Below are 55,937 nucleotides of genomic sequence, written 5' to 3'. Positions count from 1 at the left end.
AGCGCACCACCACCGATCTGGGCAACATGCCGCCGGCACCGCTGAAGATCATGATGAACGTGGCCAACCCGGAACGTGCCTTCGACTTCGGCCAGCTGCCGAACGCCGGCATCGGCCTGGCGCGCCTGGAAATGATCATCGCCAGCCACATCGGCATCCACCCGAACGCGCTGCTGGAATACGACCGCCAGGATGCGGCGACGAAGAAGAAGATCGACGAGAAGATCGCCGGTTATTCCGACCCGGTCGGCTTCTACGTGGACCGCCTGGCCGAAGGCATCGCCACCCTCACCGCCTCGGTCGCGCCGAACGCCGTGATCGTGCGCCTGTCGGACTTCAAGTCCAACGAGTACGCCAACCTGATCGGCGGCAGCAACTACGAGCCGCACGAAGAAAACCCGATGATCGGCTTCCGCGGCGCCAGCCGTTACGTCGACCCGAGCTTCTCGGCCGCCTTCGCGCTGGAGTGCAAGGCCGTGCTGCGCGTGCGCAACGAAATGGGCCTGGACAACCTGTGGGTCATGATTCCGTTCGTGCGCACCCTGGAAGAAGGCCGCAAGGTCATCGAGGTGCTGGAACAGAACGGCCTGAAGCAGGGCGAGAACGGCCTGAAGATCATCATGATGTGCGAAGTGCCGTCCAACGCACTGCTCGCCGATGAGTTCCTGGAAATCTTCGACGGCTTCTCGATCGGCTCCAACGACCTGACCCAGCTCAGCCTGGGCCTGGACCGCGATTCGTCGATCGTCGCGCACCTGTTCGACGAGCGTAACCCGGCAGTGAAGAAGCTGCTGTCGATGGCCATCAAGGCCGCGCGCGCCAAGGGCAAGTACGTCGGCATCTGCGGCCAGGGCCCGTCCGATCATCCGGATCTGGCCGAATGGCTGATGCAGGAAGGCATCGAGTCGGTATCGCTGAACCCGGACACCGTGGTCGATACCTGGCTGCGCCTGGCCAAGCTGAAGGCCAACGGCTGATGCCCTGAAGGCTGCAGGCTGACGTCGTGTTCATCGGCGTCGGCCCATACTGCTGCTGCACGCAAGCCCCGCCTCTGCGGGGCTTCGTGTTTCTGGCGTCCCTGGACGCCCTGCCCTTCGCAGCAAAGGACGTCCGCATGATCGCCGCAGCAGCACCCGCAACGCCCGTCGCAACGCCCTGGTTCCATTCGCTCGACTGGGAGCGCCTGCTGGAAACCTACGGTGTGCCGTTGCTGGCCGCCATCGTCGTGCTGCTGGTCGGCATGTGGGTGGCGCGACGCCTGTCCAATGCGATGCCGCGCGCCACCGCGCGCATGGGCGTGGACCCGATGCTGGGCAGCTTCCTGCGCAACGTGGTGTACGCCGCATCGCTGGTGATCGTGGTGGTGCTGGCGATTGGCACGCTGGGCGTGCAGATCACCCCGCTGCTGGCCGTACTGGGCACCGCCGGCCTGGCCGTGGGCCTGGCGCTGAAAGACTCGCTGTCCAACATCGCATCGGGCGTGATGCTGGTGACGCTGCGCCCATTCCGGGTCGGCGATGTGGTGACCGTGGCCGGGCAGACCGGCACCGTGCGCGAAGTGCGCATCTTCCAGACCGTCATCACGGGCGCGGACAACCAGCACACCACCATTCCGAACACGCTGATTACCGCCGCACCGATCATCAACCTGACCGCCGAGCCGACGCGCCGCGTCGAGCTGGTGATCGGCATCGGCTACGAAGACAACATCCAGCTGGCGCGCGACACCGCGCTGGCACTGATGAAGGCCGACCCGCGCGTGCTGCAGACGCCGGTACCGGACGTGGTGGTGTACGAGCTGGGCGCGCACGCCATCAACCTGGGCATCCGCTGCTACGTCAAGTCGGCCGACTGGTTCGGCACCAAGGTCACGCTGCTGGAACAGCTCAAGCTGGGCTTCGACAAGGCCGGCATCAACATTCCGTACCCGCAGCAGGACATGCACCTGTACCTGCATGGCAAGGATGGCGGCGTGGTCGAGGCCGATGCGCTGGTGCGCGACAAGCCCTGACCGGGAGTGGCGCCCCAACCCCGGCACCCACCCCATCCCATCCACCGGTAGTGCCGGCCGCTGGCCGGCAGCTTCCAGGGTCAGGCGGCAACGCTTTCCTCCAGCGCCGGGTAATCGGTGAACCCGACCGCACCACCACCGAAGAACGTCGCCCGATCCGGTTGGTTCAATTCGACACCCGCGCGCAGGCGCTCGGGCAGATCCGGATTGGCGATGAACGGCCGGCCGAAGCCGATCAGGTCGGCCCAGTCCTCAGACAGCGCCTGCTCGGCACGCTCGGCAGTGTACTTGCCGGCATAGATCAGCGTGCCCGGGTAGACCATGCGCAGCGCCTGCTTGAACGCGACCGGCATCAGCGGCGCGTCGTCCCAGTCGGCCTCGGCGATGTGCAGATAACCCACACCGAGTCCGCCCAGCAGATGCGCTGCCGCCAGATAGGTGGCCTGCGGCGTATCGTCCACCGCGCCCTGCAGGGTGGTCAGCGGCGCCAGGCGCACGCCCACGCGCTCGCCACCGGCCACCGCCACCACCGCCTGCACCACCTCGCGCAAGAAACGCAGCCGGTTCTGCAACGCGCCGCCGTAGCCGTCGGTGCGCTGGTTGGCCTGCGAGTCGATGAACTGGTTGATCAGGTAGCCATTGGCCCCGTGCAGTTCAACGCCGTCGAAGCCGGCGGCCAGTGCATTGCGGGTGGCCTGCGCGTAGTCGGCGATGATGCCCGGAATCTCATCTTCGGCCAGCGCGCGCGGCATCGAATGCTGGATCATTTCGCCCACGCCGGCCTCGGGGCCTGCGCCGGTCGGGTCGACGAACACCTTCACGCCTTCGGCCAGCAACGCCGAGGACGACACCGGCGCCACACCACCGGGCTGCAAGGCCACGTGAGAAACACGACCGACGTGCCACAGCTGCGCGTAGATGCGGCCACCGGCGGCATGCACGGCGTCGGTGACCTGGCGCCAGCCCTGCACCTGCTCATCGCTGTGAATGCCGGGCGTCCAGGCATAGCCCTGGCCCTGCGGGCTGATCTGGGTACCTTCGCTGACGATCAGGCCGGCGCTGGCACGCTGCGCGTAGTAAGACGCCATCTCCGCCGTGGCGACGTTGCCATCTGCCGCACGCGAGCGGGTCATCGGCGGCATCACGATGCGGTTGGGCAGCGTCAGGGCGCCCAGGCGGTGGGGGGTGAACAGCATGGCGGCAATCTCTTGCGGGGGGAGTACCGGCAAGGATGGGGATGGAGGCCACAGCGCAACAGGCGCATCGTGGCAAAACAGTTGTGCCCGGCAGGCAAGGATGGCCTGGCCCGGGGCCGGATCCCTTTGCGACGCAAAGGGCTCTTCCCCCCGAGCCGGTTACAGCGTCGGCTCGATCAACACACCACCGTGCGCCACCCGGTCATAGCAGGCGCGCACCACGTCTTCGCCATACTTCAGTTCCAGCCGGCGCACGATGAAGTGGCCGCGCGCCATGTCCTGGTAGTAGTCGGTGAACATGGTATTGAGCGTTGCACCGGCAGCCGCGCCGACGATCGGCACCGCCTGCGCGGCGAACTTTTCGGTGACCACCACGCCGAAGCGTGCGGCCACCTTCTCGACCATCTTCGCCAGCAGCTTGCCGGCTTCCTTCGGTGCCACGCCCAGGGTCAGGTCGCGGCCGGTCACCACGCGCCCGGCCAGTTCGGCCGACAGGTGCCGCATCACATCGGTGGTGAAGCCGCGGGCCAGGTAGTAGCCGGTCTCGCTGGCGTCATCGCGCGGCGAGTTGCCTCCCAGTGCGAACACCTCCAGACAGGCCTGCCGGGTGCTGAACTCGGACAGGTCAAAGCCCTCGCTGCGGGCCACGTCGGCCACCGCACGCATCATGATGGTGGTCGACACCGGCAGCTCGATGAACAGTGCGGCGAAGCCAAAGGCCCCGCCAACCGCGCCCGAGGTCGCCGCGGCCAGCTTGTGCCAGCGGGTAGAGGCGCCCTTGCCGGGGCGGTTGTCCATGCTCCACAGCGCCGCCTGCGCCGACTTGGACAGCGCCGCCTGCACCGCGCCATGGATACGGCCGGACACCGCCTTGGGCAGCGCCTTCACCGCGAATTCCAGCGGCGTGCCGACCAGGTTGGCCATGCGCGCGGTCAGGGTGGGTGCTTCCAGCAGGGTCACCGCGCGCTGCAGGTCGGACCAGTCGCGGGCGTCGTGGGCGATATCGCGGGGAAGCAGGATGGGCTCGTTCATGGCGCCGATCTTAGCGCCAGGGAGTTGAACGGTTCGTCGCGGGGCATGACAGAGGGGTCAGAGCCCTTTCCGCTGGAAACGGATCCGACCCCGGCGCCTTGCCGGCCAGCGGCCGGCACTACCAGTTCGCGTGTCACCCGGTAGCGCCGGGCCATGCCCGGTGTCGTTGTTCAGGCAGCCGGCAGGCCCGACAGCGCGCCCATGAACTGGCGGTAGTGGCGCAGCTCGGCAATCGAGTCGTGCACATCGCTCAGCGCGGTGTGGTTGCTGTTCTTGCCGACCCCGGCCGCCACGGTCGGCGCCCAGCGCTTGGCCAGTTCCTTCACCGTGGATACGTCCAGGTTGCGGTAATGGAAGTACTTCTCCAGGCGCGGCATCTGGCGGTGCAGGAAGCGGCGGTCCTGGCAGATGGAGTTGCCGCACATCGGCGACAGGCCGGCCGGAATCCACTCTGCCAGGAAGTTCACCGTCTGCGCCTCGGCCTGGCCAAGCGTGGTGGTGCTGTCCACCACCCGCTGCCACAGACCCGAACGGCGGTGCTGGTTGCGGTTCCACTCATCCATCGCCTCCAGTGTTTCCAGCGGGTGATGAATGGCGAACTCCGGCCCTTCGGCCAGCACGTTGAGCTGGGCGTCGGTGACCACGGTGGCAATCTCGATGATCGAATCGTTGTCGGTATCCAGCCCGGTCATTTCCAGGTCGATCCAGATCAGTCGTTCGTTGGCCGCGCCGTTGTCCGCCATGTGTCGCCTCGTTGCTGGGCAGGCGCGCGGCCTACCGGATAGGGAAAGAGGCGCCCATCATACCCGTTCGCCGTTCAGCCCTCGTCGGCGTGGTCTTCCAGCAGCAGCGGCGGCTTGCCCCGCTTGGCGCGGAAGTAATTGGTCAGCCGCGTGCTGGCTTCCTTGGCCAGCACACCGCCGTGGATTTCCACCCGGTGGTTGTGGCGGGCATCACCGAGCAGGTCGAACACACTGCCACAGGCACCGGTCTTGGGATCGCTGGCGCCATAGACCAGGCGCGAGACGCGCGCATGCACGATCGCCATCGCGCACATCGCACACGGTTCCAGGGTTACGTACAGGGTGCTGCCAAGCAGCCGATGATTGGACAGCACCTTGCCGCCGGCACGCATCGCCACGATTTCGGCATGCGCGCTGGGGTCGTGCGAGGCGATGTTGAGGTTCCAGCCCTCGCCCAGCAACTGGCCATCGGCATCGACCAGCACTGCACCCACCGGAATCTCGTCGAACTCGCGCTGCGCGCGCTCGGCCAGCGCCAGCGCGTGGCGCATCCAATGTTCATCGGCGTCGTGCACAGGTACACCCAGGACATCGGTCATGGCGGTTCTCGCGTATCAACAGGGCCAGGATGGCCGCCGGGGCCGCATTGTACGCCCGCCCCCGTGCAGGCGCCGCTAGCGTGCATCGAAGCGCTCGCGGGCCGCGTCCAGCAGCGGGAAATTGTGCTCGGCCCAACGGTCCAGCGCCACCAGCGTGTCGGCCAGGCTACGCGCGACCTCGGTCAACCGATATTCGACGTGCAGCGGCTTGCTGCCACGGTCGCAACGTTCGACCAGGCCATTGCGTTCCAGTTGCCGCAGCGTCTGGGTCAACACTTTCTGCGAAATGCCTTCCACTTTCCGCAGCAGCGCGCCATTGCGCATCGGACCCTGCGCCAAAGCAGGCAACAGCAGCATCACCCATTTGCCGGAAATCAGCGCCAACGCATCGCGCGCCGAGCAGTCCACTGCATAGACATCGCCGGGATAGGCCATGGTTACCTCAAGGTGCGTAATTGCCGGGATACGCCGGCCTTGCCAGGATCGTCGCACACTCTTTCCGGTCTTCACCGCATGCGCGCCCTGATCCTGCTGGCCCATCCCGAACCGCACTCGTTCAACGCCCATCTGGCCACGCAGGCCGCCAAGCAGCTGCGGCATGACGGCGTATGGGTGGACATGATCGATCTGTACGCGGACGCCTTCGATCCGCTGGAAGCGGCCCATCACCATCCTCGGCGCCTGCAACCCGGCCATTTCGATGCGCAACGCGAGCAGCGGCACAGCGCCGACCAGGGACAGCTACCGGCCGATGTGCAGCGCCACCTGCGCCTGCTGCAGGCCACCGACCTGCTGATCCTGCAGTTTCCGCTGTGGTGGTTCGCGGCTCCGGCCATGCTGAAGGGCTGGCTGGATCGCGTACTGGTCTATGGACCGATCTACAACAGCCGGCAGCGCCACGAGCACGGCGTGATGCGCGGCAAGCGAGCGTTGCTGAGCGTGACCACCGGCTCATCGGCGCGGGCATGCGCGGTGAACGGCCGCGAGGGCGACACCCGGTTGCTGCTTTGGCCGTTGATGTACAGCCTGCGCTACGTCGGCTTCGAGGTGATGGAGCCGCATGTGGTGCATGGCGTGCGTTCCGGGCTTCCGGCGGATCGCATGCAGGCGCACGACGAGGCCATGGTGGCGGCCACCAGCGACTACCGTGAACGGTTGGTGCACTGGCAACAATGGCCGAGCGTGCCTTTCAACGACAGCGAGGACTTCGAGGATGGTGCAGTGCTTCGTGCGGACGCAACCGCGTACAGCCCCTTCATCCGCCACCGCACTGCGGGTTGAATCCGCGCCTGCAGGCGCACACCGAAAGCCTCATACTGCGCCCTGTCCTGAAGCACCTTGGTGAACCCATGCCCACCCTGCGCCCCTCGCGCGCCGATGACGGCGTTGCCCTTGTCGGCCTCTGGCGCCGCGCCGTCGACGCCACCCACGACTTCCTCAGTGCCGAAGACCGCCAGGCCATCGATGCCGAAGTGGCTGCTTTCCTGCCACAGGCACCGATGACCGTTGCCGTTGATGCACAGGACCGCCCTCTCGGTTTCATGCTGATTGACGGTACGCACATGGAAGCGCTGTTCATCGATCCTGACGTCCGAGGCACCGGTGTCGGCCGGACGCTGCTGCAGCACGCGCTGGCGCTGCATCCGCAACTGAGCACCGACGTCAATGCGCAGAATGCGCAGGCAGTGGGGTTCTACCTGCGCATGGGATTCGTCGAAACCAGCCGTTCAGCGCTCGATTCGCAGGGCCGTCCTTATCCGCTGATCCATCTCCGGCACGCGGGCTGACCGCTTGGGATCAGGCGGTCGCGTCGAAGGCCGGGGAGTAGCTCACCTCGCCCTGTGCCATCGGTGGGCGCAGGCACAGCGTCTGGAAGTACTCGGCAGGCACCCCCGGCAACACCAGCCCCGGTTCGGCGCGGAAGCCGAAACGACCGTAGTAGCCCGGCTCGCCCAGCAGCACGCAGCCCCGTGCGTCCTGCTGGCGCAGCACGCCGATGGCCGCGCGCATCAGCGCAGCACCGATGCCCTGCCCCTGCCGCTCTGGCAGCACCGAGATCGGTCCCAGGCCATACCAGCCGGTGCTGCCATCGGAAACCCTCACCGGCGACACCGCCACGTGGCCGAGCAGCACCTCATCGTCCCCGGCCACCAGCGAAACCGCCAGCTCACCACGCGAGCGCAATGCATCGACGATGAACTGTTCGGTGTGGCTGCTGTGCTCGGCCATGGCGAAGGCTGCTGCCGTCAGAGCATGGATGCCGGCGATATCGGCCAGGGTTTCAGCGCGGATGTTGAAATTCACAGGGCACCTCGTTCAGTGCGGGGAACCCGGCCAGCGGGCTCGAAGAAAGGGAAATGGGCCGACACGACGTGCATCAACGATTGTCCAGCTGCGGGCGCACCGCAACCAGTCCGGCACGGTTGATCCGATAGGGACGGCCGTCATGCGAACTGATCAGGCGCTTGTTCTTCAGCTTTTTGAAGACAGCCAGCGTGCAATCGCTCAGCAACAGGCCTTCACGGTTGAAGCATTCGACGCTGCGGACACGGCCAGAGCCGTCGCGGCTGAAGGCAATGCAGCCGCCCTGGGCGAGAACGTGCAACGTCCTCTGCTCCGCTCGGGAGATATTCATGGAAAGAGAGATCCTGCGTAATCGGAAATGCGGACGACACGGGCTGCCAACGGCACCCGGCCAAGGGAACACGCATTCGATAACCACTCCCGGCAGACACACGGGCAGGGTTATCCGATGACGACAATCTCCAACATGAAAACCACGCTCGGCAGGCGCCTGCGTGCTGCAGGCACGCGCACGGTACCCAGCGCCCTGCGGCGGGTCAACCTCTGCGCGGCCAGGATTGGGCGATAATTTATCTTTCATCTGCAGGAGGCAACGATGGACTGGGTAGCACAGGCACGCGAATTGGCCAGCCAAGCCCATGCCGGGCAGCAGGACAAGGCAGGACATCCCTACATCGAGCATGTGGCCCGCGTGGCAGCGGCAATCCATGACGACGACATGGCCAAGGCCGCAGCCTGGCTGCACGATGTTGTCGAGGATTGCACGCAGCACGCGGCGCAGGTGCAGGCCTTTCCGGCGCCGATCCGCGATACGGTGACCCTGCTCAGCCGGCACAGCGCCGCAGATGCCGACCAGTACTACGCACGGATCCGCCAGCATCCGCTGGCGCTGAAGGTGAAGCTGGCCGACATCGCCGACAACGCCCATCCGCGCCGGCTGCTGCAGCTGGCACCGGCGGTGGCCGACCGCCTGCGCGGCAAGTACGCCGCCGCGCTGGCCGCGCTCGGCGGCCGCATCGGGCCGGGCGCCGCATCAGGACCGGCGCCTTCGCGGCTGCTGCAGCTGATGGACGCGGCACACACGTTGACCGCGCTGGCAAACGAAGCCGACGTGGGCGCCCACCGCTGCCAGGACGCACCGCACCCACGCCGGGCGGAACTACTCAAGGTGCGCGACATCGTGCTTGCCGAAGTGGAGGCACAGATGACTCCGGAGACCTTCGTCATCTGGAGCGACATGTACGTGCGTCCTTGACCGCAGCCTGATAGGACGCGGGTCAGCACCAGTCAAACGCTGATTCTTGGCCATGGGCACTGATCACTGCTGCGGTGCAGCAGTACAATGGGCGGCTCCCCGCCCCCATCGCGCCCCCGCATGAGCCCCAACTCTTCCCTGGCTGCGCGGCTGACGCCCCGTCAGCGCACCCTGATCATCCTCGCCTTGTCACTGGGCGGTTTCGCCATCGGCACCAGCGAATTCGCCAGCATGGGCCTGATGCTGGAAATCAGCCGTGGCCTGTCGATCTCCGAAACCCAGGTCGGCCACCTGATCAGCGCCTACGCCATCGGCGTGGTGGTCGGTGCGCCAATCCTGGCCTTTGTCGGCGCCAGTTTCCCACGCCGCAAGCTGCTGCTGGCGCTGATGGGCTTCTATGCCGTCGGCAACCTGGCCAGCGCACTGGCACCGAACTACGGCACGATGCTGCTGGCCCGTTTCGTCGCCGGCCTGCCGCATGGCGCCTACTTCGGCGTGGCGATGCTGGTGGCTGCGGCCATCAGCCCCGCCGGCCAACGCGGCCAGGCGATGTCGCGCGTACTGCTCGGCCTGTCGATCGCGATCCTGGTCGGCAATCCGCTGACCACCTGGCTGGGCCAGCAGCTGAGCTGGCGTACCGCCTTCGCCCTGGTCAGCGTGCTGGCCATCGCCACGGTAGTGATGATCGCCCGCTTCCTGCTGCCCGATCCGGACGAGGTGCGTACCTCGCCGATGCGCGAACTGCGCGCCTTCAACACCTCCCAGGTGTGGCTGGCGCTGGCGATCGGCGCGGTGGGTTTCGCCGGCATGTTCTGCGTCTTCACCTACCTGGCGCCGACCCTGGTGCAGGTCACCGGCGTGGCCGAATCGTGGATGCCGCTGGCGGTGGGCGTGTTCGGCATCGGCGCGATCATCGGCAACATCGCCGGTGGCTGGCTGGTCGACCGGTTCCACTTCAAGGCGGCTGCGGTGGTGCTGCTGTGGTCGATCGTGATGCTGCTGCTGTATCCGCTGGCCGCGCAGTCGGTGTGGACCATCGGCCCGATGATCATCACCGTCGGCACCATGGGCGCGCTGGCGGCGGTGCTGCAGACGCGCCTGATGGACGTGGCCGGCGAGGCGCAGACCCTTGCCGCCGCTTCCAACCACGCTGCGTTCAATACCGCCAATGCGCTGGGCCCGTGGCTGGGTGGCATGGCGATCAGCGCGGGCTTCAGCCCGGCCAGCACCGGCTATGTCGGCGCCGCAACGGCCGTCGGCGGCCTGCTGCTGTGGGTGGTGGCGGTGATGCTGGACAAGAAGCGCAAGGCCGCCGTCGCCGGCAGCCGCTGAACACTGCGCCGGGTCGTCAGCCGCTGCCTGCGCGGCGACGACCCGGGCGCAGCATCGCCACATCGCCAGCGGCCAGCGTCGGCCGGGCCAGTTCGCCGCGCTGCACGCGGTCCATCACCCGTCGCGAATTGGCTGCACAATCGATGCCGTCCGGCCGCGCCTGGATGTCCTCGATCAGCGCCAGGAGGTGTGTCCGGCTCTGCGCCAACCGCAGCTGCAGCGCTTCGATGTCGGCCACCTTCTGCTGCAACATCGTGATCAGTGCATCGTGCTGCCACTGGCCCATGTCCGGTGGCAACAGGCTGCGGATCTCTTCCAGACTGAAGCCTGCACGCTGCGCGCCGATGATCAGCTCAAGCAGCAGTACCGCCTGCTCCGGGTAACTGCGGTAGCCGTTGGCCTGGCGCTGCACCACCAGCAGCCCGGCATCCTCGTAGAAGCGGATGCGCGACGCGGCCAGTCCGGTGCGCCGCGCCAGTTCACCGATCTTCATGGGCCTGAATCCTCGACATCGGAACCGATTGACCTTCAATCAAACTTGAAGGTTAGCGTAGCGCCATTCCCCTGTCCCGGAGCTGTCCGATGTCCCTGTTCTCGCCGCTGGCCCTGCCCTCGGGCGCCGTCATCCACAACCGCATCGCCAAGGCCGCGATGGAGGAAAACATGGCCGACGCCGACCACGCGCCCTCGGACGCGCTGCTGGAGTTGTACCAGCGTTGGGCCGACGGCGGTGCCGGGCTGATCATCACCGGCAATGTGATGGTCGATGGCCGTGCCATGACCGGACCGGGCGGTGTGGTGCTGGAAGACGATCGCCACCTTGATCGCTTCATCGCTTGGGCGGATACGGCCCGTGCACGCGGCGTGCAGATGTGGATGCAGATCAACCACCCCGGGCGGCAGATGCCGGCCGCGCTCGGCCAACCGGCGCTTGCGCCTTCAGCGGTGCCGCTGCAGATGGGGGCGATGTCCAGCCAGTTCGCACCGCCGCGGGCAATGACCGGGGCCGATATCGAAGAGGTGATCGCCCGTTTCATCCGCAGTGCCGAGTTGGCCGAGCGCGCCGGCTTCAGTGGAGTGGAAATCCATGCCGCACACGGCTATCTGCTCAGCCAGTTCCTGTCGCCGCTCTCCAACCACCGCGATGATGGCTGGGGTGGCAGCCTGCAGAACCGCGCGCGCCTGTTGCTTGAGGTCGTGCAAGGGGTGCGCACTGCGGTGTCGCCCACGTTCGCGGTGGCGGTGAAGCTCAATTCCGCCGACTTCCAGCGTGGCGGCTTCTCGCCGGAGGACGCGCGCGCCGTGGTGGAGATGCTGGCTCCGCTGGGTGTGGACCTGGTCGAACTGTCCGGCGGCAGCTACGAGGCACCGGCCATGACCGGCGCCGCGCGCGATGAACGCAGCCTCGCACGCGAAGCCTATTTCCTTAAGTTCGCGCGCGAGATCGCCACGGTGGCGGCGATGCCGCTGATGGTCACCGGTGGAATCCGCCGCCACGCGGTGGCTCAACAAGTGCTGGACAGCGGCATTGCGATGGTAGGCATCGCCACCGCGCTGGCGATCGAGCCGGACCTGCCAAAGCACTGGCAGCAGGGCCGCGACCCGGTACCGATGCTGCGTACCATCGACTGGCGCAGCAAACCACTGGCCGCAAGCGCACACATGGCTGCGGTGAAGTACCAGTTGGGGCGGTTGAGCAAGCGTCGGCCTACGGCGCCTGGCGTCTCCCCGGTATGGGCACTGTTGCTGGCGCAGGCCGGGGCAAAGTGCCGGACGCGGCGCTACCGCCGTTGGATCGGCGCCCGCACCACTGCCCACTGAGTCGATCAGGCTTCTCATCGCTGCATGGATGCCCCACCATCTGCAGATGGGAGGCAACCCGCCGCCCATCGACGCATGCACAAGGAATGGATGTGCCTGGCCCGACCCGGAACCGCGAAAAACTGCTTGATGACCTGCTCTCGCTGGGCCGCAACTGGGCACTGGCGATCGCCATCGCCGGTGCCGGGGCTGCGGTCCATTACAGCGAATCGGTCTACGAGGCCGGTCTCTGGCGCGGGCTGCTGCCCACCCTGTGCTTCCTGGTCGCCATCATCTGGATCGTGCTGAGCATCATCCGCTTCGACCTGACCCTCCAGCAGCACTTCGAGCGCAAGCGCACGCGCTGGCTCAGCCGCCTGTTGTACGTGGTGCTGCTCGGCATCGGCATCACCGCCGTGTTCTTCGTCACCGAACTGGCGGCCAACAACCACATCGCGCGGATGTGTGATTCGGTGGCCAACGAGCCTGCCAGCCGCATCCATCGGTCCGCCGAATGCCAGCGCCTGTACCAGCATCGGGCGGCGTACCGGAAACGGCTGGAATCGGCCGAGGGCGAGTTCGACTGAGCGCCTGGCCGGGCCGATGTGCAGCACCGGCCGCGTGGGATGCAATCCGGCGGAAGCCGGCCGACGCGTAGGAAAATTGCGAATTCCACCGTCAGGTAGTTGCCCGCCCATGCGGAGTCATCGATAGTTCTGTGCGATTGAACACGTCACGTGACGCAGCGCAGCTGCATGTAGAGGGAATTGCATGGATCGCACCACCATCACGGAAGGCCCGAGCCTTCTGACCCGGAACAGCGCCCGGATCACAGTATCGCTGGCGCTGGCGCTCATCCTCCAGCTGCTGGCTGTGGCGCCCGCGCAGTCGGCCGGGCGTGATATCCGTTATGTGGACACGGCCAGCGCGTTGGTTCGCCTGCAACCGGAAGGTACCGTCAGCGAAACGATCAACCGCGGCACAGCCGTCATCGTCAACCGGATCGAGCGCGGCTGGGCCAACGTCGATACGGACCGCCATTCAGGGCACTGGGTCTCTGCCAGCCTGCTGTGCAGTGGTGCAGGCTGCTGGAACCGATCACCCCCCTCCATCGGCGCCGCACACGCGCTGCCAGCTGCAAACGGAGTGCGCCTTGCGCCCGCCAGGGCGGCGCCCCGCTCGTCCTCATCCAATTCGTACAGCTGCCCCTGCTCGGCACGCTACAACTGCACTGGCCCTCGCGGGGGGCAGTACTGCATCACCTCGGGGGGCAACAAGCGCTATCGATGAACAGGGGGCACGTCCGAGCCCTCGCCATGAACACATTACGTGGATATCGTTTTCGACAGAGTGTGGACAACGCCCTGTTGTCTCCCGCACCGGAACGGCCATGCCCCCCCACTCCCGCCCCGCCCGCCACGACGCCATCGCCCTGCAGGCGGGCGTGCTCGGCAGCGTGCTGGGGCTGGGGTTGTTCAAGGCCATTGCGCTGTCGGCGCTGGCGAGCGGTTCGCTGCTGGTGATCGGGGTTTGGCTGCTGAGCTGCGCGCTGCTGGGGGCGTGGGCCCTGGCGGCCTGCCTGGCCTGCCTGGCACTGAGCCGGCGCGTGTTCGTGCTGATGCTGGTGCTGTGCAGCCTGCTGCTGATCTGCGTCGCCTGATTCAGCGCGTCCACCATCGCGACGGACACGGCAGCGCACCGCAATGGCCGCGTCCGCTTGATCCACCGCATGCACGCAGCTGACTGCGCCGTCACCGTCGTTGGGCAACGATGCGGCATGCGTCCCCACCGAGGTGTCCATGCCTGACTCGATCCACCCCGTCATCCGCGCCTTCGAGGCGGTGTTCAACCTGTCCGGTGGCGTCGAGCGCATTACTGCGCTGACCATCACCTGCCGGCACTGCGCCGAAACCACTTCGGCCAGCGAACACAGCCTGCTGCAGCTGCCGGGGGGCGCCTTGTTCCGTTGCGAACGCTGCGGTTGCCACCAGCAGGTCAGCCATGCACGGGTGGCAGATTGGCAGCTTCCCACGCTGCTGGGTGTATGAGCATGTGATGTGCGGATGCCGCGCGTGCCTGTGCAGGACGTGCTGACATGCACTCGGCTATGCTGCCGCACCTTTCCGCGTCGACGGCCATGCATCCTTTTCCCCTCTCCGTTTCCGCACCCGACCAGCTGGCCTACCGGCTGCTGCAGGACAGCGATTGGGCCCGTTCCGCCGCCGCCGCGAGTGCGCCTCCCGAACTGCGCACCCTGCTGGCGATGATCCTCGACTCTCCCGAGCCGCTGTGGATCGCGTGGGGCCATGAAGAAAAAGCGTTCTTCTTCAACGACGCCTATCTGCCGATGCTGGGTGACAAGCTGCACGGCGCAATGGGCAATCGCCTGCAGACCGTCTGGGCGGACGTCTGGCAGGACGTGGCGCAGGCCATTGATGATGCGTTTGCCGGCACCCATCGCAGCTTCAACAACCTGCCGCTGATGATGGACCGCGACGGTACGCTGCGGGAAACGTTCTGGACGTTCTCCTATTCGCCGCTGCGCGTGGGCAGCGGCGCAGTAGCCGGCATCTTCTGCGTGGTCAGTGAACAGACCGAGCGGGTGATCGAGCGCGACATGCACAGCCGCCAGGTTGCCGCCATCACCGAACAGGCGCGTGAGGCGCACCTGGAGTTGGTCCGTGCGCGCGAGCAACTGCGGCAGTCGCAGAAGCTGGAGGCCATCGGCCAGCTCACCGGCGGCGTCGCCCACGACTTCAACAACCTGCTGCAGGTCATTACCGGCTCGGTGGACATGCTGCTGCATACCTGGCCTGGCGACGATCCGCGCCTGCGTTACGTCCAGGCCATCGGCAGCGCCTCGGACCGGGCAACCCGGCTCACCGCGCAGCTGCTGGCATTCTCGCGCCGCCAGAGCCTGTCACCGGAGGTGTTCGATCTCTGCGAGAGCGTGCAGGCTCTGTCGGACATCATCAGCACCGTGCTCGGTGCGCGCATCTCGATGTCGGCGAACCTGCCCGGCACACCGCTGCCGGTATTGCTGGACCGCACGCAGCTGGACACCGCCCTGATCAATATCGCGGTCAATGCGCGCGATGCGATCGACGGCCAGGGCAGCGTGATGATCGATGTCGAACAGGTCACCGCGGTGCCATCGATCCGCTTCGCCGCGCCGATGAAAGGCGCGTTCGCCGCCATCAGCGTGACCGACAGCGGTGCAGGCATCGATCCGGCGATCGTCGATCGCATTTTCGAGCCGTTCTTCACCACCAAGGGCGTGGGCGCCGGCACCGGCCTCGGACTCAGCCAGGTGTTCGGCTTCGTAAAGCAGTCGGAAGGCGAGGTGGATGTGAAAAGCGAGGCGGGTGTCGGCACGCGCTTCACGCTCTACCTTCCGTTGGCACAGGCGGGCGCCAGCATCGTCCGTGCGCAGCCGCAGCCCGGCCTGGTCCACGGTCACGGACTGTGCGTGCTTGTGGTGGAAGACAACGTCGATGTGGCCGAGTTCGCGGTGGGTGCACTGCGCGAACTTGACTACAACGTGGTGCTGGCACGCAACGCGGACGAAGCGCTGGCGGCGCTGGAACAGGAGGCTGCGCGCTTCCACGTCATGTTCAGCGACGTGGTCATGCCCGGCACCAACGGGCTGGACCTGGCGCGTAACGTCCGCAGCCAGTTCCCGGATCTGCCGATCATCCTGACCAGCGGCTACAGCGAACTGCTGGCACGCGACCCGGGGCATGGCTTCACCCTGCTGCGCAAACCCTATTCGCTCAAGCAGCTGGCCGCAGTGATGACCGAGACGGGGCGACAACGTTCGCCAGTGCCGGTACGGGCGTAGCGGTTTCTGCGCCGAGCTAGCGCCGACTATCGCGCACTTGTTACACCATAACAAGTGCGCTTGGATAGATTGCGCGCGCCCGCTGTCACGCATTTGAATCGCAGGGCCAGTCCGGCATCACCCCCGAGAACCCCCATGACCCCGTCGTCCCTGCTCCGTGCCACGCTTGCCTTGATCGCCGTGTCCGCTCTCAGCGCCTGTGCCACCTATGACGACAACGCGATGCACCCGGCCTGCCAGGAATCACCGCATCTCAAGGACCTGCCGCCCGACGTGGCCGCGCGTGAAAGCCGCTGCAACAAGGGCATGGAGGTCTGGTCGAGCGAGCGCAAGGGCAGCGACAAGCCGCTGGACCTGAGCGGCAAGAAGAAGGACCTCTGAGCACCGCCGGCGCAGCCCTCGCCGGCTGCGCCGCGGCCGCGCAGATCAGGCCGGCGCCAGCGCACCGAACCAGCGCTGCAGCGCCTCGGCCAGCCCCATCGCGTCGCCGCCAGCATCGCAGGCCCAGGCCACGATGCCGTCGGGCCGGACCAGCACCGCGCCCAGACCCAGTGTGTCGTGCACCGGCGAAGCGATGCAGCTTAGGCAATGCCAATCGCGGTCAATGCCCTCGCAAATCGCAGAATCGGCGTCGAACACCAACAGCACACCGCCTCCGGCGCGCAGCAGCTCGCCCGTGCGACGGCCATCGTCCAATCGGAAGTCGGGGGCGCTGCGGCCGACCAGCGAATGCCCTTCGCCCAGATCCAGCCGCTGCGCAACACCCCACACCCGCTCGGCCAGATAGGTCGCGCCATCGCGGGTCTCGGCCAGATCGGCCATCACCGCCGCCAATGCGCGTGACCCGGCGCCGGGTCGCATCAACGCCACCTGCGCACGCGACCAGTCCAGCACCCGCGCACCGATCGGATGCCGCTCAGCGCCATAGCTGTCCAGCAGCGCGTCGTCGGCCTCGCCGCGCACCAGCGACGCCAGCTTCCAGCCAAGATTCATCGCATCGCCGATGCCCAGGTTGAGCCCCTGCCCGCCCAGCGGCGAATGCACATGCGCGGCATCACCGGCCAGCAGCACGCGTCCGTTGCGATAGGTCGTCGCCTGGCGCGCACCATCGGTCCAGGTGCTGTGCAGATGCAAGGTGGTGATCGTTGCATCACGACCCGAGACACGCCGCAACAGGGCCTGCGCCGCGTCCCGATCAAGCGCGGTGCGGTGGCCGACACCACCATCGAAATCCGCCAGTGCCAGCACCCCCGGTGCATTGAAGTTGCACATGCCGTGCGCGGTGTACTGCCGGCCCGGCGTCAGCATCGACGGGTCCTCCAGTTCCACCAGCAACGAGTGGCCGGTGAACTCCGGATCGGTGCCGGCGAAATTGAAACCACCGTGTTTGCGCACGGTGCTGCGGCCACCATCACAGCCGACCAGCCAACGACCGCGGACCGCCCCCTCGTTCGTTTCGACCACCACCGCGTCGTCGCCAGCACGCATGCCCTGCAACGCACGGCCACGCTCGATACGCACGCCCAGCGCGGTTGCGCGAGCGCTCAGGACGGCTTCCAATGCATGCAGCTCGACCGCCATCTGGGTGCCGACAGGCGTGGCCAGCTGATACGGCCAGTGCCCGCGATCAACGTTGTCCAACGCGAACGGGATGCCGGCAAAGTGACCGCCCAGCGCCCGTGGCTGCGCCAGCCAGTGCGCGGTGCCGGGTGGTGGCGCGCCCTTGTCCGGCTTCAGCACCTGGGTCGCGGCCACCGCCTCGAGCAGGCCACGCCGGTCCAGCGCCTCCAGGGTCGGCGCATTCAAGCCGCGCAGGCCGAACGGCAAGCGCTTCAATGGCGACTCGGGCGACCCGGCGGCCTCCAGCACCAGCACCGAACAGCCGGCCCCGGCCAGCTCGCAGGACAGGAACAGCCCGACCGGGCCCGCCCCGGCAATGACGACGTCGTACAGCATGAGGATTCCTCGTGAGCACCGGGCCGGCGCTCTGGCGGCCACAATGTTACACTCGGTGTACGTTTCTACAAATGAACCGCCAATGACTCCGTCCCCTGGCCGCCGCGAACAGCGCAAAGCCGAGACCCGACAAGCGATTTCCGACGTTGCCACCGGGCTGATCATCGCGCGCGGCTTCGAGGCCGTGTCCATGTCCGAGATCGCCGAGGCGGCCGGGGTCTCGCGCAAGACGGTGTTCAACTACTTCGCCAGCAAGGAGGACCTGGTATTCGACCGTGACGAGGAAGCACGGACCCTGCTGCGCGAGGCCATGCGGGCGCGCAGCGGCATGACCCCGCTCGCCGCCTTCCAGGCGCTGGTGCGCGAACTGCTTGAAGACGGCCATCCGCTGTTGCGGATCAACCCGGGCGCCGCCGCGTTCTGGGCCACGGTGACCGACAGCCCGGTGCTGGTCGCGCATGCCCGGCGCCTGCAGGCGCAGCTGACCGACGATCTGGCGCAGTTGATGGCGGAGACGGCCGGACGGCCACCCGATGATGCCGAGGCACGTTTGGGCGCAGCAATGCTGATGGCCTCGATGGTGGCCGCCTACGAAAAAGGACTGGCCAGCCAGGCGCTGGGCGAGGATCCGCGCGCCGCGATGGTGCAGCTGATCGTTCGCGGCGCCACCGGCGTACTGGCCGCCCTCGCCGGCACTCCATACACCGACCCCGGCGCACGTCCATAGCGCATTCGGGGGATAGGTCACGAAGTATTGCAAATGCTAATCTTTCTCATTTGCAGCCAACACACCCCCTCCATGCCCCTGCCGATGCTCCACCATCGCGCCCTTTCCGTGGCGCTGACCCTGCCCCTGGCCGCGCTTGCCAGCGCTGCCGAACTCTCGACCAACACCCCCACCGCGCTGGACAAGGTGGAAGTGCGTGGCCGCGCGCAGACCCTGTACCGGGTCGACGATGCCGCCGTGGGTACCCGCACCGACACGCCGCTGGCGCTGGTACCGCAATCGATCCAGGTTGTGCCACGCGAGCTGATCGACGATCAGGCTGCGCGGCAGGTCACCGACCTGTACCGCAGCATCAGCGGCATCAGCTTCTTCAGCTATGCCGGTGTCACCCTGCGCGGCTTCCGCCAGGAGAACGTGCTGTACGACGGCTTGCGCGGCGATCCGTACGCCGGCTTCTCGGTGCCGCAGCTGTTCAACATCGAGCGCGTCGAAGTGCTGAAGGGCCCGGCCGGCGCGCTGTACGGCGGCGGCGACGCCGGCGGGGTCATCAACTACGTGACGCGCAAACCCAAGGCCAGTACCGAGCGCCGCATCGAAGTGCAGCTGGGCAACAAGGACTTCCGCGCCGGCTCCATCGAAGGCACTGGCCCGTTGAATGCCAGCGGCAGCGTGCGCTACCGCGCCGGGCTGTATGCCGACACCGAGCAGGGCCTGCGCTGGAATGCCGACAGCGAAAGCGTGATCGGCGATGCCTCGCTGGCCTTCGATGTCGGCCAGACCGGCGAGCTGGTGCTGCAGTTCACCGACATCACCCAGAACCTCGGCGGCAACCGCCTGCGCGGCGTGCCGGTGAACGATGCCGGCACCTTCCTGACCGACCGCCGCTGGAACCACAACGAAGCCAGCGATTTCCTCGACATGCGCGCCAAGGTTGCATTGGCGCAGTATCGCTTCGCACCGCGCGACAACCTGGATGTGGATGTTGCCGCACGCTGGTTCAGCAACAACGAGCACCAGATGTATCACGAGCCGATGGGCTTGATTGATCGTGATCGCGACGGCGTGGCCGAGTGGATGACCCGGCAGCTGCGCAACCAGATCCGCGACAACGAGGCATTTACCGCCAACGCCAATGCGGTGTGGCGGGCCGACACTGGCCGCATCGGACACAAGGTGCTGTTCGGTGCCGATGTGTACCAGCTCGACGCCGACTTCACCGCTCAGACCGCCAACAGTGCCGATCTGGCACGCGGTGCCGGCCCGGTGCGCGGCATCGACCTGTTCAATCCGGTGTACGGCGCCAGCACCTGGCACGACTACAACCTGGCCGCCCTGCCCTGGCGCAGCACCTCCACCCGCAGCAAGCGCTACGGCGCCTACATGCAGGACGAACTGGCACTGGGCCCGCGCTGGCACGTGCTGGCCGGGCTGCGCTGGGACGGCTTCAAGGATGAGGATCGTCTCGGCGCCAGCCGCGTGGACGGCAACGATCTGAGCTGGCGGCTGGGCAGCACCTTCAGCGTGCGCGAGGGCCTGAACGTGTACGCCAACGTGGCCAGTGGCTTCGTGCCGCAGAGCGCGGCGAACCAGAACCCGGCGGCGGGTGGGCCATTCGACGCCGAGCGCAGCAAGCAGTGGGAAGTGGGCCTGAAATCCCTGCTCGCAGATCGGGTCACCTTGAACATGGCGGCGTACCGCATCGATCGCAGCAACATCGTGCAGGCCACCGGCGAAGTACAGAACGGCGTCAACCAGCTGGCTGCGCTGGGCCTGGTGCGCAGCACCGGCATGGAGCTGGACCTGCTGGCCGATGTGACCGAACGCTGGGTGCTGAACCTGACGTACGCCTACAACGACGCGCGGGTGAAGGATGCCGGACCGGGCGGCATCACCAACGCCTCCGGCGACCGCTTCGCCAATGCACCACGCAACAAAGTAGGGCTTTGGACGCGCTACGACCTGCCGACGATCAACTCGGCGATCGGCTTCGGCGCCGACCACGTCGGCGAGCGTGTCAGCCTCGATGGGCAGACGGTGAAGGCCTATACCGTGTTCGACATGAGCTGGAAGACCACGTGGAAGCAGTGGCAGTTCCAGGCCAACGTCAAGAACCTGTTCGACAAGGTCTACGCCGCCAGCGGCTTCATCGAACGCAACGGGCATTTCCCTGGAGAGCCACGACGGGTGTATGCCCAGGCCGCTTACAGCTTCTGAGCAGCCGCTCACGGTCGCGCCGAGCCCATGCCCGGCCGCACCCGGCGTGATCTAATGGCCTTCCCATGGATGAGGCCTGATGCAATGACACGGATCCGTACCTTGCTGCAACGCGCATTGCCGCTGGCGCTGCTGCCCCTGCTTGCCGCCTGCCAGAACGAACAGGTGAGCGAGTTTTTCAATCCCCCTCAGGACGTGCAGGCCAGCAGCGAATTCCGCATGAGCTCCCCGCCGGGGCTGGTGCACAACAATCTGTTGTCATCGGCCTCGGTGAAGGACGGTCAGGCCCGGGTGGATTCGGGCGGACTGGGCTACCTCGATATCCGGTTCTTCCCCATTACCCACGCCGATGCGCTGGATACGATGGACGCGCACTGGCCGTCCTCGCGACGCTCGCGCGACAGCGAGCCCAATCTCGCCGGCATCGATTTCAGCAGCCACTTCGTCTTCCTGGTCGCGCATCCCGAACTGACCGGCTACGCCGCGATGAGCAGCGGCCAGTACGCCACGTTCTTCAGTTCGATGAAGGTCGCCTATCTGGATGACCGTGTGGTGGTGCACCTGGATGCCTCGCGACTGGGCGACATCAACCCGATGGTGCTGCTCGGCAGCCCGTGGGCCGGCAAGCTGTACACGCTCGAACGGCGTGGCCGGAAGCAGTTGGAAGTAAAACTGTACGAGAACCGTTACCAGTTCACGCTGGTGCCGGAGGTCGTACCGGGGGAGGTGTCCGAGATTCCACCGCCCCGCGTGCGGTGACGCCTTCAGTGTCATGCCGACGCCAGGCGGCAACAGGCCCCGATTCAGGTATCCTTGCGCGCAGTCAGCCACACCCTCATGCAACCACTGCGGTGCAGCACGGACGTTGCCGACGAAGACACGATTCACCATGGATGTTTCAACGTAATCACAGGGGAAAATGGATGAAGAAGTTCCTGTTCGCAGCGATCCTCGCTGCGTCGCTGGCCGGTTGCACCACCAATCCTCCGCTCAACTTCTCGGTCCCGAACGTCGGGGTCAGCAGCAAAAAGATTGATGGTGAGCTGAAGTCGCTGACGGTCACCCTGGCGCGCCCGGATGAGGCCAAGGGCAAGATTCCGGCGCAGGCCCAGCACGAAGTGCCGCAGATGTGGCAGAACGCGCTGACCGAAGCTCTGAACAAGATGGCGGTCTTCCGCGACGATGCGCCGGTAAAGCTGAGCCTGTCGGTGAAGATCCTGGCCATCGACATTCCGAATTTCGGTGCATCGATGACCACCAAGACGATCGCCCGGTATGAGCTGATCGACCGCGCCACCGGCAGCATCGTCTACACCCAGGATGTCAGCGCCTCCGGCGAAGTACCGTTCAACTATGCCTTTGCCGGCGTGATCCGCGCCCGCGAGTCGATCAGCCGCTCGGCGCAGAACAACATCGCCCAGTTCCTGCAGGCGCTGGAGACCGTGGACATCACCAAGCCGATGTTCCCGAACAAGCAGGAAGCGCCGTGAAGCGCCTGCTGCTGGGTGCATCCGTTGCCGCAATGCTGACGGCCTGTGCGCCCAACGTGCGCACCGACAGTTACTCCATCGGTTCGGTGGGACAGGTCAATCGAACGGTCGGCGGTACGGTCATCAGTGTTCGCTCGGTGAGCATCGACGGCAGCCAGGGGGGCGGCGCGGTCGCCGGCGCAGCCGCTGGCGGCGTTGCCGGTTCGACCATTGGCGGTAGCGATCAAGCGGCCGCCATTGGTGCCATCGGCGGCCTGGTGGTGGGCGCGATTGCCGGTGCCGCATCCGAACGTGCACTTTCCAGGACGCAAGGCCTGGAGTACGTGGTGCAGACGGAAAACGGCAACCTGATGACCGTTGTACAGGGTCCCGATCCGGTGTTCAGCACCGGCATGCGGGTCCTGGTGCTGTATGGATCGCCCTCGCGCATCATTGCCGATCCGCGCCAGGCGAAGACCACGCCGTAACCGCCCAACGATGCCCCTTGCGAGGGGCATCGTTGTGTTGGGCGTATCGCCGGCAATCCACCTCCTGCCGGCGTCAGTGCGAGCAGGACACCAGCATCGAGCGGGTGGCCATCTGGGTGGAGGTGAAGCCGTTCTTGTTGCCCACCGCGATGGCATTTCCTTCGTCGCCATCCTTGCTGAAGACCACATAGCCACCCGGGCACATCTGCCCGGCCTTCTCGTAGCAGCCACTCCAGGAACTGGAACCGCTGCAGTCGATGGAAACGCCACGGCGGCCATCAGGAGTGACGGTCAGCTTGGCGGTGGTGCAGCCGCCCAGCACGGCAACGAACAACAGCGGGATCAACAACTTCATGGGCACTCCAGGGGTTGGGAATCAGCAAACGGGCGCCAAGGCTGGAGTGCCCGGATTGCGCGAACCTTGCGCCACGCAGCGATGGGGCGACGTCGGCGGCGGGCCCTGAAGCCACGCCATGTTCACGCAATGTTCCTGTAATACGGTGCCGGCGCGTGCCGACGTCCTCCCCTCTGCGCCCCCTTCCCGCCCGATTCCCGCCGATGCACATCCTGCTGATCGAAGACGAAGCCGAACTGGCTGCCACCTTGAAGTCTGCCCTGCAGCGCGAGCGTTACGTGGTGGACCTCGCCAGCACCCTGGCACTGGCGCGCGAAGCCGCGCTTTGCGGGTCGCACGACCTGGTGCTGCTGGACCGCACCCTGCCCGATGGCGACGGGCTGGGCCTGATTCCCGTGCTGCGCGCGAACAATCCGGGGGTTCCGATCATCGTGCTCAGCGCGCTGGGACAGCTGCCGGACCGCATCGCCGGCCTGGATGAGGGCGCCGACGACTACCTTGCCAAGCCCTTCGCATTGGAGGAGCTGTTCGCGCGGATCCGTGCGGCCGGGCGGCGGCCAGGCGGCATGCAGGTAGAGCCGGTGAGTATCGGCCGGCTGCTGTTCGACCCCGCCTCGGGCGAGGCCACGGTGGGCGGGCAGCGACTGGAGCTTCCGCGCCGCGAGATCCGGGTATTGGCGGCCCTGGCCCGCCGGCTGGGCCGCACCGTGCTGCGCGAGTCCATTGAAATGGCGGTGTACGGCTTCGACGACGGCATCCATTCCAATACGCTCGACTCGCATGTCTCACGCCTGCGGCGCAAGCTGACCGACGCGGGTGCAGGGGTGGAGATCCATGCCATCCGCGGTGTCGGCTATCTGATGCGGGAAACGAAGTAATGGCGCGCCGTCCTTCACTGAAGCGCCCGCTGATCGTCAAAACACTGATCTACCAGCTCCTCGCGCTGCTGGTGGCGTTCTTTGCGTTGCTGATGGTGCTGGTGCGTGCCGACAGCGGCGGCTACTACACCATCCAGACCTTTGCCCCGGTGGCCGCAGAGGCCGTTCACCGCGACAGCGCGGGTGAACTGTATGTGGAGCACACGCCTGAGCTGGCCGAGCTGCTGAAGATCGTTCCCGGCGCGTGGTTCATCGCCGAGGATGAGCATGGCCACCACGTGACCTTCGGCCACGTTCCACCCGCCTATGCGTCGCTGGTCGGCACCCTCGACGGCATTCCCTATGCCGACCTTCGCGGCCGCGGCCGCAGCGACGGCCTGGCCGCGGTGATCCGCCAGCACAGTGGCCCCGCCGGCAAGCTGACCATCATGGCGCATGGCGAAACCGATTCGCTGACCTGGCAGATGGCGCTGGCCGCACACATCATCACCCTGCCGATCTTCCTTCTGCTGGGCCTGGCCACCCTCATCCTGACCCCGATCATCGTGCGCCGCGCCCTGGCGGGTGTGGAGCGCATCGCGCAGGAAGCCCGCAGCATCTCCGCCAGCCGCCGCGGCATCCGCCTGACGGAGACCGCCGTACCGGTGGAAATCGCGCCGCTGGTGACGGCGGTGAACGAAGCACTGGACCGCCTGGACGAAGGACACGAGCGGCAGCGCCGCTTCATCGCCGCCGCCGCCCATGAGCTGCGTACCCCGATCGCGATCCTGCGGGTGAAGATCGATGCGGCCGACGACGCCACCTCGCACAGCCTGGCCGTGGAAGTCGCGCGCCTGGCGACGCTGGCCGAGCAGCTTCTGGACCTGCACCGCATGGAAGCGGAGGGACCCAAGGACTCCCTCAACCTGGCCCGCATCGCCAAGCGGGTCGTCGCTGATCTCGCCCCCCTGTTGATCCAGTCCGACAAGACGGTGGCCGTGGCGGTGGAACCGCACTTCCCGGTGCTGGGCGAGTCCGGCGCCATCGAACGGGTGCTCTCCAACCTGGTTCTGAATGCCGCCGAGCATGGCGGGCGCCACATCATCGTGCGCGTGCAGGGCAGCTGCCTTGAGGTGGAAGACGATGGCCCCGGCATTCCGGTGGACCAGCGCGAACGCGTGTTCGAACCCTTCCAGCGGCTGCGTCCCCGGCAGACAGGCGCCGGACTGGGATTGAACCTGGTGCGGCAGGTGATCGAGCGCCACGGCGGCCACGTCACGATCCTGGATGCATCCGGTGGCGGCGCCCTGATCCGCGTCGAGTTCCCCCTGCATCCCGGCGTCACCGGCACGCCCGCGCCAGCGCACTGAGCGCACCCCTGCCACACGGATGACTCTCGGCTGTCCATGCGCAGCAACCGGAATGGAGGCGCAAGGTTGCCGCAATGTTCGCTGCACAGCATCCGGGTGAGCGGCACGGTTGAGGACGCCGCGCCGGATCTGACAGGACACCTGCATGTGACACAGGGAGCTTCTCCACCCCCCACTTCCACACGCGCTCCGCCCTCCCCCAATGCGCCCGGCCTGACCGCCGCCGCATGGAACCGCCGCGCGCATGCGAGCCGCGCGCGTGGGCTGGAACATTGGCCGCGCTGGCTGCGGATGATTCCCGAACGCGAGCGGGTGGACGTACTGATCCGCTTGTTCCCTGCGCTGTTCCTGCTGCTGCCCGGCACTGCGCTGGTGGCTTCAGCGCATCGGCACGCGCACGCAGCGACCACCGCCGTGGTGCTGTTCGTCGTCGTGCATGCCGCACTGCACACGCTGGCAGTGTGGCGGGGGGCTGCATCGCGCCCCGTTCCGCAGCTGCTGCGGACCCTGCATACGCACGAAGCTGCAGTGATGCTTGCCGCCACAGCGCTGATCATCGTGGTCAGCGCTGTGGCGGCGGGACTGTCCACCACCGTGTGCTCCGTGCTGCTGGCTGGCGCCCTGTGCCAGCTCCTGAGCCTGCGCACGGCCGCGCAACGCCTGCGCCATGTTCTGCTCGCGCTCGGCAGCCTGCTCCAGTTCATCGCGATGGCGCTGCTCACGCTCGGCCTCAGATACTGAAGCGCCCAGACCCGCGCAAGGTTCGCGCAATCCAGCGCATCGAGACTCGACGACCATCCACACCTGTCACCGCAGGCGTGCATTCCATCTGTCGCGAGGACCCACGATGCCCTGTCTCTTCTGGATGCTGTGCCGATGAGCGCCGCACCGCGCAACCGCCGCCGCGTGCTCATCATTGCCGCCGCGCTGCTCTGCACAGCATTGCTCCTGTTCGCCTGGCTGCGGCCCGCATCGCCACCGCGCCTGGAGGTAGCGCCGGTCACCCGCGGCAACATCGAACAGGTGGTTGAAGCCACCGGCACGCTGAAGCCCTCGCGGCTGGTGAGCGTGGGCGCGCAGGTCTCCGGCCGCATCGAAACCCTGCATGTGAAGCTGGGCGACAAGGTAAAGGCCGGTGACCTCATCGCCGAGATCGACTCGCGCACCCAGCGCAATGCGCTGCAGAGTGCGCAGGCCGCCCAGCGCGGCGCCCGCGCGAACCGTGATGCCCTCGCCACCGATCTGCGCCAGTATCAGCTGACCCTTCAACGCCAGCAGGCGCTGGTTTCAAGGCAACTGGTCGCGCGCGCTGACTACGATGCGGCCAAGGCCAAGGTCGATGCCACGCGGGAGCAGATCGCCGCACTCGATGGCGAGGTGGTGCAACGACAGACCGATGTGGATGTGGCACAGACCAACCTGGGCTACACCCGCATCACCGCGCCCACCGATGGCACCGTGCTGGCCGTGGTCGCGCGGCAGGGACAGACCGTCAATGCCGTGCAGAGCGCTCCGACCATCGTGATGCTCGGCAACCAGGAGGTGATGACCGTCTACGCCGAAATCTCCGAGGCCGACGTAGTCCACACCGCACTGGGACAGGAGGCGTTCTTCACCATCCTGGGCGACAGCGGCCGACGCTACAGCAGCACGCTGCGCGACATCGCACCGGCGCCCGAGTCGATCACCAACGAAGACACCTCCGGCTTCGCATCGGCTGGCGCTTCGGCGGGCGCCAGCCGCACCGCCATGTACTACAACGGCCAGTTCGACGTGGACAACGCCGATGGCCGCCTGCGCAGCTACATGACCGCGCAGGTGCGCATCGTGCTGGGGCGTGCCAAGGGCGTGCTGACCATTCCCTCGGCCGCGCTGGGTGCACGCGCCACCGATGGCAGCTACAACGTGCAGGTACGCGGCGCGGATGGCCACCCTGCCCCGCGGCGCATCACCACCGGACTGGACGACCAGATCAACGTGGAAGTGCGCAGTGGCCTGCAGGAAGGCGAGCAGGTGGTACTGGCCCAGGCCGGCGATGCCGCCGCCACAGCCGCCGCACAGCCATGACCGGCGCAGAGAAGGACACACCGCTGCTGCGCGTGCGCGGCATCCGCCGTGAATTCGCCGCTGGCGAACAGACCCTGGTCGTGCTCGATGGCATCGACCTGGATATCCGCGCCGGTGAGCTGGTAGCCATCGTCGGCCAGTCTGGCTCGGGCAAATCCACCCTGATGAACATCCTGGGCTGCCTGGACCGGCCCTCGGCCGGCGCGTATCAGATTGCCGGCCGCGAGACTGCGCAGATGTCGCCGGACGAACTGGCCGAGCTGCGCCGCGAGCACTTCGGCTTCATCTTCCAGCGCTACCACCTGCTGACCGACCTGACCGCGCTGGGCAACGTGGAAGTGCCGGCCATCTATGCCGGCCAACCCAGCGCCGACCGCCATGCCCGCGCGCAGGCGCTGTTGCAGCGGCTGGGCCTGGGCGAACGCATGCAGCACCTGCCCGGCGAGCTGTCCGGCGGGCAGCAGCAGCGCGTGTCGATCGCGCGCGCACTGATGAACGGCGGCGCGGTGATCTTCGCCGATGAGCCGACCGGCGCACTGGACACCCAGTCCGGCAAGGAGGTGATGAAGATCCTCGGCGAACTGCACGCCGAAGGCCACACCGTGGTGCTGGTCACCCATGACATGGCCGTGGCCGAGCATGCGCAGCGCATCATCGAGATCCGCGACGGGCGCATCGTCGATGATCGGCCTACCGCTGCCGCGACAGCGGCGGCCTCCAGCAACCCAGCCACCCTGCAGGTGCGCAGCGAAGGCAGTGGCTGGCAGGCCCTGCGCGACCGCTTCGGTGAAGCCTTCCGCATGGCCCTGCGCGCGATGAACGCGCACCGCATGCGCACCTTCCTGACCATGCTCGGCATCATCATCGGCATTGCCTCGGTGGTGTCGGTGGTCGCCCTGGGCACCGGCGCACGCCAGGCCATCCTGTCCAACATCGCCTCGCTGGGCACCACCACCATCGAGGTCTACCCGGGCTCCGGCTTCGGCGATGTGCACGCGGCACAGGTGGAAACCCTGACGCCCGGCGACAGCATGGCGCTGGCCGGGCAGCCGTTCGTGGACAGCGCCACGCCCGGCGTCGCCAGCAGTGGCACCGCCCAGCGCGGCAACCGCTCGGCCAACGTGCAGATGCAGGGCGTGAGTGAGCAGTATTTCCGCGTGCATGGCCTGAAGCTCGGGCAAGGCCGCTTCTTTGGCCAGCCCGCCGTCGCCGGCTACCAGCAGGTGGTGGTGATCGATGCCAATACGCGGGCACGGTTCTTCGCTGCACAGGAAGATCCGATCGGCCAGACCCTGCTGCTCGGCAACGTTCCGGTGCGGGTGGTGGGCGTGGTGAAGAAGGAGGCCGGCGCCGTGGGCGATGCCTCGCTGCTGCAGGTCTGGGTGCCCTACACCACCGCCATGGCGCGCATGCTGGGGCAGAGCCATGTGTCCAGCATCACCGTGCGCGTGTCCGACACCGTGGGCATGCAGGCGGCGGAGGCCTCCATCGGCCGGCTGCTGGAGCGCCGCCATGGGCGGCGCGATTTCTACATGAGCAACAACGCGCAGATCCGCACGTCGATCGAGCAGACCACCCGCATCCTCACGTTGATGATCAGCTCCATTGCCGCCATCGCGCTGGTGGTAGGCGGCATCGGGGTGATGAACATCATGCTGGTGTCGGTGACCGAACGCACCCGTGAGATCGGCGTACGCATGGCGGTGGGCGCGCGCCGCAGCGACATCCTGCAGCAGTTCCTGATCGAGTCGGTGCTGGTCTGCCTGCTCGGTGGCGTGCTGGGTATCAGCGTGGCGCTGGCGCTGGGCGCCGTGCTTGCACTGGCCGACATCGGCTTCTCGCTGGTGTTCTCGAGCACTTCGATCCTGGCCGCGTTTGCCTGCAGCAGCCTGATTGGCATTGGTTTCGGCTTCCTGCCGGCGCGCCGCGCGGCGCAGCTGGACCCGGTGGAGGCGCTGGTGCGCTGAACGACGTGCGTGCAATGCAAGCGACTACAGGTTCGCGCAATGTCCGCGCGCTGTACTGGCACCACCGACACAGCCGCACAGGAGCGGAACGATGTTTCAGAAGACAGGACGTACAGCGTTGCTGCTGGGCGCCGCACTGCAACTGCTGGTGCTGATTCCATACGCGGACGACGCCCATGCACAGGACCGCGATGGCTACCGCTCCGGCTGGGACCGGGGCTATCAGGACCGCCAGCGCGACGAATGGGAGCGCCGCGAACGCGAACGTGAACGCGAGCGGCGTGATGACGACAAGGCCAAGCGCGTGGTGGTGGGCGTGGTCGGCGCGGCAGTGGTGGCCGGCGTGATCGCCGCCGCAGCCAAGCGCGAGCGCGAGACCCGCGAACGTGCCGACTACTGCATGAACCGCTACGGCAACTACGACCGCCGCAACGACACCTACCGTGGCTCGGATGGCTACACCTATCCCTGCCGCTGACCTGCCCTGCATTCCGAAGGAACCCACCGCATGAACAAGACGCTACTCATCATCGCCCTGTCTGCCGCCCCGCTCATTGGCCACGCCGCCAGTGGCGACCCGAAGCAGGCCTATATCGATTCCAGCTTTGCCGTCATGGACAGCAACGGCGATGGCCGCATCGACAAGGCCGAGTACGCGAAGTACCAGCAGGCACGCTTCAGCAAGCAGGCCGACTCCATCGACGCCGCGTTCAAGGAAATGGATGCCGACAAAGACGGAAAGATCAGCAGGAAGGAAGCCGCTGTGGTGCCGGAAATCGAGAAGTATTTCGCGGGGCTGGATACTGATGGCGATGGTTATCTGTCGCTGAAGGAAATGCAGCAGGCCATGGTGGCCGCGCAGACGGCAGACGCCCCGGCGAAGTAGCGCTCCGGTACGGGGTCAGCGCCTGATCGTGCGGCATTGCCGGATGCCAGGTTGCATCGCTCTGGTAGGTGCCCACCTGGGTGGGCACGGCTCCGTCACCCGGCGCGAGCGCCAGAGCGCCCACCAAAGTGCGCTTCCAGCGGGTAGCGCGCGGCGGTCAGCGCACCTTGTACAGCACCGCCGCACCCGGGCGCGGCTCGAACGCCGGAACGGTCTGCTGGGTGAGCACCGTGCCCTTGGCATCCCACACCAGCGTGTCCACCGGGTACTCATCCTTGCGGGTCATCTGGTCGATCTTGGCCACGACCACCGTCGCAGCGGCCGGCACTTCCGGATTCCAGCCGAACACGCCCACCCTCCCGTAGAACACGGCCGGCGCGGCGGCATCCAGCCGGCGGTCCGGGCACATCACCAGCCCGCGGTCGAGCATGACGCGCAGTGCACCGACCGGCACCTTCTTCACTGTCGGCGTGGTGCGCTCGCTGCTGTGGCCGGGGCAGACATTGGCCGCGCGGGTAACCATGTCCTCGGCCACCTGGCGGTCGGATTGGGCAAAGGCCGCGGCCGGGATCAGGCAGAGGCCGAGCAGTACACGCATGGACGTCCGGGTCATTGCAGGTTCCTGTGATGGATGCCAAGCGAACTTAGCAATGCCTGCCCGCCGAGTTGCAAAGACCGCGTGAGGCTGGAGCACAACCCCACGCAGCCCGCGCCATCACGGAACCAGGCAGCGCTCCACCTGCAGCGACAGCACCTGGCAGGCGTTGAACAGGCCTTCGACCAGCGCTGCGGACGGGCAGCAGGCGGGATCATCACTCTCCCGCGCCACATGCGCGGCGTGCAGCATGGCGGTCAGTGCGGTGATGCCCGAGGCACTGCGGGTGGCCAGGGCCAGATCGAAGGCGCGACCGGGGCTCAGCAGGGTTTCGGTCCAGGGCTGGCCATCGGCTCGCAGATTCTCACCGTGGCCTTTCAAGTGCGCGAAGAACGCCGACGGCGCGACGGACTCCGCGGATTCGCAGAGCGCCGCTTCAAGCGTTTCGGCCAGGGCGGCGGGAAGATCACGCGCGGCGGCGCCAAGCAGCTGGCGCAGGCGGGGAATGTCGGGAATACGGTCAGGCATGACGGCAACCTCACGGTGTGGCCACCTGCAGATGCGAGGTGGCGGACGGTGCGGGTTGGCGTGCCGGATACGTACCGCTGAAGCCGGCGGATCGAATGATCCCCACGCACCGTCCGCCATGAACTGGCAGGCGGTGCATTGTCATGGCTGCAGCGAAGGCTGCAAACACGACCGGTAGCGGTACGTAAGTTCGGGACGCCAATCCCGGCCAGGGCGAGTGCCTTGGCGCGGCGATGATTGGCGTACTCGTTCGTGGATGAAAAGTAGGGAAATGCCGCGTCGGCGCGCAGTCGCGGTACTTGCGTCATGTAATGGCGAGTTGTCCATCAAACGCACCAGACGGGGCGGGAATGCTTGCCTGCAGAGGGCTGGCGCTGTCCATGCGGGCAAGCCGAACGCGACACAGCTGATTCACCTTCCCCCATAAGCCCCTCATATCGGAACAGATCAGGTGTCGCGTTCGACCCTTGAAGACTCTGCTGATCCGACATCAGAGATCGAACCCGCACTTCCAATGAACCCGCAATCGCCCATTGCAGTTGGGCTCCGGCGTGCATGTCGCAAAAGCCACTCGAAGCAACGCCGAACGGCATCGGATTCTCCCGGCCGATCAGCAATGGAAGCGATTCATGGCACGGAACTGGATTGTGATGGGAGACCCGACCTCCAGCGGTGGGCGTGTAATCACTGCGTCGAACCGAACCGATATCGAGGGCATGGGCGTTGCACGCGTGGGCGACAAGGCGACGTGCCCGCACATGCACAAAGGGGTGTTTGCGATTGTCGAAGGTGACAGCACGATCATCATCGACGGCCAGCCTGCTGCGCTGGACGGATGCGCGCTCGCGTGTGGCTGCAGGGTGATGTCAAGCCAACAGCTCAGGGTGTACGTATCCAGTACTGCCACCACAGGCGGGACTGCCAGCCCCAACATGGCCGGTACGCAGCGTGCTGAAACGCCGCTGGCCAGCGGCCGCCGCCTTCAGTTCGACCAGGCTATCCGTTTCACCGGCTCACAGGGCATGCCGTTGCGGGAACTTCCCTACACGCTCCATCTGGCGAACGGCCAGACCTTCTCCGGCATGACCAACGCACTGGGCGAGACGTCACGTGTTTCAACCCGCGAGAGCGTGGCGGTGGTGCGCGCGGAGTTGCGCCCACCCAGCGCCACGAGCGGTTGTTGCGAACGGACCTTGTTGGCCGGGATCGATGATGCAGCGGTTTTTGATGTCGATGGTGTGATTACCACCTCTGACACCATGGGAACGTCGATCGTACAAGTGCAGGTGCCAAGCCATGAACGCGGCTTGACACAAGGCGAGATCGAGATGTCACGACTGGTGTTCGGCGATGCGATTGACTACAGCCTGGTGAGAATTCACAACCATGGGTATTGGATGCTGTTTGGGATGCAACCGGAGGACACGGTGGTCGCGCCCAATGGCGAGATCTATTTTCCAGACCTGATCTACAGCGATGACTTCTTGCGTGAGGACCTTGACCTCCAACATCTCTTCATACATGAAATGACACATGTCTGGCAGTATCAGCTTGGCTACAACGTGAAGCTGACAAGGGGACCGCGACCCAACATGAGCTACAACTATGTGCTTGATGACGTGCTCATGCTTCACGATTACAACATGGAAGCACAAGGCGACATCCTCGCGGACTACTTCCTCGCTGCATTCCGTGATTCGCAACGGCTGCAGAACGATACGGCTCATCAGACCGTGCACGACAACCTTGTCCGGCTGGAGCGCACTCTCTCGCGATTCCTTGCCTCAAGAGGCGACAAGAGCAACCTTCCGAGGACGACACGATGATCAAGCCGTCATGGCTTCTCTGCACATTGCTCACACCTCTCCTCGCCAGCTGCTCGCCACCATCCGGCCGCTACCAAGAGGCCACGGTCAGCACATCCGACGGCAGACTGTGCTTTGGCGTCCCTGACACGCGTGAGACGCGATCCGCTCCACCTGAAATTGTCACCATCGGAGTAAGCGTGGTTGGGCAAAGCCGATACCCAATGTGGAAACGCATTTTCATGGAAGAGAAAATGCCCAAGCGCACTCTCCCTCCGGACCAGTGCATACCCTACGCTTCCGGTCCGGCGCTGGCTCCACCATTACAGGGAGGAACGTACTACCAGGTGCTGCTTTCCGGGAGCACGCCGAGCGGCCCAGAAAAGGGTGGTGCGGGAGAGAAGCGCGTGTTTATCGCCTGCTTCCACCTTCGTCAAGTCACGGACGGTCCCGAACTGAAACCCATGGTAATGAGCTGCTACAAAGCACGCAGAGCTGCAGCGCCGCCCGCGAAAGCTCACGACCAATAGTTCGCGCGGTGCAGTGCGGAGCTACCTGAGCCGGTGCGGCGTAATACCCGCATGGCGACAGGCGCCCCTCCAAGGACGACACGATGATCAGACACTCATGGGCCGTCTACGCGCTGCTGCTACCACTGGTTGCCAGCTGCTCACCACCATCCGGGCGCTACCAGAAAGCCACCGTCAACACGTCCGGCGGCAGGCTTTGCTTTGGTGTTCCTGACACGCGCGAGAATCGATCCGAGCCGCCTGATATCGACTCCATCGCAGTGAGCGCTGCTGGGCAAGGACTCTACCCAACGTGGGAACGGGTCTTCATGGACGAGCACATTCCCGAACCTTCGCTCCCACCTGACCAGTGCATACCCTATGGATCCGGTCCCACCCCTGGCCCGCAGCTGCAGGTGGGCGCGTACTACCAGGTGGTGCTCTCTGGGTATACGCCGGATAGCCTGGACGATGGAACTTCGGGAAAGTTGCGTGTATTCAGAGCCTGCTTTCATCTAGGTGAATCCGCCGATGGCCGCGAGTTGAAGCCTGTCGTGGTGACCTGCGGGGATGTGCCCCAATCTTCGCTGCCCCCCTCATGAGCGGAGGCCTAATGGTTCGCGTGGCGCAGAGCGCAATCGCATGAACCGCTGCGGCAGGGGGCTCGCCGCACTTCCGGCATCACCGGCTCCCAGCCTTCAACTGTCCCCGCGCGTACTCTGGTACCCGCGATAGGTTTCGCCCCACTCGCGCATCGCCAGCAGCACCGGCACCAGCGTGCGCCCGAATTCGGAAAGTTCGTATTCCACCTTGGGCGGAACCTCGGCATAGACGTGGCGGATCACCACCCCATCGGCCTCCAGTTCGCGCAACTGGCTGGTCAGCATGGACTGGGTGGCGTTCGGTACCCGCCGCGTCAATTCCATGAAGCGCCGCTTGCCGTTCATCAAGTGGAAAAGAATGATCGGCTTCCACACGCCACCCATCACCGACAGCGTGACTTCCACGGCGCACCCGCTCTTGCCATCCCAACGCCTGCTACGCATGCATACTCCCGAAAACCATAGTACCTACGGAAAAACATCGTTCTTGTTGTGATAACGGTGCGAGCCTAGCATGGCGCCATCCACTGAACGTGAGGCGCTTCCATGAGTTTCAAGGCACTGCTGACCGACAAAACCGACGACAGCGTTTCCACCGAGCTGGTCGATTTCGACGAAGCCGACCTGATGGACGGCGACGTGCTGGTGCAGGTTGAATACTCGACGCTGAACTACAAGGACGCGCTGGCGCTCACCCATTCGCGCCCGGTCATCCGCACCTTCCCGTTGATCCCGGGCATCGACCTGGCGGGCGTGGTGCTGGAGTCGAGCAATGCCGGTTTCCAGCCTGGCGCCCGCGTCGTAGTGAATGGCTGGGACCTGAGCATGGGCCACCACGGTGGCCTGGCCCAGCGCGCCCGCGTGCGCAGCGAATGGCTGAACAGGATTCCCGGCAACCTGACCACCCGCGATGCCATGGCCATCGGCACTGCCGGCTACACCGCCATGCTGTGCGTACTGGCGCTGGAAGATGCGGGCGTAGCTCCGGAAAAGGGCGACGTGCTGGTGACCGGTGCCAACGGTGGCGTGGGCTCGATTGCGGTGGCGATCCTTTCCAGGCTGGGCTACCGCGTAGTGGCCGCCACCGGGCGCCCGGAACACGCCGAGTATCTGCACAGCCTCGGCGCGGCCGAGATCATCGACCGTGCGCAGCTTTCAGAACCGCGCGACCGGCCGATCAGTGCCGAGCGCTGGGCGGGCGTGGTGGATGTGGCCGGTGGCCCGACGCTGGTCAATGCCATCGCCGAAACGAAATACCGCGGCGCCGTGGCCGCCTGTGGGCTGGCGCAGAGCGATGCACTGCATGGCTCGGTGCTGCCCTTCATCCTGCGCAACGTCACCCTTGCCGGCGTGGACTCGGTGAATGCCCCGCAGGACGTACGCCAGCGTGCATGGGACCGCCTCGCCACCGACCTGGACCCGCAGAAGCTGGAAAGCACCGTGCAGCAGATCGGGCTTGCCGAGGTGCTGGACGTGTACGAGCAGATCATTCCGGGCAAGGTGCGCGGGCGGATTGTCGTTGATGTGAACGCGTAACATGCCATCAGCCAGCGCGCCAGATGCGCGGGCGCCACATGCGGCACCAAGGCCCCTTATCATGGGGCTGTAAGGGCGCTATACGCCCGGTGAAACATGCAAGGCAGTATCTGGATGTCTATGGAATGGCGCCCCTCGGGTTGGGGCCAGCGTGTGACCCGCTCGCCACTGTGGCGGCTGCGGCTTGATGGCGAACACCTCGAGCTGACCCTTGGGAATGAGCAGCACCGACAGCACGTGGATGGCGATCATCGCGTGCAGTTTGTTCCGGGGCTGTTCTGGGCCCGGGTGGTACTGCAGACCGGCGACGGTCCGGTGTCCGTGGGTGGGCTGCCCAATCGGCAAGCGTCCCAACTCGCCGCGGCGGTGCAGGACGTGTTGTCCGCGCGCAGCACGCGCGGGCGCAGGGGCCTGTTCGTGGACGTGCTGGCGCAGATCCAGGCCTGGCTGAGTGCAGCGGACGCACTGACCGATCGCGGTCACGCCAGCCGCCGCTGGATCACCCACGAACAACAACAAGCGCTGCTGGCCGACCGCCCCGCCCTGCCGCTCTCCCCGGATGAGCTGGAGCGCCTGTTCCTCGATGCCAGCGTGCATGACGACCTGCGCTCCAGCCACCATCTGGCCGCGCTGGAAGCGCTGAACGACTGGCATCTGGATTGGCCTGCCGTATGGGCCGAAGCGAACGACGCCATGGCCACGCGTGAGCTGGTCCTGGCCAAGGACTTCCTGGACCGGGTCGAGAGCAGACCACTGACCGAGGAACAGGCCCGCGCGGTCATCTGCTTCGACAACCGCGTGCAGGTCGTGGCCGCGGCCGGCTCTGGCAAGACCTCCACGATGGTCGCCAAGGCGGCTTATGCCATCGATCGCGGCTTTGTCGAACCCGAGCGCATCGTCATGCTCGCCTTCAACAAAGATGCGGCCAAGGAACTGGAAGCGCGCGCGCAGCGCTCCTTTGATCGACTCGGCATGGGTGACACCGTGGTCGAGGCGCGGACCTTCCATGCGTTGGGCCTGGCCATCATCGGCAAGGCCACCGGCCGCAAGCCCGACATTCCCGAGTGGGCCATCGATGCCACGTTGGGCTTCAACAAGCTGGCCGACCTGGTGGACGACCTGAAGGATCGTTCGATCCACTTCCGCACCCAGTGGGACATGTTCCGGCTGGTATTCGGGCGCGACCTTCCGCCATTCGGTGCCGAGATGCTGGCCGATGGCTACGACCGCGACGGCACGCCGTATATCCGCACCCTGCAGGGCGAGCGGGTGAAGAGCCTGGAAGAATGCGTCATTGCCGATTGGCTGTTCTACAACGGCGTGGCGTACGACTACGAGCGCCGCTACGAATTTGATACCGCCACCGACACCCATCGCCAGTATCGACCGAACTTCTATTACCCGGACGCAGCGCTGTATCACGAGCACTTTGCGCTCGATGCCAATGGCCAGCCGCCAAAGCATTTCGCCCAGTATGCGGAGGGCATGCACTGGAAGCGGCAACAGCATGTGGCGCGCGGCACTGCGCTGGTCGAGACGACCTCGTTTGGCCTACGCAGCGGCCACGCCCTACATGACCTGACCGAGACGTTGGGCGAGTGCGGTGTAGAGCTCGACGCGAACCCGGACCGCGAGTTGCCCGATGCGGGTGCCAAGCCGATGCCGGATGCGGACCTGATCGGCTTGATGCGCACCTTCATTGCCCATGCCAAGAGCAACTGCCTGACGCTGGACGATATGGCTGCGCGCTTGCGGCAGATGCCCGAAGACCAGTTCAAGGAACGCTATCGGCGCTTCCTGGAAATCGCCGGTCCCGTGTCCCAGGCCTGGGACAACGCGTTGGCCGACGAGCGCGGCATCGATTTCGAGGACATGCTCAACATGGCCGCCGGCCTGCTGGAGCAGGGACGCTATCAGTCGCCGTACGACCTGGTGTTGGCCGACGAATTCCAAGACGCCTCGCGCGCCCGCGCGCGTCTTTGCCGCGCGTTGGCCAACGGCCCGGACCGTTACCTGTTCGCCGTCGGTGACGACTGGCAGTCGATCAATCGCTTTGCCGGTGCAGACGTATCGGTGATGACCGGATTCCGCGACTGGATGGGGCAAGGACTGGTGCTGAAGCTGGAGCAGACCTTCCGCTGTCCTCAAGCGCTCTGTGATGTTTCCAGCCGCTTCATCAGCCGCAATCCCGCGCAGATCGCCAAGGCGGTACGTTCGGCTACGCCAGCGATGGGACCGGTGCTGCAGGCCTTCCAGATGAACCGGCGGGAGGAGGTGCAGGATGGTGTGCGCCAATACCTTGCCAAGCTGCATCAGCAACTGCTCACGGGTGCGGTTGCGCAGGGGCGCAACGGTCGCGTCTCTGTCTTCATTCTTGGGCGCTACCAGGCCGATCGCAGCGCCGTACCTGCGGACTGGAAGACGTTGTTTGGCAACACGATGGAGGTTGAGTTCCTGACCGCCCATCGCTCGAAGGGGCGCGAGGCGGACTACGTGATCCTGCCGGGCATGGTGAATCGCGGCTTCCCCAGCCTGCGTTCGGATGACCCGGTGCTTTCGCTGGCGATGCCCGATGGCGATACCTACCCGCTGAGCGAAGAGCGGCGGTTGTTCTATGTGGCGCTGACGCGTGCGCGGCGCAGCGTGGCGATGTTCACCCTGCAGGGCAAGCACTCGCCGTTCCTGGACGAGCTGGTCAAGGACGGGGCTGTGGAAGTGACTGGAATTTCAGGCGCGGCCATCCATGAGGAACGCTGCCCGGTGTGCAAGGTGGGGGTGTTTGTGGAGCGGAATGGGCCGCATGGGGCGTTCCGGTCGTGCTCTAGTTACCCGTTGTGCCATAACAAGCCGAGGAGTGGGCGTCTGGGGTGAGCGCATCTGACTTCGTGCACAGGCGCTCGCCCGTGTCAGGCGGCGCAAGCTGACCTGATTGTCCGATGGCCATGTGACGGCTGCGGAGGCAGCAAGAAGGTCTGAGAGCCAATGACGAGGACGTACCAGATTTGCGCCTATTTTGCCGCGTATCAATGACGGCGAGGGTGAAGTCGCACGCCAAGCCAGGAACCAACGCCTCATTGAGAATCCAGCACCGGCCAGCCAGCCGGCCAGTCGCACCACCGCCGGATCGGAGTTCCTCCCAGCTCACTCGCCATCACGATAGGCGCTCTGTGACTTGAGGGAAAAATCTCCACCAACCAATGGGGGAGATCAGGCCTGTCCTACGTTAATGGATACCAGTTGAGCATCAACGTGTAGTGGGCATGCCCCTCGGAAACTACGCTCCCTACGGGATCATCGATCTCATTGACACGCGAAATTCGATCGGCGAGAAATCGCGCTCAGTGACCGAAGATCCGTCATGTTCCAAGTGGTGGACCCAGGTCCAGAACAATATGCGCGGGGTAAAATAATGCACGCCAGATCGATCCTGTTTACAGCCATTCTTGCGGTCACCGCGACTGCCTGCTCAGAACACACGACCTCTGACCAGAGCAGCGTATCAACGACGACAGATCGAGCCGTTTCGCGGCCTGCCAACCCAGATCAGGCACCACGCGCCATCGCGTCGCAGCCCTCAAACGTTGGCGGACCCAATGGCTCCAATGCAATTACGCAGCGCCTGTGCACTGGAGACTGCAGAGACGACGGTCCGTTGCAGGCAAAATCGCAAGAAGAAGCCGAGTGGCTGATCCGCCACAAGTACCCATCGCAAGCTGAACTCGAGCGACTGCGTTCAGAGTCGCTGGACATACTGCAACAAAAAGCCTCAGCGGGTGACCCCACTGCGGCCGCGGTGCTGGGAAAACGGATTGCCATGGAGAAGAACTTCATGGACGGCCAGGTGATGCTCCGAAATCAGGTGCTATCAGGCAACTTCTATGCGCTATACGCGATCTCGGAGTCGTACCGCGAATCGAGGGTGCCGAACCCGGTAGATGGTGCAGCTTACCTCCGTTTGGCCTACATCATGGGCGATCACAAAGCAGCGATAGAGATTGCAAAGATGCGCCTCAGCTCAGCCGAGCTGGCGGCTGCGGATAGCAGGGCGTCCCTGCTTTACAAGGGATTCGCAGGCGACCAAGTACCTGATCCACGCCCTCAAGGGTAGGCGCACTACAACCCGTAGGGCGCTCTCCTGAGGGCGCCCTTACTTCACCGGTTGGATTGCATGACCTAGTGCAGAAGCACCATCGGGGCGTGGAATGACCTATCCCATGCCAGCAATGTCTCCTACAACGAAAAAGCCCCTGAAAAAAACAGGGGCTTCTTCAGTTCTGGCGGAGAGAGTGGGACTAAACGATCCCAACACTAACCCATTGATATTAATGAGGAACTCTTGCCGGAATGTGTCCTGGTGAGTGTCCTTCGAGTCTATTGCCAAAGTGACATTGACTCAAGCACAGCGATGTCGGCTGGCCTTGGTTAGGGCGTCAATTTAATCGGCCGCCGCTGCTTCAACACCTGTATTGACGTCAAAGCTCCATCCGCACCCAGAGCAGACTATGGAATTTTGCTCGTAAAGCTTGAACAAGGACTCGTTGTCTGACAGCACGGGCTTAGTGCAATTCGGGCAATCTAAATCCAGCTCATTAAGTATAGATCTGATCTCTGTCATCAGTTCGGTAGAGCCCAGACCATTGGAACGAAGATCAACCCAATGCGCAAATCCGATCCGCGTTCTGACAAAGGTTAAATCCAATGCATCGTCTCGTCTTTTGGCGAAGCTGGACACAAGAGCTTCAACAACATCAATCGTGTGCATGATTACAAGTGGAAGGTAGCTATAAAAGCCCTCCCATTGAGTCAGCCAGGCTTCTTCTGTCGAAAATATGAAGTTGAAGTTAGCCGCCTCTGTCTCTAGACCTGGAAAGGTTGTTACAAGATGATTTGCTTTTTGAAAAAGGTCTTCATAACCAAAAGCGAATTGCTTGTTGTAGCGAAGGTCATACATAAGCCTGGGCTGCATCCAGCCCCCTAGCGACTTTTTTTCCATCGCAAGTGTGATGAGCTCCAATTTCCTCTTCTCACTCATCTTACTGATCGACTTCGCCTTAAGCTCGTCACCTTCGAACACAGTAAGCATGTCCTCGGGATCAGCGAGCAACCATTCAAGGTAAAGAAGGTTCTCTTTTAAGGGCTTCCTCAAGAGTGCGTATGCGACCGTGAGCTTGCCTTTAGCAGAGCACCTTAAAGCCTCATAGAGAAAATTTAGGAAGTCCCCGAGCAATGCCGCCGTGAGCTGCTTGTAATACATCTCCTTAATTTCGTCACGATGGCCGTTTTCCGTCATCCACTTGAATAGCTCATCACCGCCAAGACCCTCTTGAATGGGAGCGTTTGCAACGACCTGGACAGAAAAGATGTCCGCCTTTGCCCCCTCTTTCACTGTCGACACCAGCTGATCGTGCAGGAAAAAGGAGAAGTTATGACTGAAACGAAATCGTTCGGGGAGATTTCCGTAATCCACGCATGTTCCTAGTGAACGCCAGGCTAGGCAATGCCAATTCTTACGTCAGCTAACCGCGACGTCAAGGCCGCGCCAGAGCCACCGGCCATGGAATTAAGGTCGAGCCTGCGGCCCAGCCGATGGATAGCTGAAACTAACGAGCGACACGAAACTTTGGTCGATGAATCCTTGACATTGCGCGGCCCCGGCTTATTTGTGATTAACACTCAAATAAAACTGGAGATCCAATGCGCAAACTGCTTTTTAGCTTACTCATGCTCCTTGCACCAACAACTGCCCTTGCTGCTCAAGAACCTTATTGGTCAAAACTCACTTCATCGAATTTCCTGGTGAGCCCGAGCACTGCCCATGTTCAAATTTTTGATCAGGGTTCAAGTGGCATCATTTTCGGATCCTCGTCACCACTGTTCTATGGAGAAATCGTATCCGATAGCAACTCGATCCAACCCGAAACACTAAGACCAAAGAAGAAACAACGCGGACGGATCTATCGCTTTTTCCATCCAGCTCAAGAACGGGTTTGGAAAGGCATCCATCCTGATCTCAAAGAAAAGATCGAAGCAATTCAGGAGGTGATGGAGGCGGAAGGGTTTGATATAAGACCAGTTGAAGGATATCGAAGCCCTGAACGTCAAACGGCCCTCCTCGCCTCCGCATCCGGGGTCACGAGTGTTGGCGCATGGTCGAGTTGTCACAACTATGGCTTAGCGCTAGACGCCGCTATCTACGTCAATGGTAAGCCGAGCTGGGATCTGAGCGACCCTCATGTCATTGCGGGATATCAGCGGTTCGGCGAGCTGGCGGAAATTCTCGGTTTAAATTGGGGCGGCCGGTGGACCTCTCCCAAAGACTATCCGCACGTTGAGATGAAAGCCGAGTGTGGTCAGTCCAAATGGGCAAAGCGCCACGGCCAACCTCTACCCAAGTTCACCGCGAACGCTGGCGAACCATCATCTCTAATTCTTGAACGAGCGCTGATTTCGACTTGGTGCCCGATAGGATTGGAAGCCACCTGCATCGCTATGGGTAAAGAAAGATTTGCTTTGTGGGGCTGGACAGTTCAGAGCCAAAGCAGAGCATGCATATCTAGATCAGATCTTTATCTTTACGCTTTTTCCTAACCATATTTTAGATCATAGATCCGCACATTGTTGCGGCTTTTTTTATTGATCAATCCTTGACATTGCGTGGACCTCCGTTATTTGTGAAGAACACTCAAAACATTCGGAGATCCAATGAAATATCTATTGTTAAGCGCAGCTCTAGCTCTCTGTCCATTTACATCAAATGCAATGCAAGTCTCGCCCCTGGCTCAAACCATCAACCCGAGCAAGAACAATGGCTCGTTGACTGTTGCCAACACGTCGAATGAAAAGAAGGAATACCAGATCCAAGCATATAAATGGATCTTGGTGGATGGAAAGCAGAGCCGCACACCTGTTGACGCTATCCGTTTCGCTCCTAGCTCGTTCTACCTTGACGGTGGCAAATCTCAAGTAGTCCGCTTCATCAACAGCGAAACATCCAGTGCTGAGCTTGCTTATCGCGTCGTCGTCAAAGAGAAGAACGTCAAGAAGCTGGAGACGACTGGGGTTGAGCCCGTCTTCAACATGAACTTCCCGATTTTTTGGCGAGCATCTGATCGAGCCACAGTGACCGCAAAGACTTCTGGCTCAACCATTGTTCTTCGCAACGCAAGCCCGATAACCGCCCAGATCGCGAACCTCAACTATGGCAGCTATCGTCGTGATGGCTTGGTTGGCTACTTGCTTCCAGGCGAAGAAATGATCATTTCCAAGGGCAACGCGACATCGGTCAAGGCTTTGATCAATGGCGTCGCTACTGAGCTAGTGATTGAGTAATGGCTTGGCGCTCCTTTGCGCTAGCCCCTCTTCTTTGGTGTTCGAATTCATATGGTGCTGAGAGCATCTATGCCATTGCGATCAACGGCAAAACCGTCGATGAGGCACTTCTAGCAGCAACAACCGAAGACGGCGATTTGCTCGTGCGATCAGACAAGCTCAAAAGCTACGGCTTTGTCGGCGACTTCGCTTCAATCCAAAGCATGAAAGCACTCGGTGTAGGGGTGGAAGTGAACGGTGAGAAGCAGCTTGTCACTCTCACAGTGCCTGGCAAATATTTCAAGCCTCAGATTGTTGGATCAGTGGACGCGCTTGTAGAGGCAGACTCCGCACCGAAGGGCATCTTGATCAACCAAGATCTCGCCGTCATCCGCTCATCCAGAGGCGACTGGGCAGCATCTTGGGGCTATGACATGCGAACAGGTCTCGCAGGTGGTGTGCTGATCAACACGGGGCAACTGAACGTTCAACCGGGTGGTTTTTCCAACACACGGGGTCTGACCATCTGGACTAGGGACCTCCTTAAGAAGGGGCTCTCGGTGGAGATCGGGGATGTCTTTACGCCCTCGCTTGGCATCACATCCACGTCGAATTTGCTGGGATTCAAAGTCGGCACGGAGCGCGAACTCACCGGCGATCTCTACCCTGTTCCTGTGATCGCTGGCATTGCCGATAGCAGAACTACTGCCGAGATCTATCTCAACAATGAGAGGCAACGCCAGCTCAACCTAGACCAAGGCCCCTACTCCATCGAACAGGGATCAATGCTAAATGGCTTGAACTCGTCGTCTGTCGTCCTGAGAGACCAGTTTGGACGCGAACAGATCATCCAGAGTGACTTCTATTTTACCAACCGTGCCCTGCGCCCAGGGGCATCAGAATGGGCTGTGACTGGCGGCCTGAGCCGCTTCGGATCCATTGGTAACGACTACCGAGATCTTGCGCTCGCGGGCTTCTACCGCAGGGGCCTGAGCCCTTTCTTTACGCTCGGTTCCTCTGCACAGACGATGGGCAAAAATGCGAACGTGGGCCTTGATGCAACTGTCGTCCTCGGGACCGCTGGTGTCCTCACTCTAAGCAGTCTGGCAAGCCACTCAGATGGGCAAAACGCCCTCTCCTACTTGGCTGGATACAGCTATCAGACTCGCAACTGGTCCATCAACGCTCAGACCCAGAAACGCTCAACGGACAGCTGGCAGCTCGGTGATCAATGGCGCGGCGGATCGGTCATCACACGCAGCAACTTGGCGAGCCTTTCATACACCCATCGCCCATTCCAGGTTGGGTTGTCTTGGTCTTCGAACACCTATTCCTCGGGAGCTCAGAACGAGCGCCTGAGCCTCACAGGACGCTACTCCGGGGCAAAGAGCACCCTGAGCGCCCAGCTCTATCGAGACCGCGATGAGAGCGGCTTCTATGTGTTCTACACCCGCCAGTTTGGTGCCCGACAGCGAGCGAGCGTCTCGGTCAGTGATGACCACAGGAGCTTGGCAATCAATGGTAGAGCCGGAAGAATCAACTACGGAGTTGGGGCCTCTGATTCGGGCTCCTATGGCAATGTCGGGCTCGACACCCGCTCAGGACGCTTCCAAGCACAGTCCACGACGCGCAATGGCGATATCGGCCTGACAGGGCGCTACGAGGGCTCAATCTGGCTGGGCGAAGGTGGTGCACTTGTCGGTCGCACCCTCAATCGTTCATTTGCCCTGGTCGAAGTTGCTGATACATCAGACGCGAAGCTCAACGCCAACGGGTCAAGACAAGTCACGAATAAGCGTGGATACGCATTGTTCCCCCTATCCGCATATCGAACATCGAACGTTGGTCTAGACGTAAGCTCCCTGCCCCTCGATGCCCAGGTCAACGAGCGCACACAGACAACGACGCCGCCACGGTTGTTCGGAAGCAAAGTGACCTTTCCAATCTCTTACACCAAACCACTAGAACTGCGAGCAATTTTCCAAGGGGAAATTGTGCGCGGATCAGGGGTCGCGGTCGCAGACGACTTGGAAGTCCCAATCGCAGATGATGGACGAATATTCCTTCGCACATACAACCCTGGCAGAAGCATCACGATCAAAACAGATAGCGTTACTTGCATTGGTGTCCTTCCCATCGATAAGGCCGACAAAGATCTTGTGCAAATTCAGTGCGAATGACTTGCGCAATTTCAAATTCGCCTTAACTTCGATTGGATCCTAAGCAATTCCGCTTATCAATGAAGGAGATCAATCGATGTTAAAGAATAAAATTACCATTGCTACCGGCTTAGCATTTGGCTTGGCAATGGCTGCTGCAAATCCGGCTTTTGCTGCAACTGAGACACAGACAATGAATATCACTGCCGTTCAAGCGGCAGTCTGCAAAATGGCAATTCCTGATGACGTATTTATGCAGCTGGGTGAAAGGGACGAGAACAGCGTTATCGTTGCGCTCTCTGCGATCCAGGATCTGACTGTCATATGCAACAAAGACCTCCCCTACACCGTTGAAATGGATACGGCCGACGCGTCCGGCAACTTTGTGATGACTGACGCCGCCACATCCAAAGAGATCAAAGCCCGGGCAAGCTTTGGCTTGAGCGGTCCGTCGAACTGGCAACCTTTTAGCACCACTGCAAACAACGCCGCATTGAGCTCCGTTGGGACTGGCGCAGAACAAGTGTTTAGCACTCGCATCACTGTCAACACGGACGCGACATATGCAGCTGTTGGCACTTACACAGCAGAACGTCAAATCACGATCTCTTACTAAGATCGCTGCGCCATAAAATAAAGCCGCCTTCGGGCGGTTTTTTTGTGATCAACGTCTTGCGCTTTAGATTTTTTCTGTTTTGTTGAAGGCAACTCAACGAAACGGAGATCCAGTGTTTAAATTATTTATCCCACTACTTGCCCTTTTATCAGCCCCCTCATTTGCAACAGTGATCACAACTGTCGATCCCCAGGCATTCAATGCGGCCGTCAAGCCAACAGTGTCTTTCCAGAACGGCGTTTGCACAGTGCAAGGCGCATTGATCGTTGCTAACGAACTCGTCTCTGACGCGCATATCGTTGTTCGAGCAGACCAGGGAACATCTCCGGTTGCGGAAGCACGCACTGGGAGCGATGGCCTCTACACCGTTTCATTTGCATCAAAGAAAGGAGCGAGCTTCCAAGAAGTCGTGATCTCCAAGCCAGACAAAGCCGGCAAGATCAGCGCAGTGCCTGGCCCCATGTTTGTCTGTGGGGTGAAGCAATGAAGGCCTTCCGAAAACTCTCACTCGCACTGTCGTTCGCGCTTGCGGCCATCGCCCATCCGGCCATGGCTGACACAGTCGGCGATCAAATGATCATCAAAGGCTCCCAGAACGCCACATGCCGGGACAATGGTGTAGTCGGCTGTCTCGTGCTCGGCAACGGCGCTTCGGCGTGGCTGACTACCGGAGGAGTCACAGACAACTCCATCGACGCCAACCCAATCGGAACGGCCACTGTCGTTGGGAATCGGGCTACCAATACAGACGGCGGCGTTGCCTTTGGCGATACGGCCTCATCTGCCTGGGGCGGTTCGGCAATCGGCAATTTTTCTGTCGCTAGTCAGCAAGCGGTAGCCCTTGGATACCGAGCTTACGCCGGCACCATCGGCAGCATTGCCATCGGTTCAGGCGCGGTCGCGAACGGCAGCATGTTTGGCTCAGCGATTGCCATCGGCGGGCAAGCTACTGGTGCTCGCACAATCGCTATTGGTGGCGAAGCATCCTCCCAAAACGCTGTTTCTTTAGGCCATGGCTCAACAGATGGGGGTGCGAATACCGTATCTGTCGGTGACAGCAGCATGCGTCGCCGAATCGTCAACGTTGCAGCCGGCCAGGCTGGAAATGACGCAGTGATTGTGAGTCAGATTGCACCACTTGCTGCATCACTGGGCGGTGGAGCTAGCTTCACGAATGGTGCCTTCAATGTTCCAAGCTATGCTCTTTCCACAGGAACCTACACGACTGTTGGAGCTGCTTTGACTGCCTTAGACAACAAGCCAAGCGGCGGGTCAGCTTCTCCGTATTTCAAAGCGTCATCCCCCGTCACAGACGGAACGGACACAGCGCAAGCCACAGGCCAGTCAGTCGTAGCAGCAGGAGCCGGAGCGAAGGCAGCTGGCACCTACAACACTGTAATCGGCGCTGATAGCGCGGCTTCGCTCTATGGATCGACGGTCATCGGAAGCCTCAGTTCAGCGGGTGATTCTGCCTTTGCGGGCGGACATCAGTCCGTTGCTGGCGACTCGTCGGTGGCTTTGGGTGCTTACGCAACGGCCGGCCAGGACTGTATTGCCATTGGCTACGGTGCATCGTGCACTGAGTCAATGACCGCGAGCTTTGGCAGTGCGGCTGGTCAGCCCGTTCGCTTGACGAACATCGCGAGCGGCCAGGATGAGACTGACGCGGTCAACATGGGTCAGCTCAACAGCGTTTCCATTCAAGTCACCAACACCCAAAACGCTCTCTCTTCGACCACCAGCTATTTGGGTGGCGGTGCCAATTACAACGCGGTCACGAACACCATTGTCGCCCCGAGCTACGACTTCCTGAGCGGTGCGAGCTACAACACAGTCGGCGATGCGTTAGCAGACCTGGATGGCCGGGTGACAGGCTTGGAGAACGCGCCAGGCGGTGGTGGATCCAGCACACCAGGTCCACAAGGCCCTCAAGGTGAGAAAGGTGAGGCAGGAGCGCAGGGAGATAAAGGCGAACCCGGCCAGGACGGCAAAGACGGTTCTGCGAAGGTTGCAGCTGGCAAGAACATCGAAGTTCAGACCAAGGCAGATGGAAGCACTTCTGTGAGCCTCTCAGATCAAATCGAGCTGAGCGATCAAGGATCGATCAAGGTAGCCAAGACCATCATCAATTCCGAGGGAATCAATGCCGGTGGCAACCGGGTAACCGGGGTGGGCAACGGCTCGATCTCTCAGGGATCAACAGACGCGGTCAATGGCGGTCAGCTCTATGACATGCAGCAACAGTGGTCGGATCGTTGGGAAGACACCACTCGACGCATTGGCAACCTGGAACGTGAGGTCAAGATCCAGGGAGCTCAGTCCGCAGCATTCGCTTCAATGATGGGTGCACAGACTTCTGGCGTCATCGGTGAAGTCCATGCCACTGCTGGCGTTGGATTCTATGGCAACAAGGCTGCTGTGGCGGTGGGTTGGAAGGCCCGCGTGAGTGAGAGGGTCAACCTCTCAGCAGGCTTCTCAAAAGGTATGGGCGGCGGATCGATCCAAGGCGGCATCGGGATCTCAGTCAACCTCGGCCACTAATTATTGTTCAAACCTGGGGAGATCCGATCTCCTTCTTCCCAGGCGGGGGCTCCTCTTTTGAGTGGGGGAGCCCCCATCTTTTTGCCAGCAAAGCATTGACAACAGACCAGATCACCTTTGACTGAGTGTTACTCAACCAAAAAAGGAGATCATGATGAAGCTGTATCTAATGTTCCTACCGCTGTCGCTAACCATTTTTTTCATGGCTGAAACCGTAACGGACACCAATCAGATTGAAGTTCAAAGCGGACCATCACCCAAGTTTCTTGAACAGATGAAGCGCGAGCTGCCGAGACTCAGACTACAAACGAAGCAAGCTTTTGAAGAGAGCTTGATTGTCAGCGATTACGCCGAAAAGCACCCCGAGAATTTATTGTGTGCCAGTGCGTCGCTCGATAGCAAACGTCTGGCGAGAGAGGCAGCTGCTGACTACTTCCTGGCTAGTGCATATTTCGAGGGGGCCGCTGATAGGCTAGCCAAGCTCAGGCACGGGTTTGCTAACTCACAGCGATCTATTGATGTATCACGGACGTGCAGAGGGGCAAACAGTCCTGACAACTATTTCACCACAGGCCGCAAATAGGATTGCTGCTTTTGTGTTCTAGCTGCGGTCAAATGCTACTTCGCCACCCTCAGCACAGCTCTCGGCCAACGCACCGTGATTGAGAGAACGGCGAGAGTAGACCAGCACGCCATTGACGTGGACTTCCGAAAACGCCCTGACAGAGCTCTGCACCAGCCCTAGGCAAAGGTTCGCCTGGACTGCAGTCGCGGTGATTCGGAAGCCCTGCCCTGCATTGAGGGTTGAAAGCTCGATGTTGCCAAGGGTCCGAGAGTGAAGACCTTGGCCGTCTACCCAGGCTGACGGTGCCAACTTGCGCTCAACGGCGCTTGCTGCATTGACGCTTTGGTAGCGCCCTTCTGCGACAGCGAAGTCCGCAGCGATGGCGTCAGCCAATTGGGTAAGATTTGCCGCTTCTTGTTGGATCCTTGTGCCAGCGGATGTAGGACCGAAGGCCATCCAGGCACCTACACTGGCTATCGCAGCAAGGCCAACGACAAGGCTGAGCTCGACGAGTGCAAAGCCTCGAGACCTCATCGCTTGGCCTTTACTCGCTCTGCCACCAATATCTTCTTCAGGCGCATGAGGCATAGGGTCAGTGCAAGAACAGCTGATGCCATGTATGTAGAGAGTTGGAACGTCGATGCTGCGTAACCCGGCCAAAGGATCAGCATTGAAACGAGACTCATAAGCACAACTGCAAGCAAAAATGGATGTGGGATGTTTTTCATAGTGATCTCCTCAGATGGGTTCTTTCATAGAAAGCCAGATCACTAATTTGTCAATCATTGGGCAAAAAAAACCGCCCGAAGGCGGCTGAAATGAAGCACAAATGAAGCACGGATCTATTAGATGAAATGAGGATATTCAAAAATAAAGCCACCATCAGGATTTGTGAACTCACAGCCTTCCACAAAATGACTGACACGATGCTTCCCGAGTTGCTTTCCGTCAGGTGAAGTTCGCACTTTTTCGACCGCGTCGTTGAGCATTTCGGCAAAAGCCTTGTCATCAAGCCCACGGAATTGGGACTCATCGCGACGAAGGTCTTCAATGACGTCCTTCATGACACTCATCGTCGCTGCGTAGTTCTCAACGAACCCCTGCATCCGAGCAGTCTCGCACTTGGACTTCAAGAGCGCCTTCTTCGTGACTTCAAGCTCGCTCGTTGCGTTGCCCAGATTGATCCCAAGCTGCACGTTCTCGAACTGTGCAGTGCGTGCCTGTCCTCGATACTCTCGTGCTCGGTCGGCTTGGTGGGCGACCTGGTCACCATGAATGCTATTGAGTCCCTGATCCACAGCTTGTTTGTTTTGCTGGCTCAAGATGTTGGAGAACTTGGTAAGAAGGCTCATGTCGATTCCTTTGACCAGGCCAACCCCGGCAAGGCCATGCTGCACCATATCTAGAGCAGAATCAACGTGTTAGTGCCACCCGGGCTTGTCTTTTCCGACGAGCGGTCAAACGTGCCACGAAATCGGAATTGACCTTCAATTTTTGCCCCAGCTGCTGACCCAGCTGCTCAAACTCGTTTTTCAGGTCCGGCTGCTTCGCCCGCATGGGCTTTTTCACCGCGATGGCGTTCTCTTTGAGCCGCTGCTGCCCAAGCTTTCCCTTGATCTGGTCGAGGCTCATCGAGTCGGCAAACAGGGTGTAGCTGCCTTTCGTCAGCCGGGTAAAAGCCACCAGGGCGCTTTGGTTGTCGGTCATCCCGGAGTGGCCCAGATGGAAGATATCGGTCTTTCCTTGCCCTTGGGCCTTGTGGATCGTCGAGCAGTAGGACAGATCAAGAGCACTGTATTCATGCGAATCAAAGCGGATCGTCTTCGTGACCCCGTTGCGCTCGATCTCAATGCCAAGGCTCACCCCGCCAGCACTGCCCCGCTTGATGCTCTTCACCGTGCCTTTCGTTCCGTTGATCACTCCAAGTTCCTCGTCTTTGACGTTGAAGATGACCTGATCACCCCGGCTCAACGCAAGGTCACGAAACACCTTATTTTTGCCAATAGATCGGAACGTGCAGTCCTCTTTGTCTACCTGACCACGTGCCTTCAATTCCTGCCGAACCCGTCGATTGAGATCCTGCATATCTTCGTTCGAGTGAGCAAGAATGAGACGCTCTTGGGTAGGTGCAGAACTGTTGAAATAGGCTTTGATACAAGCCTTTTTGGCTTGCTCAGCAGTTGCCCACTCGTCTACCTGGCCGTTGTCTGCAAGCGCTTGAAAGATCTTCTTGCTCTTCTCAATGATGTCACCGCGTGACTGCACTTTGTCTGCGTTTCGGACCTTGCCATCAGCGCCGTAGTTGTAGAAAAGCCCTGCTGTATGTCGGTCCTGTGCGTTCTTCTGACGGCGGATCTCCGTGAGCTTTGCGTCGCCAATTGCCTCTTTTGCAATGGACATGCCCGAGCCCGCACCCACCGGTTGGATTTGCTCCTGGTCACCCTGCAAGATGAGCTTTGCTCCTGCTTTTTGGCAATAGGCCATCAGGTCCCGAGTCTGGCGGCTGTCCACCATTCCTGCCTCGTCCAGGACGACGACGTGCTTATCCGTCAGTTTGAGCTTGGACTTGCCCAAATCACTGATCAGCTTGGCAACGCTAGTGCACACAAGGCCCGATTCCTGGTGAAGCTTTTCGGCCGCCTCGTTCGAAACACAGGCTCCAAGCACGGTGCGCCCATCGGCTTTGAAGGCCTCTGCATAGATCTGGCTCACTGTTGTCTTTCCTGTTCCAGCAAGCCCGGAGAGCACGCCCACGCCCCCTGTATTGATGGTGAGGTGCTCAACTGCCTCACGCTGCTCTGGACTGATCTGGAAGCCCTTGGCTGCCTCGAAGGCCTGGATAGCATCCTGGAGCTTATCGAGCGGCATGTGCTGGGAAAACTCGCCTTCACGGCTCAGTGCCTTGTGCAGGATCTCCTGCTCCATGGACACCATCCACGGGGCAGCAAAGCGCTGCTCCGTATGCCGGCGAGCTAAGGTTGAGCCCATATCGTCAACGTGAATTCGCTCCGGGCAGACGCGCACAAGATTGTTGCGCTGGATGAAGTCCGACACCATGACGTCCAGCTGGATTGAATCGATCATTCCCGAGTTGGCTTGGCCTAGTCGAAAACGGAGCTCTTTTTCATCAAAGATTGCTTCGTTCTCGTGGAGAAGCTCCAAGATCTCTTCGTCAGTAGCAGGGACGAACTCCCTGGTGATCTCCTGCCGCTTGATCTCAGTAACGGTCGTCAGAAGCTCGGGGTGCTGCTTCTTCAACTCAATAGCATCCTGTTTCCAGGCTTCAACCAGCTCAAGGAAAGTGGGTTCATCCTTGTGCTTGCGTGTTGCAAGAGACGCTTGCTGCATCGTCCCCCCATTTTCTTGCTGATGTTTCAAGATGTCTTCGCGACGACTTGACCAGAGCTTTGAAAGCCGTTCTGTGCCAGGAATCTCCCATGTGCGAACACCCGTCTTCTCGCCCAGGGCATTGACCTCGACGTGCTGTTCAATCTTGTAACCCAAGGCTTTCAAGCCCGCAGCGAGCTCGTTCTTGTAGATCTCATCAGCCGCTTTGCGATGAGCGAAAATCTCGTAGCTATCGTATGTGCCCCACTTCCCATCGACCCCCTTCGCAACGGCATACGCAAGCGCATGGGTGTGAATCTGAGGGTCCAGATTCCTTGAACTTAGATGCTGATGAAAAGAGACGATCAATCCATCGACTGGGATGACAGTCTTGCCACCTTGATCACGCCGGGTCTCGACCTTGCTTTCGATGTAGACAAAGGCCCGCTCGACAGCCCTACGTTGAACTTCCAGTATCTTCTCTCGCTCATCCTGATCTGCCAGAGCAAACACGGTAGACAATGACTTTGGCGCACTAAACGTCAGCTCATAACCAACACGATGACCGCCCTGCTCAATCATGACCTGGTTGCCATCCTCGTCCCAGAGCGGAGCACCCTTCGCATCGAACTTTGGCTTTAGGACCGGCTTTTCGCCAGCATTCTGGCAAAGCGGTTCATGAGTGAAAGGATGAAATCCGTCGCATAGAGAGAGCATATGCTTACCATCCACAGCAACGCCAGCGAGCTTCATTTTATGCGCGAGCTTTCCGCCCCAATATGACGCCGAGATCTCTTGAGTCTCGCCGTTGTAGTAGCGAATCAAGCCTTCGGTAGCGAGCAGGTATTCAACGACTGCCTTGCCGTCTTTGTTCCTGCCTTGCGCTGTAAGTGCGGTGATTGGAATCAAGTCTGATCTCCTCTAATGTGATGTGATCAGTCAAAGGCATTCAGAGCAAACGTCAAGATCAAAGGACGTGGTTGGGTGTGGATGCTTTGCATCATTCTCGAAAGAACTGATCGATCTCTTCTTTCGTCATCCCCACCCGCTTTGGCTGAGCGCTAAGAGATGCAGCCTGGGTAGGTCCGGGAATGGCTAGGTTGTTGCGCTGGTGAGGTTGAGTCATCCATCGCGCTGGAACTTGACCTGGGCGCTTGGTCCTCATGACGACACCTGGGAAGTCGAGAAGGAGTGGGTCTCCCCCCATCTGGACAATTGCCCTCACCCCAAACCCATGCGGGCCATATTGCTTGCCTTTGCGCGGGCCAAGGCGGTCCGTAAGCTCACCCGGGCTGACCAGCGCCCTGCTCTCTTCGTGCACTGCGGCCTTCTCATCATGCGTTCGATACGCAACACGATGCTTGCCAAGTTGCTGAGCGGCCTTCTCTCTTGTCTCACCGATCTGCAACTGACAGATGATGTGGGTGCCGACCATAGACGACATCGTTTCGGCGAATTTATCGCCATAGACCTGGGCTACTTGGGCGATGTTCTGATAGCACCCTATGAAGACCACTCCTTTGCTTCGGCCTTTGTCAATCAGAGGACCGATGTTGAGCCTACCGGCCGTCGCCAGCTCGTCGAAGACAAACCCAATGAAGCGGTCTTTTTCGGCGTCTTGAAGCTTGGGCGAGATGATTTCAGGGATGGCAAGGTTGACCAGGGCACTGATGTAGGCTTTCGTCATAGCCTCTTCCGGGCCGCTCTGAACGATCACTTGCTTACGCCCCTTATAGCCGTCCTGCGCCCATTCGGTGATGGCAAAGCGTCGATTCTCCTTCCTGACAGGCCAGGCCATTGCTAAGTCGTCGATCATTTTGGTTTGAGCCACGAGTGTGGACAGCAATGAGGCTGTGGTCTGACTCTCCGTGTTCTCCATCAAGCTACTCGCGGAAGCAAAGTGCTCCTGGATCATGGGAAGCATGGCCGCCGCCGACTGGTTTTTGAGCAATGCCAGATCGGCCCACGTCCACACGCCAGGATTTTCCACTTGCAGGGATCGGATAGCAGCGACGAGCAGCTGCCTTGCTGCCATCGACCAGAAATCACCATTTTTTTGATCAGGGCTTGTAGGGATCAGGATCTCTGCAAGCATCGCGGCTTGCAGTGGATAGCGACAGTCAGCCGCTATGTCCCAATAATACGACCGTTCATCGAATGGACAAACGATGATGGGCTTACGAAAGTAGCTCGTGAAGTCGCCCTTCGTGTCGAACAAAAACAGCTTGTGATCCGCCCGTATGATCTGCTCAATGATCGGCAACAGGATCTGGGTCTTGCCGCTTCCCACCGAACCCTGCATCAGGACGTGTCGTGACCAGTGAGACTTGGGTAGGTGCAGCTCCGGATGGAGCTTCAAGCTCAACCTGGCCATCCATCCTCCTTGATCTGCCGTGGCTTCATCGAGCGGCGATGTGCCTCTCGGATCGCCTCCCTCCCTTCCAGGAGCCTTGGACCCGATACATGCCACGTGTTTGATCGGGGTTGCAGAGCCTTTGCACCTACCCAAGTTGCAAGGGAAAGGCTTAGTGCGAGGGATGGGCCAACACGAATCCAGACCTTCCAGGGTTCCCACATGGCGCTGACGTATTCATGTGCTCTAGCTGGATAGACAGTCCCAAAAGTTAGCTTGTTGAGGATGGCAGCAGGAGCCCCCATCAGGTGAAAGGACAGGCTCGGGGTCAGTGGGCTATCAGGCAGTTGCCATGCGAGCCAAGTGAGGCTTGGATAGGTTGTCAAGAGCAGGATCAGGAACAGGGCTACGCCATGGTCAACCCGCCGCACTGGCTGGCTCGGCGGAATGGCGGTCGGGACTTTGCCGAAGGCGTTGTAGACCATTGCCTTCATAGACGCCTGGAAGCTTGTGGCTGCGCCAACACATGCAAAGTCGATCGTTCAAGAGCGGCTCGATCATTGCTTGCAGCCAACGACCTGACATCGTCAGCAGTGATCAACGGTGACCCTGCCAGACTCTCGCAATTCAGTAAGGCGGCGACGAGATCCGCATTCCCGGAGGAGACATCGAGGCTATCGACCTTTGACAGGCAGAGCAGTAGGTCCCCAACGACATCCGCGTCATACTCGTGCTCTAGCGAACGCGCTATGGAGTAATAACGCATGAGTAGTTGCAAGTAGCTGCCTTGCTCAGTCAAAAATTCGGGATTGGCACCATCAACGACCAGATCCCTCATTTCACGGAACAACCAGGACTCAGGGCCCTGATGCTGGGATTTGGCAGCCATTTCGGCTAACTCGATGTCCTTTTCTTTGGGGTCTAGCTCCGGGCAGCACATTGACAACTTTTCAGCGAGCTCCCCAACGACAAGCGCCCTCTCGGGCCCACGCCAGCTCACCTGCCTCGAACCGCACATGAAGTC

At 62.4% G+C, this 55,937-nt stretch carries 54 protein-coding genes (2 of these 54 only partly in view); 36 read left to right on the top strand and 18 right to left on the bottom strand.

Going from position 1 to position 55,937, the window contains the following annotated elements; translation table 11 throughout:
- Both ppsA and ACMZPQ_RS02660 read left to right on the top strand, forming a co-directional pair.
- On the top strand, positions 1–977 hold the 3' end of the coding sequence (gene ppsA, locus ACMZPQ_RS02665; protein WP_197583550.1) for a phosphoenolpyruvate synthase. Its footprint begins 1,402 nt before the window's first position; only the last 977 of its 2,379 coding nucleotides appear in the window; its start codon lies beyond the left edge, outside the window; the stop codon is at positions 975–977.
- 137 nt (positions 978–1,114) lie between these two features.
- On the top strand, positions 1,115–2,011 hold the full coding sequence (locus ACMZPQ_RS02660; RefSeq protein ID WP_197583549.1) for a mechanosensitive ion channel family protein: 897 nt from the start codon (positions 1,115–1,117) through the stop codon (positions 2,009–2,011).
- An 80-nt stretch (positions 2,012–2,091) separates the two neighbouring features.
- Here the strand turns inward: ACMZPQ_RS02660 and ACMZPQ_RS02655 are convergent, their stop codons facing one another.
- The 5 genes from ACMZPQ_RS02655 to ACMZPQ_RS02635 form a co-directional block, all read right to left on the bottom strand.
- A complete protein-coding gene (locus ACMZPQ_RS02655; protein ID WP_197581011.1) occupies positions 2,092–3,207 on the bottom strand; it encodes an alkene reductase in 1,116 nt (371 codons plus the stop codon).
- 159 nt (positions 3,208–3,366) lie between these two features.
- Complete coding sequence (locus tag ACMZPQ_RS02650; protein WP_197581012.1) at positions 3,367–4,239, bottom strand: EcsC family protein; 873 nt, start codon at positions 4,237–4,239, stop codon at positions 3,367–3,369.
- Positions 4,240–4,409: 170 nt separating this feature from the next.
- Positions 4,410–4,982: an oligoribonuclease gene (orn, locus tag ACMZPQ_RS02645; protein WP_197581013.1), complete on the bottom strand. Its 573-nt coding sequence runs from the start codon at positions 4,980–4,982 to the stop codon at positions 4,410–4,412.
- 74 nt (positions 4,983–5,056) lie between these two features.
- On the bottom strand, positions 5,057–5,581 hold the full coding sequence (gene tadA / locus ACMZPQ_RS02640) for a tRNA adenosine(34) deaminase TadA (RefSeq protein WP_197581015.1): 525 nt from the start codon (positions 5,579–5,581) through the stop codon (positions 5,057–5,059).
- A gap of 75 nt (positions 5,582–5,656) precedes the next feature.
- Positions 5,657–6,016, bottom strand: a complete 360-nt coding sequence (locus tag ACMZPQ_RS02635) for a winged helix-turn-helix transcriptional regulator (RefSeq protein WP_197581016.1) — start codon at positions 6,014–6,016, stop codon at positions 5,657–5,659.
- A gap of 78 nt (positions 6,017–6,094) precedes the next feature.
- Between ACMZPQ_RS02635 and ACMZPQ_RS02630 the strand changes: the two genes are divergently transcribed.
- Both ACMZPQ_RS02630 and ACMZPQ_RS02625 read left to right on the top strand, forming a co-directional pair.
- Positions 6,095–6,862, top strand: a complete 768-nt coding sequence (locus ACMZPQ_RS02630) for an NAD(P)H-dependent oxidoreductase (protein WP_197581018.1) — start codon at positions 6,095–6,097, stop codon at positions 6,860–6,862.
- 68 nt (positions 6,863–6,930) lie between these two features.
- Positions 6,931–7,368, top strand: coding sequence for an acetyltransferase (locus ACMZPQ_RS02625; protein WP_197581020.1), 438 nt, complete (start codon positions 6,931–6,933; stop codon positions 7,366–7,368).
- 10 nt (positions 7,369–7,378) lie between these two features.
- Here the strand turns inward: ACMZPQ_RS02625 and ACMZPQ_RS02620 are convergent, their stop codons facing one another.
- On the bottom strand, positions 7,379–7,885 hold the full coding sequence (locus tag ACMZPQ_RS02620; RefSeq protein WP_197581021.1) for a GNAT family N-acetyltransferase: 507 nt from the start codon (positions 7,883–7,885) through the stop codon (positions 7,379–7,381).
- Positions 7,886–7,958: 73 nt separating this feature from the next.
- Entirely contained in the window at positions 7,959–8,216 is a 258-nt protein-coding gene (locus ACMZPQ_RS02615; RefSeq protein WP_040007459.1) for a YjhX family toxin, read from the bottom strand.
- Positions 8,217–8,480: 264 nt separating this feature from the next.
- Between ACMZPQ_RS02615 and ACMZPQ_RS02610 the strand changes: the two genes are divergently transcribed.
- Together ACMZPQ_RS02610 and ACMZPQ_RS02605 are read left to right on the top strand one after the other, a co-directional pair.
- Positions 8,481–9,140 (top strand): HD domain-containing protein, encoded by a 660-nt coding sequence (locus ACMZPQ_RS02610; protein WP_197581022.1) that lies wholly within the window; start codon positions 8,481–8,483, stop codon positions 9,138–9,140.
- Between the two features lie 120 nt (positions 9,141–9,260).
- The gene (locus ACMZPQ_RS02605; protein WP_197581023.1) at positions 9,261–10,472 is read left to right on the top strand and encodes an MFS transporter; all 1,212 of its coding nucleotides are present in this window, start codon (positions 9,261–9,263) and stop codon (positions 10,470–10,472) included.
- Between the two features lie 16 nt (positions 10,473–10,488).
- Here ACMZPQ_RS02605 and ACMZPQ_RS02600 read toward each other — a convergent pair whose 3' ends face one another.
- Complete coding sequence (locus ACMZPQ_RS02600) at positions 10,489–10,965, bottom strand: MerR family transcriptional regulator (protein ID WP_197581024.1); 477 nt, start codon at positions 10,963–10,965, stop codon at positions 10,489–10,491.
- A gap of 89 nt (positions 10,966–11,054) precedes the next feature.
- On the opposite strand from ACMZPQ_RS02600, the gene ACMZPQ_RS02595 reads away from it, so the two are divergent.
- The 7 genes from ACMZPQ_RS02595 (at position 11,055) to ACMZPQ_RS02565 (ending at position 16,494) form a co-directional block, all read left to right on the top strand.
- The gene (locus ACMZPQ_RS02595) at positions 11,055–12,293 is read left to right on the top strand and encodes an oxidoreductase (protein ID WP_197581026.1); all 1,239 of its coding nucleotides are present in this window, start codon (positions 11,055–11,057) and stop codon (positions 12,291–12,293) included.
- Between the two features lie 92 nt (positions 12,294–12,385).
- Complete coding sequence (locus ACMZPQ_RS02590) at positions 12,386–12,859, top strand: hypothetical protein (protein WP_312647336.1); 474 nt, start codon at positions 12,386–12,388, stop codon at positions 12,857–12,859.
- Between the two features lie 184 nt (positions 12,860–13,043).
- Positions 13,044–13,562 carry an SH3 domain-containing protein gene (locus ACMZPQ_RS02585; protein ID WP_197581037.1) on the top strand — a complete coding sequence of 173 codons (519 nt, stop codon included), beginning with the start codon at positions 13,044–13,046 and terminating at the stop codon, positions 13,560–13,562.
- A 100-nt stretch (positions 13,563–13,662) separates the two neighbouring features.
- Positions 13,663–13,932 carry a hypothetical protein gene (locus ACMZPQ_RS02580; protein WP_197581038.1) on the top strand — a complete coding sequence of 90 codons (270 nt, stop codon included), beginning with the start codon at positions 13,663–13,665 and terminating at the stop codon, positions 13,930–13,932.
- A 139-nt stretch (positions 13,933–14,071) separates the two neighbouring features.
- On the top strand, positions 14,072–14,320 hold the full coding sequence (locus ACMZPQ_RS02575) for a hypothetical protein (RefSeq protein ID WP_049458780.1): 249 nt from the start codon (positions 14,072–14,074) through the stop codon (positions 14,318–14,320).
- A gap of 89 nt (positions 14,321–14,409) precedes the next feature.
- Positions 14,410–16,113 carry an ATP-binding protein gene (locus tag ACMZPQ_RS02570; protein ID WP_197581040.1) on the top strand — a complete coding sequence of 568 codons (1,704 nt, stop codon included), beginning with the start codon at positions 14,410–14,412 and terminating at the stop codon, positions 16,111–16,113.
- A gap of 135 nt (positions 16,114–16,248) precedes the next feature.
- Positions 16,249–16,494, top strand: coding sequence for a hypothetical protein (locus tag ACMZPQ_RS02565; protein WP_197581042.1), 246 nt, complete (start codon positions 16,249–16,251; stop codon positions 16,492–16,494).
- Between the two features lie 45 nt (positions 16,495–16,539).
- Here the strand turns inward: ACMZPQ_RS02565 and ACMZPQ_RS02560 are convergent, their stop codons facing one another.
- On the bottom strand, positions 16,540–18,069 hold the full coding sequence (locus ACMZPQ_RS02560) for an FAD-dependent monooxygenase (protein ID WP_197581044.1): 1,530 nt from the start codon (positions 18,067–18,069) through the stop codon (positions 16,540–16,542).
- 82 nt (positions 18,070–18,151) lie between these two features.
- Here ACMZPQ_RS02560 and ACMZPQ_RS02555 point away from each other — a divergent pair, with 82 nt between their 5' ends.
- The 5 genes from ACMZPQ_RS02555 (at position 18,152) to ACMZPQ_RS02535 (ending at position 22,967) form a co-directional block, all read left to right on the top strand.
- Positions 18,152–18,796 (top strand): TetR family transcriptional regulator, encoded by a 645-nt coding sequence (locus tag ACMZPQ_RS02555; RefSeq protein ID WP_197581045.1) that lies wholly within the window; start codon positions 18,152–18,154, stop codon positions 18,794–18,796.
- 72 nt (positions 18,797–18,868) lie between these two features.
- Positions 18,869–21,010 (top strand): TonB-dependent siderophore receptor, encoded by a 2,142-nt coding sequence (locus ACMZPQ_RS02550; protein ID WP_197581047.1) that lies wholly within the window; start codon positions 18,869–18,871, stop codon positions 21,008–21,010.
- 84 nt (positions 21,011–21,094) lie between these two features.
- Positions 21,095–21,769, top strand: coding sequence for a hypothetical protein (locus ACMZPQ_RS02545; protein ID WP_197581049.1), 675 nt, complete (start codon positions 21,095–21,097; stop codon positions 21,767–21,769).
- 164 nt (positions 21,770–21,933) lie between these two features.
- Positions 21,934–22,500: a UDP-N-acetylglucosamine acyltransferase gene (locus ACMZPQ_RS02540; RefSeq protein WP_049458660.1), complete on the top strand. Its 567-nt coding sequence runs from the start codon at positions 21,934–21,936 to the stop codon at positions 22,498–22,500.
- Positions 22,497–22,967, top strand: a complete 471-nt coding sequence (locus ACMZPQ_RS02535; protein WP_197581050.1) for an outer membrane lipoprotein — start codon at positions 22,497–22,499, stop codon at positions 22,965–22,967. The genes ACMZPQ_RS02540 and ACMZPQ_RS02535 overlap by 4 nt, the downstream gene beginning before the upstream one ends.
- 73 nt (positions 22,968–23,040) lie before the next feature.
- Here the strand turns inward: ACMZPQ_RS02535 and ACMZPQ_RS02530 are convergent, their stop codons facing one another.
- The gene (locus ACMZPQ_RS02530) at positions 23,041–23,322 is read right to left on the bottom strand and encodes a hypothetical protein (protein ID WP_197581052.1); all 282 of its coding nucleotides are present in this window, start codon (positions 23,320–23,322) and stop codon (positions 23,041–23,043) included.
- Between the two features lie 203 nt (positions 23,323–23,525).
- Between ACMZPQ_RS02530 and ACMZPQ_RS02525 the strand changes: the two genes are divergently transcribed.
- The 7 genes from ACMZPQ_RS02525 (at position 23,526) to ACMZPQ_RS02495 (ending at position 30,469) form a co-directional block, all read left to right on the top strand.
- Positions 23,526–24,200, top strand: a complete 675-nt coding sequence (locus ACMZPQ_RS02525; protein ID WP_197581053.1) for a response regulator transcription factor — start codon at positions 23,526–23,528, stop codon at positions 24,198–24,200.
- Entirely contained in the window at positions 24,200–25,549 is a 1,350-nt protein-coding gene (locus tag ACMZPQ_RS02520) for a sensor histidine kinase (RefSeq protein ID WP_197581054.1), read from the top strand. The genes ACMZPQ_RS02525 and ACMZPQ_RS02520 overlap by 1 nt, the downstream gene beginning before the upstream one ends.
- A 291-nt stretch (positions 25,550–25,840) precedes the next feature.
- Positions 25,841–26,290 (top strand): hypothetical protein, encoded by a 450-nt coding sequence (locus tag ACMZPQ_RS02515; protein WP_197581056.1) that lies wholly within the window; start codon positions 25,841–25,843, stop codon positions 26,288–26,290.
- A 135-nt stretch (positions 26,291–26,425) separates the two neighbouring features.
- Positions 26,426–27,616 carry an efflux RND transporter periplasmic adaptor subunit gene (locus tag ACMZPQ_RS02510; protein ID WP_197581058.1) on the top strand — a complete coding sequence of 397 codons (1,191 nt, stop codon included), beginning with the start codon at positions 26,426–26,428 and terminating at the stop codon, positions 27,614–27,616.
- Complete coding sequence (locus tag ACMZPQ_RS02505) at positions 27,613–29,583, top strand: MacB family efflux pump subunit (RefSeq protein ID WP_197581059.1); 1,971 nt, start codon at positions 27,613–27,615, stop codon at positions 29,581–29,583. The genes ACMZPQ_RS02510 and ACMZPQ_RS02505 overlap by 4 nt, the downstream gene beginning before the upstream one ends.
- 91 nt (positions 29,584–29,674) lie before the next feature.
- A complete protein-coding gene (locus ACMZPQ_RS02500; protein ID WP_197581061.1) occupies positions 29,675–30,061 on the top strand; it encodes a hypothetical protein in 387 nt (128 codons plus the stop codon).
- A gap of 30 nt (positions 30,062–30,091) precedes the next feature.
- The gene (locus ACMZPQ_RS02495) at positions 30,092–30,469 is read left to right on the top strand and encodes an EF-hand domain-containing protein (protein ID WP_053510318.1); all 378 of its coding nucleotides are present in this window, start codon (positions 30,092–30,094) and stop codon (positions 30,467–30,469) included.
- A gap of 157 nt (positions 30,470–30,626) precedes the next feature.
- On the opposite strand, the gene ACMZPQ_RS02490 is transcribed toward ACMZPQ_RS02495, so the two are convergent.
- Positions 30,627–31,082 carry a hypothetical protein gene (locus ACMZPQ_RS02490; protein ID WP_197581063.1) on the bottom strand — a complete coding sequence of 152 codons (456 nt, stop codon included), beginning with the start codon at positions 31,080–31,082 and terminating at the stop codon, positions 30,627–30,629.
- Between the two features lie 102 nt (positions 31,083–31,184).
- Entirely contained in the window at positions 31,185–31,592 is a 408-nt protein-coding gene (locus tag ACMZPQ_RS02485) for a hypothetical protein (RefSeq protein ID WP_197581066.1), read from the bottom strand.
- A 629-nt stretch (positions 31,593–32,221) separates the two neighbouring features.
- Between ACMZPQ_RS02485 and ACMZPQ_RS02480 the strand changes: the two genes are divergently transcribed.
- On the top strand, positions 32,222–33,418 hold the full coding sequence (locus ACMZPQ_RS02480) for a PAAR domain-containing protein (protein WP_197581069.1): 1,197 nt from the start codon (positions 32,222–32,224) through the stop codon (positions 33,416–33,418).
- Between the two features lie 1,186 nt (positions 33,419–34,604).
- Here the strand turns inward: ACMZPQ_RS02480 and ACMZPQ_RS02475 are convergent.
- Positions 34,605–34,952, bottom strand: coding sequence for a winged helix-turn-helix transcriptional regulator (locus ACMZPQ_RS02475; protein ID WP_197581071.1), 348 nt, complete (start codon positions 34,950–34,952; stop codon positions 34,605–34,607).
- A gap of 102 nt (positions 34,953–35,054) precedes the next feature.
- Between ACMZPQ_RS02475 and acuI the strand changes: the two genes are divergently transcribed.
- From acuI to ACMZPQ_RS02460, 3 genes are all read left to right on the top strand, one after another.
- Positions 35,055–36,044: an acrylyl-CoA reductase (NADPH) gene (acuI, locus tag ACMZPQ_RS02470; protein WP_197581074.1), complete on the top strand. Its 990-nt coding sequence runs from the start codon at positions 35,055–35,057 to the stop codon at positions 36,042–36,044.
- Positions 36,045–36,164: 120 nt separating this feature from the next.
- Complete coding sequence (locus ACMZPQ_RS02465) at positions 36,165–38,915, top strand: UvrD-helicase domain-containing protein (protein ID WP_312645847.1); 2,751 nt, start codon at positions 36,165–36,167, stop codon at positions 38,913–38,915.
- 487 nt (positions 38,916–39,402) lie between these two features.
- Positions 39,403–40,152 carry a hypothetical protein gene (locus ACMZPQ_RS02460; protein ID WP_197581077.1) on the top strand — a complete coding sequence of 250 codons (750 nt, stop codon included), beginning with the start codon at positions 39,403–39,405 and terminating at the stop codon, positions 40,150–40,152.
- A 327-nt stretch (positions 40,153–40,479) separates the two neighbouring features.
- Here ACMZPQ_RS02460 and ACMZPQ_RS02455 read toward each other — a convergent pair whose 3' ends face one another.
- Positions 40,480–41,511, bottom strand: a complete 1,032-nt coding sequence (locus ACMZPQ_RS02455) for a hypothetical protein (protein WP_154329497.1) — start codon at positions 41,509–41,511, stop codon at positions 40,480–40,482.
- 227 nt (positions 41,512–41,738) lie between these two features.
- Between ACMZPQ_RS02455 and ACMZPQ_RS02450 the strand changes: the two genes are divergently transcribed.
- The 7 genes from ACMZPQ_RS02450 to ACMZPQ_RS02420 all read left to right on the top strand — a co-directional run bounded on the left by ACMZPQ_RS02450 (position 41,739) and on the right by ACMZPQ_RS02420 (position 49,251).
- Positions 41,739–42,632 (top strand): M15 family metallopeptidase, encoded by an 894-nt coding sequence (locus ACMZPQ_RS02450; protein ID WP_197649834.1) that lies wholly within the window; start codon positions 41,739–41,741, stop codon positions 42,630–42,632.
- Positions 42,633–42,746: 114 nt separating this feature from the next.
- Positions 42,747–43,373, top strand: a complete 627-nt coding sequence (locus tag ACMZPQ_RS02445) for a fimbria/pilus periplasmic chaperone (protein WP_197649833.1) — start codon at positions 42,747–42,749, stop codon at positions 43,371–43,373.
- Positions 43,373–45,532, top strand: a complete 2,160-nt coding sequence (locus tag ACMZPQ_RS02440; protein ID WP_414485992.1) for a fimbria/pilus outer membrane usher protein — start codon at positions 43,373–43,375, stop codon at positions 45,530–45,532. The genes ACMZPQ_RS02445 and ACMZPQ_RS02440 overlap by 1 nt, the downstream gene beginning before the upstream one ends.
- Positions 45,533–45,608: 76 nt before the next feature.
- Positions 45,609–46,127, top strand: a complete 519-nt coding sequence (locus ACMZPQ_RS02435) for a Csu type fimbrial protein (protein WP_197649831.1) — start codon at positions 45,609–45,611, stop codon at positions 46,125–46,127.
- A gap of 112 nt (positions 46,128–46,239) precedes the next feature.
- Entirely contained in the window at positions 46,240–46,614 is a 375-nt protein-coding gene (locus tag ACMZPQ_RS02430; RefSeq protein WP_197649830.1) for a hypothetical protein, read from the top strand.
- Entirely contained in the window at positions 46,611–48,668 is a 2,058-nt protein-coding gene (locus ACMZPQ_RS02425; protein WP_197649829.1) for a YadA-like family protein, read from the top strand. Before ACMZPQ_RS02430 ends, ACMZPQ_RS02425 begins: the two co-directional genes overlap by 4 nt.
- 154 nt (positions 48,669–48,822) lie before the next feature.
- Complete coding sequence (locus ACMZPQ_RS02420) at positions 48,823–49,251, top strand: hypothetical protein (protein WP_197649828.1); 429 nt, start codon at positions 48,823–48,825, stop codon at positions 49,249–49,251.
- Between the two features lie 827 nt (positions 49,252–50,078).
- Here ACMZPQ_RS02420 and ACMZPQ_RS02415 read toward each other — a convergent pair.
- The 4 genes from ACMZPQ_RS02415 to ACMZPQ_RS02400 all read right to left on the bottom strand — a co-directional run.
- Positions 50,079–50,585, bottom strand: coding sequence for a hypothetical protein (locus ACMZPQ_RS02415; protein WP_156455817.1), 507 nt, complete (start codon positions 50,583–50,585; stop codon positions 50,079–50,081).
- A 61-nt stretch (positions 50,586–50,646) separates the two neighbouring features.
- Positions 50,647–53,469 carry a MobF family relaxase gene (mobF, locus tag ACMZPQ_RS02410; protein WP_197649827.1) on the bottom strand — a complete coding sequence of 941 codons (2,823 nt, stop codon included), beginning with the start codon at positions 53,467–53,469 and terminating at the stop codon, positions 50,647–50,649.
- Positions 53,470–53,560: 91 nt separating this feature from the next.
- Positions 53,561–54,925, bottom strand: coding sequence for a type IV secretion system DNA-binding domain-containing protein (locus ACMZPQ_RS02405; RefSeq protein ID WP_197649826.1), 1,365 nt, complete (start codon positions 54,923–54,925; stop codon positions 53,561–53,563).
- Between the two features lie 478 nt (positions 54,926–55,403).
- On the bottom strand, positions 55,404–55,937 hold the 3' portion of the coding sequence (locus tag ACMZPQ_RS02400) for a hypothetical protein (RefSeq protein WP_154329509.1). It continues 57 nt past the right edge of the window; only the last 534 of its 591 coding nucleotides appear in the window; the start codon falls outside the window, past its right edge; its stop codon occupies positions 55,404–55,406.

The sequence above is a fragment of the Stenotrophomonas maltophilia genome (genome assembly GCF_047497515.2).
Lineage (GTDB): Bacteria > Pseudomonadota > Gammaproteobacteria > Xanthomonadales > Xanthomonadaceae > Stenotrophomonas.
This window is presented reverse-complemented; position numbering and strand designations above follow the sequence as displayed.

Excerpts from the sequence above, each read along its gene's own strand:
- ACMZPQ_RS02660 (WP_197583549.1), top strand. The coding sequence starts at position 1,115 with ATGATCGCCGCAGCAGCACCCGCAACGCCCGTCGCAACGCCCTGGTTC.
- ACMZPQ_RS02655 (WP_197581011.1), bottom strand. The coding sequence starts at position 3,207 with ATGCTGTTCACCCCCCACCGCCTGGGCGCCCTGACGCTGCCCAACCGC.
- ACMZPQ_RS02650 (WP_197581012.1), bottom strand. The coding sequence starts at position 4,239 with ATGAACGAGCCCATCCTGCTTCCCCGCGATATCGCCCACGACGCCCGC.
- orn (WP_197581013.1), bottom strand. The coding sequence starts at position 4,982 with ATGGCGGACAACGGCGCGGCCAACGAACGACTGATCTGGATCGACCTG.
- tadA (WP_197581015.1), bottom strand. The coding sequence starts at position 5,581 with ATGACCGATGTCCTGGGTGTACCTGTGCACGACGCCGATGAACATTGG.
- ACMZPQ_RS02635 (WP_197581016.1), bottom strand. The coding sequence starts at position 6,016 with ATGGCCTATCCCGGCGATGTCTATGCAGTGGACTGCTCGGCGCGCGAT.
- ACMZPQ_RS02630 (WP_197581018.1), top strand. The coding sequence starts at position 6,095 with ATGCGCGCCCTGATCCTGCTGGCCCATCCCGAACCGCACTCGTTCAAC.
- ACMZPQ_RS02625 (WP_197581020.1), top strand. The coding sequence starts at position 6,931 with ATGCCCACCCTGCGCCCCTCGCGCGCCGATGACGGCGTTGCCCTTGTC.
- ACMZPQ_RS02615 (WP_040007459.1), bottom strand. The coding sequence starts at position 8,216 with ATGAATATCTCCCGAGCGGAGCAGAGGACGTTGCACGTTCTCGCCCAG.
- ACMZPQ_RS02610 (WP_197581022.1), top strand. The coding sequence starts at position 8,481 with ATGGACTGGGTAGCACAGGCACGCGAATTGGCCAGCCAAGCCCATGCC.
- ACMZPQ_RS02605 (WP_197581023.1), top strand. The coding sequence starts at position 9,261 with ATGAGCCCCAACTCTTCCCTGGCTGCGCGGCTGACGCCCCGTCAGCGC.
- ACMZPQ_RS02600 (WP_197581024.1), bottom strand. The coding sequence starts at position 10,965 with ATGAAGATCGGTGAACTGGCGCGGCGCACCGGACTGGCCGCGTCGCGC.
- ACMZPQ_RS02595 (WP_197581026.1), top strand. The coding sequence starts at position 11,055 with ATGTCCCTGTTCTCGCCGCTGGCCCTGCCCTCGGGCGCCGTCATCCAC.
- ACMZPQ_RS02585 (WP_197581037.1), top strand. The coding sequence starts at position 13,044 with ATGGATCGCACCACCATCACGGAAGGCCCGAGCCTTCTGACCCGGAAC.
- ACMZPQ_RS02580 (WP_197581038.1), top strand. The coding sequence starts at position 13,663 with ATGCCCCCCCACTCCCGCCCCGCCCGCCACGACGCCATCGCCCTGCAG.
- ACMZPQ_RS02575 (WP_049458780.1), top strand. The coding sequence starts at position 14,072 with ATGCCTGACTCGATCCACCCCGTCATCCGCGCCTTCGAGGCGGTGTTC.
- ACMZPQ_RS02570 (WP_197581040.1), top strand. The coding sequence starts at position 14,410 with ATGCATCCTTTTCCCCTCTCCGTTTCCGCACCCGACCAGCTGGCCTAC.
- ACMZPQ_RS02565 (WP_197581042.1), top strand. The coding sequence starts at position 16,249 with ATGACCCCGTCGTCCCTGCTCCGTGCCACGCTTGCCTTGATCGCCGTG.
- ACMZPQ_RS02560 (WP_197581044.1), bottom strand. The coding sequence starts at position 18,069 with ATGCTGTACGACGTCGTCATTGCCGGGGCGGGCCCGGTCGGGCTGTTC.
- ACMZPQ_RS02555 (WP_197581045.1), top strand. The coding sequence starts at position 18,152 with ATGACTCCGTCCCCTGGCCGCCGCGAACAGCGCAAAGCCGAGACCCGA.
- ACMZPQ_RS02550 (WP_197581047.1), top strand. The coding sequence starts at position 18,869 with ATGCCCCTGCCGATGCTCCACCATCGCGCCCTTTCCGTGGCGCTGACC.
- ACMZPQ_RS02545 (WP_197581049.1), top strand. The coding sequence starts at position 21,095 with ATGACACGGATCCGTACCTTGCTGCAACGCGCATTGCCGCTGGCGCTG.
- ACMZPQ_RS02540 (WP_049458660.1), top strand. The coding sequence starts at position 21,934 with ATGAAGAAGTTCCTGTTCGCAGCGATCCTCGCTGCGTCGCTGGCCGGT.
- ACMZPQ_RS02530 (WP_197581052.1), bottom strand. The coding sequence starts at position 23,322 with ATGAAGTTGTTGATCCCGCTGTTGTTCGTTGCCGTGCTGGGCGGCTGC.
- ACMZPQ_RS02525 (WP_197581053.1), top strand. The coding sequence starts at position 23,526 with ATGCACATCCTGCTGATCGAAGACGAAGCCGAACTGGCTGCCACCTTG.
- ACMZPQ_RS02520 (WP_197581054.1), top strand. The coding sequence starts at position 24,200 with ATGGCGCGCCGTCCTTCACTGAAGCGCCCGCTGATCGTCAAAACACTG.
- ACMZPQ_RS02515 (WP_197581056.1), top strand. The coding sequence starts at position 25,841 with ATGATTCCCGAACGCGAGCGGGTGGACGTACTGATCCGCTTGTTCCCT.
- ACMZPQ_RS02510 (WP_197581058.1), top strand. The coding sequence starts at position 26,426 with ATGAGCGCCGCACCGCGCAACCGCCGCCGCGTGCTCATCATTGCCGCC.
- ACMZPQ_RS02505 (WP_197581059.1), top strand. The coding sequence starts at position 27,613 with ATGACCGGCGCAGAGAAGGACACACCGCTGCTGCGCGTGCGCGGCATC.
- ACMZPQ_RS02500 (WP_197581061.1), top strand. The coding sequence starts at position 29,675 with ATGTTTCAGAAGACAGGACGTACAGCGTTGCTGCTGGGCGCCGCACTG.
- ACMZPQ_RS02495 (WP_053510318.1), top strand. The coding sequence starts at position 30,092 with ATGAACAAGACGCTACTCATCATCGCCCTGTCTGCCGCCCCGCTCATT.
- ACMZPQ_RS02490 (WP_197581063.1), bottom strand. The coding sequence starts at position 31,082 with ATGACCCGGACGTCCATGCGTGTACTGCTCGGCCTCTGCCTGATCCCG.
- ACMZPQ_RS02485 (WP_197581066.1), bottom strand. The coding sequence starts at position 31,592 with ATGCCTGACCGTATTCCCGACATTCCCCGCCTGCGCCAGCTGCTTGGC.
- ACMZPQ_RS02480 (WP_197581069.1), top strand. The coding sequence starts at position 32,222 with ATGGCACGGAACTGGATTGTGATGGGAGACCCGACCTCCAGCGGTGGG.
- ACMZPQ_RS02475 (WP_197581071.1), bottom strand. The coding sequence starts at position 34,952 with ATGCGTAGCAGGCGTTGGGATGGCAAGAGCGGGTGCGCCGTGGAAGTC.
- acuI (WP_197581074.1), top strand. The coding sequence starts at position 35,055 with ATGAGTTTCAAGGCACTGCTGACCGACAAAACCGACGACAGCGTTTCC.
- ACMZPQ_RS02465 (WP_312645847.1), top strand. The coding sequence starts at position 36,165 with ATGGAATGGCGCCCCTCGGGTTGGGGCCAGCGTGTGACCCGCTCGCCA.
- ACMZPQ_RS02460 (WP_197581077.1), top strand. The coding sequence starts at position 39,403 with ATGTTCCAAGTGGTGGACCCAGGTCCAGAACAATATGCGCGGGGTAAA.
- ACMZPQ_RS02450 (WP_197649834.1), top strand. The coding sequence starts at position 41,739 with ATGCGCAAACTGCTTTTTAGCTTACTCATGCTCCTTGCACCAACAACT.
- ACMZPQ_RS02445 (WP_197649833.1), top strand. The coding sequence starts at position 42,747 with ATGAAATATCTATTGTTAAGCGCAGCTCTAGCTCTCTGTCCATTTACA.
- ACMZPQ_RS02440 (WP_414485992.1), top strand. The coding sequence starts at position 43,373 with ATGGCTTGGCGCTCCTTTGCGCTAGCCCCTCTTCTTTGGTGTTCGAAT.
- ACMZPQ_RS02435 (WP_197649831.1), top strand. The coding sequence starts at position 45,609 with ATGTTAAAGAATAAAATTACCATTGCTACCGGCTTAGCATTTGGCTTG.
- ACMZPQ_RS02425 (WP_197649829.1), top strand. The coding sequence starts at position 46,611 with ATGAAGGCCTTCCGAAAACTCTCACTCGCACTGTCGTTCGCGCTTGCG.
- ACMZPQ_RS02420 (WP_197649828.1), top strand. The coding sequence starts at position 48,823 with ATGAAGCTGTATCTAATGTTCCTACCGCTGTCGCTAACCATTTTTTTC.
- ACMZPQ_RS02415 (WP_156455817.1), bottom strand. The coding sequence starts at position 50,585 with ATGAGCCTTCTTACCAAGTTCTCCAACATCTTGAGCCAGCAAAACAAA.